This window comes from Campylobacter sp. BCW_6877, from assembly GCF_001762445.1.
In the GTDB taxonomy this organism is placed as follows: Bacteria; Campylobacterota; Campylobacteria; order Campylobacterales; family Campylobacteraceae; genus Campylobacter_D; species Campylobacter_D jejuni.
On record NZ_MJWW01000012.1, the window covers coordinates 1 to 50,651 of the forward strand.

At 31.1% G+C, this 50,651-nt stretch carries 41 protein-coding genes, 2 rRNA genes and 5 pseudogenes; 32 read left to right on the top strand and 16 right to left on the bottom strand.

Features of this window, described 5'->3' with window-relative positions; all coding sequences use genetic code 11:
• The first annotated feature begins 3 nt into the window (after nucleotides 1-3).
• The 15 genes and pseudogenes from AJ936_RS01085 to AJ936_RS01150 all read left to right on the top strand — a co-directional run bounded on the left by AJ936_RS01085 (nucleotide 4) and on the right by AJ936_RS01150 (nucleotide 18,228).
• A 23S ribosomal RNA gene (locus AJ936_RS01085) occupies nucleotides 4-3,062 on the top strand.
• A 279-nt stretch (nucleotides 3,063-3,341) separates the two neighbouring features.
• Nucleotides 3,342-3,458: ribosomal RNA gene (gene rrf, locus AJ936_RS01090) — 5S ribosomal RNA — on the top strand.
• 245 nt (nucleotides 3,459-3,703) lie between these two features.
• Complete coding sequence (locus AJ936_RS10175; protein ID WP_180365769.1) at nucleotides 3,704-3,946, top strand: hypothetical protein; 243 nt, start codon at nucleotides 3,704-3,706, stop codon at nucleotides 3,944-3,946.
• Nucleotides 3,943-4,437, top strand: coding sequence for a hypothetical protein (locus tag AJ936_RS10180; protein ID WP_180365770.1), 495 nt, complete (start codon nucleotides 3,943-3,945; stop codon nucleotides 4,435-4,437). The genes AJ936_RS10175 and AJ936_RS10180 overlap by 4 nt, the downstream gene beginning before the upstream one ends.
• A 48-nt stretch (nucleotides 4,438-4,485) precedes the next feature.
• Nucleotides 4,486-4,884, top strand: coding sequence for a hypothetical protein (locus tag AJ936_RS10185; protein WP_180365771.1), 399 nt, complete (start codon nucleotides 4,486-4,488; stop codon nucleotides 4,882-4,884).
• Between the two features lie 208 nt (nucleotides 4,885-5,092).
• The gene (locus tag AJ936_RS01100) at nucleotides 5,093-5,884 is read left to right on the top strand and encodes an HrcA family transcriptional regulator (RefSeq protein WP_070209839.1); all 792 of its coding nucleotides are present in this window, start codon (nucleotides 5,093-5,095) and stop codon (nucleotides 5,882-5,884) included.
• Nucleotides 5,881-6,411: a nucleotide exchange factor GrpE gene (grpE, locus tag AJ936_RS01105; RefSeq protein WP_002790452.1), complete on the top strand. Its 531-nt coding sequence runs from the start codon at nucleotides 5,881-5,883 to the stop codon at nucleotides 6,409-6,411. Before AJ936_RS01100 ends, grpE begins: the two co-directional genes overlap by 4 nt.
• 22 nt (nucleotides 6,412-6,433) lie before the next feature.
• On the top strand, nucleotides 6,434-8,305 hold the full coding sequence (dnaK, locus tag AJ936_RS01110) for a molecular chaperone DnaK (protein ID WP_070273956.1): 1,872 nt from the start codon (nucleotides 6,434-6,436) through the stop codon (nucleotides 8,303-8,305).
• Between the two features lie 130 nt (nucleotides 8,306-8,435).
• Nucleotides 8,436-10,318, top strand: a pseudogene (locus AJ936_RS01115) (N-6 DNA methylase).
• Nucleotides 10,319-10,341: 23 nt separating this feature from the next.
• Nucleotides 10,342-11,054, top strand: a pseudogene (locus tag AJ936_RS10420) (restriction endonuclease subunit S); the annotation flags it as partial.
• Nucleotides 11,055-11,172: 118 nt separating this feature from the next.
• Nucleotides 11,173-11,634 carry a restriction endonuclease subunit S gene (locus AJ936_RS10425; RefSeq protein ID WP_214283850.1) on the top strand — a complete coding sequence of 154 codons (462 nt, stop codon included), beginning with the start codon at nucleotides 11,173-11,175 and terminating at the stop codon, nucleotides 11,632-11,634.
• Between the two features lie 29 nt (nucleotides 11,635-11,663).
• Nucleotides 11,664-13,849 (top strand): annotated as a pseudogene (locus tag AJ936_RS10450) (AAA family ATPase).
• Nucleotides 13,846-16,760, top strand: a pseudogene (locus tag AJ936_RS01140) (type I restriction endonuclease subunit R). Before AJ936_RS10450 ends, AJ936_RS01140 begins: the two co-directional pseudogenes overlap by 4 nt.
• A gap of 26 nt (nucleotides 16,761-16,786) precedes the next feature.
• Nucleotides 16,787-17,817, top strand: a pseudogene (locus tag AJ936_RS01145) (MBL fold metallo-hydrolase).
• Between the two features lie 69 nt (nucleotides 17,818-17,886).
• Nucleotides 17,887-18,228, top strand: coding sequence for a cupin domain-containing protein (locus tag AJ936_RS01150; protein WP_070273959.1), 342 nt, complete (start codon nucleotides 17,887-17,889; stop codon nucleotides 18,226-18,228).
• A 60-nt stretch (nucleotides 18,229-18,288) separates the two neighbouring features.
• Here AJ936_RS01150 and AJ936_RS01155 read toward each other — a convergent pair whose 3' ends face one another.
• The 15 genes from AJ936_RS01155 to AJ936_RS01225 all read right to left on the bottom strand — a co-directional run bounded on the left by AJ936_RS01155 (nucleotide 18,289) and on the right by AJ936_RS01225 (nucleotide 33,863).
• Nucleotides 18,289-19,458, bottom strand: coding sequence for a pyridoxal phosphate-dependent aminotransferase (locus AJ936_RS01155; protein ID WP_070273960.1), 1,170 nt, complete (start codon nucleotides 19,456-19,458; stop codon nucleotides 18,289-18,291).
• 172 nt (nucleotides 19,459-19,630) lie between these two features.
• Complete coding sequence (gene cysE, locus AJ936_RS01160) at nucleotides 19,631-20,269, bottom strand: serine O-acetyltransferase (protein ID WP_070273961.1); 639 nt, start codon at nucleotides 20,267-20,269, stop codon at nucleotides 19,631-19,633.
• The gene (gene speA, locus AJ936_RS01165) at nucleotides 20,270-22,105 is read right to left on the bottom strand and encodes a biosynthetic arginine decarboxylase (protein WP_032581867.1); all 1,836 of its coding nucleotides are present in this window, start codon (nucleotides 22,103-22,105) and stop codon (nucleotides 20,270-20,272) included. It abuts the gene before it with no gap.
• A complete protein-coding gene (gene hisS / locus AJ936_RS01170; RefSeq protein WP_002856972.1) occupies nucleotides 22,102-23,328 on the bottom strand; it encodes a histidine--tRNA ligase in 1,227 nt (408 codons plus the stop codon). The genes speA and hisS overlap by 4 nt, the downstream gene beginning before the upstream one ends.
• Nucleotides 23,325-23,903, bottom strand: coding sequence for a dTMP kinase (gene tmk, locus AJ936_RS01175; protein WP_002856897.1), 579 nt, complete (start codon nucleotides 23,901-23,903; stop codon nucleotides 23,325-23,327). The genes hisS and tmk overlap by 4 nt, the downstream gene beginning before the upstream one ends.
• Nucleotides 23,894-24,370 carry a pantetheine-phosphate adenylyltransferase gene (coaD, locus tag AJ936_RS01180; protein ID WP_002852633.1) on the bottom strand — a complete coding sequence of 159 codons (477 nt, stop codon included), beginning with the start codon at nucleotides 24,368-24,370 and terminating at the stop codon, nucleotides 23,894-23,896. Before coaD ends, tmk begins: the two co-directional genes overlap by 10 nt.
• A gap of 39 nt (nucleotides 24,371-24,409) precedes the next feature.
• Nucleotides 24,410-24,973, bottom strand: coding sequence for a UbiX family flavin prenyltransferase (locus AJ936_RS01185; protein ID WP_002861414.1), 564 nt, complete (start codon nucleotides 24,971-24,973; stop codon nucleotides 24,410-24,412).
• A complete protein-coding gene (gene flgA / locus AJ936_RS01190; RefSeq protein ID WP_002861415.1) occupies nucleotides 24,970-25,632 on the bottom strand; it encodes a flagellar basal body P-ring formation chaperone FlgA in 663 nt (220 codons plus the stop codon). The genes AJ936_RS01185 and flgA overlap by 4 nt, the downstream gene beginning before the upstream one ends.
• An 83-nt stretch (nucleotides 25,633-25,715) precedes the next feature.
• Complete coding sequence (locus AJ936_RS01195) at nucleotides 25,716-26,489, bottom strand: MetQ/NlpA family ABC transporter substrate-binding protein (RefSeq protein ID WP_032603312.1); 774 nt, start codon at nucleotides 26,487-26,489, stop codon at nucleotides 25,716-25,718.
• Nucleotides 26,490-26,502: 13 nt separating this feature from the next.
• Entirely contained in the window at nucleotides 26,503-27,273 is a 771-nt protein-coding gene (locus AJ936_RS01200; RefSeq protein ID WP_002861417.1) for a MetQ/NlpA family ABC transporter substrate-binding protein, read from the bottom strand.
• A 47-nt stretch (nucleotides 27,274-27,320) separates the two neighbouring features.
• A complete protein-coding gene (locus tag AJ936_RS01205; protein ID WP_002861418.1) occupies nucleotides 27,321-28,094 on the bottom strand; it encodes a MetQ/NlpA family ABC transporter substrate-binding protein in 774 nt (257 codons plus the stop codon).
• Nucleotides 28,095-28,285: 191 nt separating this feature from the next.
• Nucleotides 28,286-29,197 carry a methionine ABC transporter permease gene (locus tag AJ936_RS01210; RefSeq protein WP_070273962.1) on the bottom strand — a complete coding sequence of 304 codons (912 nt, stop codon included), beginning with the start codon at nucleotides 29,195-29,197 and terminating at the stop codon, nucleotides 28,286-28,288.
• Nucleotides 29,194-30,204: a methionine ABC transporter ATP-binding protein gene (locus tag AJ936_RS01215; protein ID WP_002881712.1), complete on the bottom strand. Its 1,011-nt coding sequence runs from the start codon at nucleotides 30,202-30,204 to the stop codon at nucleotides 29,194-29,196. Before AJ936_RS01215 ends, AJ936_RS01210 begins: the two co-directional genes overlap by 4 nt.
• Nucleotides 30,205-30,208: 4 nt before the next feature.
• On the bottom strand, nucleotides 30,209-32,821 hold the full coding sequence (locus tag AJ936_RS01220) for a valine--tRNA ligase (protein ID WP_002881713.1): 2,613 nt from the start codon (nucleotides 32,819-32,821) through the stop codon (nucleotides 30,209-30,211).
• 22 nt (nucleotides 32,822-32,843) lie between these two features.
• A complete protein-coding gene (locus tag AJ936_RS01225) occupies nucleotides 32,844-33,863 on the bottom strand; it encodes a hypothetical protein (RefSeq protein ID WP_002881714.1) in 1,020 nt (339 codons plus the stop codon).
• A gap of 128 nt (nucleotides 33,864-33,991) precedes the next feature.
• Here AJ936_RS01225 and AJ936_RS01230 point away from each other — a divergent pair, with 128 nt between their 5' ends.
• The 14 genes from AJ936_RS01230 to purU all read left to right on the top strand — a co-directional run bounded on the left by AJ936_RS01230 (nucleotide 33,992) and on the right by purU (nucleotide 46,644).
• On the top strand, nucleotides 33,992-36,022 hold the full coding sequence (locus AJ936_RS01230; RefSeq protein ID WP_002881715.1) for an ATP-dependent helicase: 2,031 nt from the start codon (nucleotides 33,992-33,994) through the stop codon (nucleotides 36,020-36,022).
• A 41-nt stretch (nucleotides 36,023-36,063) separates the two neighbouring features.
• On the top strand, nucleotides 36,064-36,804 hold the full coding sequence (gene peb2, locus AJ936_RS01235) for an AcfC family adhesin PEB2 (protein WP_070273963.1): 741 nt from the start codon (nucleotides 36,064-36,066) through the stop codon (nucleotides 36,802-36,804).
• Between the two features lie 97 nt (nucleotides 36,805-36,901).
• Nucleotides 36,902-37,429, top strand: a complete 528-nt coding sequence (gene tpx, locus AJ936_RS01240) for a thiol peroxidase (RefSeq protein WP_070273964.1) — start codon at nucleotides 36,902-36,904, stop codon at nucleotides 37,427-37,429.
• A 223-nt stretch (nucleotides 37,430-37,652) separates the two neighbouring features.
• Nucleotides 37,653-40,427 (top strand): periplasmic nitrate reductase subunit alpha, encoded by a 2,775-nt coding sequence (gene napA, locus AJ936_RS01245; RefSeq protein WP_070273965.1) that lies wholly within the window; start codon nucleotides 37,653-37,655, stop codon nucleotides 40,425-40,427.
• Nucleotides 40,428-40,444: 17 nt separating this feature from the next.
• Entirely contained in the window at nucleotides 40,445-41,185 is a 741-nt protein-coding gene (gene napG, locus AJ936_RS01250; RefSeq protein ID WP_044780313.1) for a ferredoxin-type protein NapG, read from the top strand.
• Nucleotides 41,182-41,964, top strand: coding sequence for a quinol dehydrogenase ferredoxin subunit NapH (gene napH, locus AJ936_RS01255; RefSeq protein WP_079264427.1), 783 nt, complete (start codon nucleotides 41,182-41,184; stop codon nucleotides 41,962-41,964). Before napG ends, napH begins: the two co-directional genes overlap by 4 nt.
• Nucleotides 41,961-42,485 carry a nitrate reductase cytochrome c-type subunit gene (locus AJ936_RS01260; RefSeq protein WP_079860290.1) on the top strand — a complete coding sequence of 175 codons (525 nt, stop codon included), beginning with the start codon at nucleotides 41,961-41,963 and terminating at the stop codon, nucleotides 42,483-42,485. The genes napH and AJ936_RS01260 overlap by 4 nt, the downstream gene beginning before the upstream one ends.
• A gap of 4 nt (nucleotides 42,486-42,489) precedes the next feature.
• Complete coding sequence (locus AJ936_RS01265) at nucleotides 42,490-43,404, top strand: WD40 repeat domain-containing protein (RefSeq protein ID WP_070209829.1); 915 nt, start codon at nucleotides 42,490-42,492, stop codon at nucleotides 43,402-43,404.
• Complete coding sequence (locus AJ936_RS01270) at nucleotides 43,397-43,735, top strand: chaperone NapD (RefSeq protein WP_061210770.1); 339 nt, start codon at nucleotides 43,397-43,399, stop codon at nucleotides 43,733-43,735. Before AJ936_RS01265 ends, AJ936_RS01270 begins: the two co-directional genes overlap by 8 nt.
• 12 nt (nucleotides 43,736-43,747) lie before the next feature.
• Nucleotides 43,748-43,921 carry a Sec-independent protein translocase subunit TatA2 gene (tatA2, locus tag AJ936_RS01275; protein WP_002876097.1) on the top strand — a complete coding sequence of 58 codons (174 nt, stop codon included), beginning with the start codon at nucleotides 43,748-43,750 and terminating at the stop codon, nucleotides 43,919-43,921.
• Between the two features lie 78 nt (nucleotides 43,922-43,999).
• Nucleotides 44,000-44,248 (top strand): tetratricopeptide repeat protein, encoded by a 249-nt coding sequence (locus tag AJ936_RS01280; RefSeq protein ID WP_002859818.1) that lies wholly within the window; start codon nucleotides 44,000-44,002, stop codon nucleotides 44,246-44,248.
• Nucleotides 44,245-44,736, top strand: a complete 492-nt coding sequence (locus AJ936_RS01285; RefSeq protein ID WP_070209828.1) for a CiaD-like domain-containing protein — start codon at nucleotides 44,245-44,247, stop codon at nucleotides 44,734-44,736. Before AJ936_RS01280 ends, AJ936_RS01285 begins: the two co-directional genes overlap by 4 nt.
• The gene (locus AJ936_RS01290; protein ID WP_032599965.1) at nucleotides 44,705-45,823 is read left to right on the top strand and encodes a CCA tRNA nucleotidyltransferase; all 1,119 of its coding nucleotides are present in this window, start codon (nucleotides 44,705-44,707) and stop codon (nucleotides 45,821-45,823) included. Before AJ936_RS01285 ends, AJ936_RS01290 begins: the two co-directional genes overlap by 32 nt.
• Entirely contained in the window at nucleotides 45,820-46,644 is an 825-nt protein-coding gene (gene purU, locus AJ936_RS01295; protein WP_002861431.1) for a formyltetrahydrofolate deformylase, read from the top strand. Before AJ936_RS01290 ends, purU begins: the two co-directional genes overlap by 4 nt.
• Here purU and AJ936_RS01300 read toward each other — a convergent pair.
• Entirely contained in the window at nucleotides 46,641-47,915 is a 1,275-nt protein-coding gene (locus AJ936_RS01300; protein ID WP_002860760.1) for an aminotransferase class V-fold PLP-dependent enzyme, read from the bottom strand. The genes purU and AJ936_RS01300 overlap by 4 nt on opposite strands.
• A gap of 35 nt (nucleotides 47,916-47,950) precedes the next feature.
• On the opposite strand from AJ936_RS01300, the gene AJ936_RS01305 reads away from it, so the two are divergent.
• The 3 genes from AJ936_RS01305 to AJ936_RS01315 form a co-directional block, all read left to right on the top strand.
• Complete coding sequence (locus AJ936_RS01305; protein ID WP_079860914.1) at nucleotides 47,951-48,829, top strand: DUF234 domain-containing protein; 879 nt, start codon at nucleotides 47,951-47,953, stop codon at nucleotides 48,827-48,829.
• A 3-nt stretch (nucleotides 48,830-48,832) separates the two neighbouring features.
• A complete protein-coding gene (gene flgS, locus AJ936_RS01310; protein WP_070273966.1) occupies nucleotides 48,833-49,852 on the top strand; it encodes a fla regulon two-component system sensor histidine kinase FlgS in 1,020 nt (339 codons plus the stop codon).
• A gap of 98 nt (nucleotides 49,853-49,950) precedes the next feature.
• On the top strand, nucleotides 49,951-50,651 hold a 701-nt coding region (locus AJ936_RS01315; protein ID WP_407918709.1), incomplete at its 3' end, for a Cj0814 family flagellar-dependent secreted protein.

The following is a 50,651-nucleotide window of genomic DNA, read 5'->3' on the forward strand; positions in this document are numbered from 1 at the left end:
AAAAGGTAAGCTACTAAGAGCGAATGGTGGATGCCTTGACTGGTAAAGGCGATGAAGGACGTACTAGACTGCGATAAGCTACGGGGAGCTGTCAAGAAGCTTTGATCCGTAGATTTCCGAATGGGGCAACCCAATGTATAGAGATATACATTACCTATATAGGAGCGAACGAGGGGAATTGAAACATCTTAGTACCCTCAGGAAAAGAAATCAATAGAGATTGCGTCAGTAGCGGCGAGCGAAAGCGCAAGAGGGCAAACCCAGTGCTTGCACTGGGGGTTGTAGGACTGCAATGTGCAAGAGCTGAGTTTAGCAGAACATTCTGGAAAGTATAGCCATAGAGGGTGATAGTCCCGTATGCGAAAAACAAAGCTTAGCTAGCAGTATCCTGAGTAGGGCGGGACACGAGGAATCCTGTCTGAATCCGGGTCGACCACGATCCAACCCTAAATACTAATACCAGATCGATAGTGCACAAGTACCGTGAGGGAAAGGTGAAAAGAACTGAGGTGATCAGAGTGAAATAGAACCTGAAACCATTTGCTTACAATCATTCAGAGCACTATGTAGCAATACAGTGTGATGGACTGCCTTTTGCATAATGAGCCTGCGAGTTGTGGTGTCTGGCAAGGTTAAGCAAACGCGAAGCCGTAGCGAAAGCGAGTCTGAATAGGGCGCTTAGTCAGATGCTGCAGACCCGAAACGAAGTGATCTATCCATGAGCAAGTTGAAGCTAGTGTAAGAACTAGTGGAGGACTGAACCCATAGGCGTTGAAAAGCCCCGGGATGACTTGTGGATAGGGGTGAAAGGCCAATCAAACTTCGTGATAGCTGGTTCTCTCCGAAATATATTTAGGTATAGCGTTGTGTCGTAATATAAGGGGGTAGAGCACTGAATGGGCTAGGGCATACACCAATGTACCAAACCCTATCAAACTCCGAATACCTTATATGTAATCACAGCAGTCAGGCGGCGAGTGATAAAATCCGTCGTCAAGAGGGAAACAACCCAGACTACCAGCTAAGGTCCCTAAATCTTACTTAAGTGGAAAACGATGTGAAGTTACTTAAACAACCAGGAGGTTGGCTTAGAAGCAGCCATCCTTTAAAGAAAGCGTAATAGCTCACTGGTCTAGTGATTTTGCGCGGAAAATATAACGGGGCTAAAGTAAGTACCGAAGCTGTAGACTTGCACACAACTTAGATTATTTAAGTTTAGAATATAAAAAACTAAGTTATATGTTTTAAGTTATATTTTTACTGATTTTTATAGAGTAAAGATAGAAATAAAACTTAGTAAAATCAGTAAAAATATTCTTGGTTTAAAGTTTAAGTAGTTTAAGTTGTGTGCAAGTGGTAGGAGAGCGTTCTACTTGCGTCGAAGGTATACCGGTAAGGAGTGCTGGAGCGAATAGAAGTGAGCATGCAGGCATGAGTAGCGATAATTAATGTGAGAATCATTAACGCCGTAAACCCAAGGTTTCCTACGCGATGCTCGTCATCGTAGGGTTAGTCGGGTCCTAAGTCGAGTCCGAAAGGGGTAGACGATGGCAAATTGGTTAATATTCCAATACCAACATTAGTGTGCGATGGAAGGACGCTTAGGGCTAAGGGGGCTAGCGGATGGAAGTGCTAGTCTAAGGTTGTAGGAGCTTATACAGGCAAATCCGTATAAGAACACTCCGAGAACTGAAAGGCTTTTTGAAGTCTTCGGATGGATAGAAGAACCCCTGATGCCGTCGAGCCAAGAAAAGTTTCTAAGTTTAGCTAATGTTGCCCGTACCGTAAACCGACACAGGTGGGTGGGATGAGTATTCTAAGGCGCGTGGAAGAACTCTCTTTAAGGAACTCTGCAAAATAGCACCGTATCTTCGGTATAAGGTGTGGTTAGCTTCGTACTAGGATTTACTCCGAAAGCGAAGAAACTTACAACAAAGAGTCCCTCCCGACTGTTTACCAAAAACACAGCACTCTGCTAACTCGTAAGAGGATGTATAGGGTGTGACGCCTGCCCGGTGCTCGAAGGTTAATTGATGGGGTTAGCATTAGCGAAGCTCTTGATCGAAGCCCGAGTAAACGGCGGCCGTAACTATAACGGTCCTAAGGTAGCGAAATTCCTTGTCGGTTAAATACCGACCTGCATGAATGGCGTAACGAGATGGGAGCTGTCTCAAAGAGGGATCCAGTGAAATTGTAGTGGAGGTGAAAATTCCTCCTACCCGCGGCAAGACGGAAAGACCCCGTGGACCTTTACTACAGCTTGACACTGCTACTTGGATAAGAATGTGCAGGATAGGTGGGAGGCTTTGAGTATATGACGCCAGTTGTATATGAGCCGTTGTTGAGATACCACTCTTTCTTATTTGGGTAGCTAACCAGCTTGAGTTATCCTCAAGTGGGACAATGTCTGGTGGGTAGTTTGACTGGGGCGGTCGCCTCCCAAATAATAACGGAGGCTTACAAAGGTTGGCTCAGAACGGTTGGAAATCGTTCGTAGAGTATAAAGGTATAAGCCAGCTTAACTGCAAGACATACAAGTCAAGCAGAGACGAAAGTCGGTCTTAGTGATCCGGTGGTTCTGTGTGGAAGGGCCATCGCTCAAAGGATAAAAGGTACCCCGGGGATAACAGGCTGATCTCCCCCAAGAGCTCACATCGACGGGGAGGTTTGGCACCTCGATGTCGGCTCATCGCATCCTGGGGCTGGAGCAGGTCCCAAGGGTATGGCTGTTCGCCATTTAAAGCGGTACGCGAGCTGGGTTCAGAACGTCGTGAGACAGTTCGGTCCCTATCTGCCGTGGGCGTAAGAAGATTGAAGAGATTTGACCCTAGTACGAGAGGACCGGGTTGAACAAACCACTGGTGTAGCTGTTGTTCTGCCAAGAGCATCGCAGCGTAGCTAAGTTTGGAAAGGATAAACGCTGAAAGCATCTAAGCGTGAAGCCAACTCTAAGATGAATCTTCTCTAAGCTCTCTAGAAGACTACTAGTTTGATAGGCTGGGTGTGTAATGGATGAAAGTCCTTTAGCTGACCAGTACTAATAGAGCGTTTGGCTTATCTTTAATAAAGCATCACTTCCTTGTTAAGGTTTTTAAGAAAGCTTTGAATGTTTTATATGAAATGTTTATATAAACATTATGTTTTTAAGCTAATAAAATCTTTCAAGTAAAGTTTGTATTAGAACTTGCTCTTAACATTGTTTTTTAAGTATTCTATATAAAAACTTATCAAAGATAAAAGATAAGTAAAGAAGAAAGAGAATAAAGAAAAAAAAGTAAAGAAATAAAAGATTAAGCTTTATTTTTTAAATTCAATCTTTCAAAGAATATTTAAATAACAATGTCCGTGATTATACAGATGTGGAAACGCCTTGCTCCATCCCGAACCAAGAAGCTAAGCACATCGTGGGTGATGATACTACGCCTTACTGGCAGGGGGAAAGTAGCTCATTGCGGACTTGTTAAATGTCTTCATTACTTACTTTATATATAAATCCTATGTTTATTTTTATTGTTGTTTTAGATGACACTTAGAATCGTGTTTAAAAAAGAGTTTGTTGCTGGTTAAGGTTTTTAAGAGAATAGGGTGTTTTTAGGGGTTTGGAAAATAATAGAGGATAAAATTTAAAATTTTCTAAGTTAAAATTACGTAAAATATATTAACAATATTTTTGAAAAGATGTCGAAAATTTGAAGGCATCAAAATGGATTTTATAAAATTTCTTAATCATTTTCAACCCATATCTAAATCTTCTCAGCAAGCTAGTGTATACAAATCTTTTAAGTTGAATTTAAAACCAAATATTCTTAATGAAAAAGACGAAAATTCCTCTTCATTTCAAGAGCAAAAAACAGATGTAGCTCAAACTATGCTTCAAAGATTAGAAGATGAAAAAGTTTTCAATCAAAAGGTAAGTGATAAAGTAAAAAAGCTGAAAGAGGTATGACTACTATATATTTTAGAGATCCTATTACAAATAAACTCGTTCGTAGTGCTTTAAGTTCAACAGCCATCAATAAAATGGGGATTGAATTTGACAAAGAAGATATGACTAAAAGACTTGATGGATCATATATATTAAGTGGAAAAGCTGAAAATTTCGTGGCTGGATGGTATGCTGATATAGCATATACTAGAGCTTATGTGGCTAGTGATAGAAATAATGATAGATATTTAGAAGATTATGAACTTGAAGATACGAAAAGTGGTTTTGTAGCACAGGAAACAAATTTAGGACTTTTTGTGCAATCTTATACACAATTAAATGGTAGCGTGGATACTCTATTTGGTTTTGAAAAAGATTTTAGAGAAATGCGTCCAGATGATACTAAAGATATAGATTATGCTGGTAGAACTATAGGTTTAGAGCTTGATAAAATGATAAGAAAAGATGGAGATTTTAATGGAGAGCTTAGTTTTAGCGAAACTGGCATGTAAGCAGTAAAAACCAAAGCTCCAAATTCTGGATGGACTGAAAGCGTAGGTATGTTAACTTTAACTAAATTTAATCAAACTAATACAATAGAAATTAAAGATATCTTAGATAAATTAGGTAAAGGTGTAAAATATGATGATTTAAGTGAAGATGAAAAATCTCTACTTAAAATGCAATTATCTGATAAAATTTTTGATGAAGTTGAAGATAAAGAAACTGGTAATAAAAAACTTGTTCTTAATCTGGATAAATTTAAAATTTTCTATGAAGGTTTTGTGGATTTATTTAAACAAAGAAGTGCAAGAATGCTAGGTTTAAAACCTGAAGATGCAACTAAACTTAATTATGACAATCTTGGTGAAATTGTCAACGAAATGAAGCAAACTTATTTTGATACAAATTCTACAAGTTATGGAAAAATAGCTGATTTAATTAAAATTTGGGCTTAGTTTTTATAATTATCTTGTAAAGTGTATTGTTATTTTTATTTTGATATGTTGTATTCTTATAAAAAATCAACTAATAAAAGTTTAGTCATATAGACTAAATAAAATTAAGTATATTTTTTTATATTTATACTTGACAAAATAACACTCAATGTTGTATAATACTTTTAGCAATCAAAAAATAGAGTGCTAAAAATTTAAGGAAAGAGCTATGAAAAGCCGAGATAAAAAGGATTTGATTTTAGATTCTATCATCCAAACTTATCTTTTAGATAATGTTCCTATTGGTTCAAATGAATTGAATTTAAATCTTTGCATCCCTGCTTCAACTATACGCGTTTATCTTAAAAGGCTTAGCGACGAGGGTTTGATCACTCAGCTTCATATAAGTAGTGGTAGAATTCCTACTATTTTGACAATGCAAAATTACTGGCAAAGTTTTTGGAAAAAAGAACAAGATCAAGATATCAATATCAAAAGTGAGAATTTTTTAAAAGAGTTGAGCAAAGAATTTGAAATTTATTGTCTTGTTTATGGTGGTAGAAGCTTAGTACTTAAAGAAGTGCTTAATCTAAATGCTAAATTTATAGTGCTTGATTTTAAAGAAGAAGAGCTAGTTTTAAAATATGAAAAAGAAGCATGGAATTTTTTACAAAGTCTTATAGGATTAGATCTTTTTAGTATAGAAAGAATAGCTTTGAGAGTTCATTTTATAGATCTTGTAGAAAAAATAGCTAGCTTAAGACAAAATTTGATTTGCTATAGAAGTAATGAAGAAAGAGCTTATCAAATTTATCAAAATGATGAATTTGTTAAGCTCTTAGATTGTGGAGTTCATCGTTATTTTAAAGAAAGTCTTGAATTTGAACCTTTATTTAAAGAAGGTTTTATGGGGCTTAAGGTGGATGCGCAGTTTTTGGGCGAAGATGTAAATATTATCTTAGCAGGTAGTGTTTATACGGATTATAAAAAAATATTACAATACATAAAGGAGGCGGCGTGAGCGAGCAAAAGCAAGAATTTGAAAACGAAAACGCAGAAAATTCTGAACATTTGCAAGATGAGAATTTGCAAAATATCGAAGATGTTGAGCAAAACAAATTGCAAAAAGACTATGATGAATTAAAAGACAAATATATGCGTGCAAACGCTGAATTTGAAAATATTAAAAAAAGAATGGAAAAAGAAAAGCTAAGTGCTATGGCTTATGCAAATGAAAGCTTTGCAAAGGATTTGCTTGATGTTTTAGATGCTTTAGAAGCAGCTATCAATGTCGAATGCCATGATGAAATTAGCTTAAAAATCAAAGAAGGAGTGCAAAACACTTTAGATTTGTTTCTTAAAAAACTTGAAAAGCATGGAGTGGCTCTTATTAAAGAAGAAAAAGAGTTCGATCCAAATTTACATGAGGCAATGTTTCATGTAGATAGTGAAAATCATCAAAGTGGTGAAGTGGTTACCGTGCTTCAAAAAGGCTATAAAATAGCCGATCGCGTAATCCGCCCAACTAAAGTTAGTGTAGCAAAATAAATTTTAATAAAAAGGATAAAAAATGAGTAAAGTTATAGGTATAGATTTAGGAACAACCAATTCTTGTGTTGCTGTGTATGAACGCGGCGAGAGTAAAGTAATACCAAATAAAGAAGGTAAAAATACAACTCCTTCTGTGGTAGCTTTTACAGATAAAGGCGAGGTTTTAGTAGGAGATAGTGCAAAACGCCAAGCGGTGACTAACCCTGAAAAAACTATTTATTCTATTAAAAGAATTATGGGTTTGATGATCAATGAAGACGCGGCTAAAGAAGCTAAAAACAGACTTCCTTATCATATCACTGAAAGAAATGGCGCTTGTGCGATTGAGATCGCAGGTAAAATTTATACTCCGCAAGAAATTTCAGCAAAAGTTTTAATGAAACTAAAAGAAGATGCTGAGGCTTTCTTAGGCGAGAGTGTTGTAGATGCGGTTATTACTGTACCTGCATATTTTAACGATGCGCAAAGAAAAGCGACAAAAGAAGCAGGAACGATAGCAGGACTTAATGTATTAAGAATTATCAATGAACCTACTTCAGCAGCTCTAGCTTATGGACTTGATAAAAAAGATAGTGAAAAAATCGTGGTTTATGATTTAGGTGGGGGAACTTTTGATGTTACCGTGCTTGAAACCGGCGATAATGTAGTAGAAGTTTTAGCAACAGGTGGTAATGCTTTCTTAGGGGGTGATGATTTTGATAATAAACTTATAGATTTTCTAGCTAATGAATTTAAAGATGAAACAGGCATAGATCTTAAAAATGATGTTATGGCTTTACAACGCTTGAAAGAAGCAGCAGAAAACGCTAAAAAAGAATTAAGTTCAGCTAATGAAACTGAAATTAATTTACCATTTATCACAGCAGATGCAAGTGGGCCAAAACATTTGGTTAAAAAACTTACTAGAGCTAAATTTGAAGGTATGATTGATTCTTTAGTAGCTGAAACCATCACTAAAATCAATGAAGTAGTAAGCGACGCAGGTCTTAAAAAAGATGAGATCAAAGAAATTGTTATGGTAGGGGGCTCTACTCGTGTTCCTTTAGTGCAAGAAGAAGTGAAAAAAGCCTTTAATAAAGATCTTAACAAGTCTGTAAATCCTGATGAAGTTGTGGCTATTGGTGCGGCGATTCAAGGTGCGGTTATAAAAGGCGATGTTAAAGATGTGCTTTTACTTGATGTTACTCCGCTCTCTTTGGGTATAGAAACTCTAGGCGGGGTAATGACTAAGATTATCGAAAAAGGTACAACTATCCCAACTAAAAAAGAGCAAGTTTTCTCAACCGCTGAGGATAATCAAAGTGCTGTAACTATCAATGTTTTACAAGGGGAAAGAGAATTTAGTCGTGATAATAAATCTTTAGGAAATTTCAATCTTGAAGGAATTCCACCAGCACCACGCGGTATGCCACAAATCGAAGTTACTTTTGATATTGATGCAAATGGTATTTTAACTGTTAGCGCAAAAGATAAAGCAACAGGTAAGGCTCAAGAGATCAAAATCACAGGTTCAAGCGGACTTAGCGAAGAAGAAATTAACAACATGGTAAAAGATGCTGAACTTCACAAAGAAGAAGATAAAAAACGCAAAGAAGCTGTAGATGCTAGAAATGCAGCTGATAGCTTGGCACATCAAGTAGAAAAATCTTTAAGTGAGTTGGGTGAAAAAGTTGCCACTGCTGATAAAGAAAACATCCAAAAAGCTCTTGATGATTTGCGCGAGACTTTGAAAAATCAAAATGCAAGCAAAGAAGAGATTGAAAGCAAAATGAAAGCTTTAAGCGAAGTTTCTCATAAATTAGCTGAAAACATGTATAAAAAAGATGAGTCAAATGCAGCGAACGATAAAAAGAAAAAAGATGACGATGTAATCGACGCTGAAGTTGAGTAATCCTAAAATCTTCATTCAAGCCTTGTTAAAAGGCTTGAACTCAATTCTATTTTATCTTATTTAATTTTTAAAAATTTTTTAGTAGTGATTTTATATAATATATTATTAATAAAAACATAAGGAACGCATCATGGAACAAAGTCAATTCCAACCCATTATCAACTTCATATGGAGTGTGGCAGATGATTTGCTTCGTGATGTTTATATGAAGGGTAAATACCGCGATGTTATCTTACCCATGACAATCATAAGAAGAATTGATGCGGTTTTAGAGCCTACAAAAGATAAAGTTCTAAAACCTACAATACCTATAAAGATGAATTTGAAAATTTAGAATCTTTGCTAGGTGGAAAACAAGGGAATAATCTAGGCTTTTTTAATTATTCTCGATTTAATCTACAAACCCTTCTAAACGATCCAAAAAACATAAGAATAAATTTTGAAAATTATTTGGATTGTTTTAGTGAAAATATCAAAGATATCATCTCAAAATTCAAATTCAAAAACCAACTTGACACCTTAGAAGAATCAAACATACTTTTTGGAGTGATAGAAAGATTTTGCTCGCCTAAGGTAAATTTCGGTATAGAAGATATTTTAGATGAAAAAGGTAATGTTATCCATAAAGGCTTGAGTAATCTTGGCATGGGGTATGTTTTTGAAGAGCTTATCCGTAAATTTAACGAAGAAAATAATGAAGAAGCCGGAGAGCACTTTACCCCAAGAGAGATTATAGAGCTTATGACTCATCTTGTATTTTTGCCTGTAAAAGAGCAGATCAAACAAGGAACATGGCTTATTTATGATAATGCTTGTGGAAGTGGTGGTATGCTAACAGAATCAAAAGAATTCATCACAGATCCTGAAGGACTTATACAGTCAAAGGCAAATATTTATCTTTACGGACAAGAAATCAACCCTGAAACTTATGCTATATGTAAAGCAGATATGCTGATAAAAGGCGAAGATCCAGATCATATAAAATTTGGTTCTACCTTAAGCAATGATCAACAAAACTTACAATTTGATTTCATGCTTAGCAATCCACCTTATGGTAAGTCTTGGGAAAATGATCAAAAAATTCTAGGCGTAGAAAAGAAAGGCTCAAATTCAACTTGCAATGACTCAAGATTTAGCGTAGGTATCACGAGCAAAAGCGATGGGCAAATGATGTTTTTGCTCAATATGCTTAGCAAGATGAAAACAGATACCCCTTTGGGTTCTCGTATCGCAAGCGTGCATAATGGAAGCTCACTTTTTAACTCAGATAGCGGTATGGTAGCTATAAGAAAGCATATCATAGAAAACGACTATCTTGAAGCTATAGTCGCCCTACCTACTAATATGTTTTATAACACCGGCATTCCCACTTTTATATGGATCATCACCAACAAAAAGTCAGAACACAAAAAAGGCAAAGTCCAGCTTATAAACACTACAAATGAAGAATATTTTTCAAAAATGAAAAAGTCTTTAGGCTCTAAACAAAATGAAATGACTAAAGAACATATAGAAAAAATCACTAAATTATTTTTAGAAAATGCAAGTAATAAAGATTGCAAGATTTTGAATAATGAAGACTTTGGCTATACTAAAATCATCATAGAAAAACCAAAAAGCATAGAAGCTTTAAAAGATGATGAAAAATTTGCAAAACTAAAAGACAAAGATAAAATCTTAGAAAAATTACAAGAATTAGAACAAAATCCACAAGACTTTAAAAACAGAGAAGAATTTATCAAATTTTTAGGCGTAAAGCTCAAAAAAAGCGAAGAAAATCTCATTATCGATAGTGATAAAACTAACAATACTGAAAAAATTCCACTCAAAACAGATATACAAGGCTATTATGATACAGAAGTAAAGCCTTATGTAGCAAACTCTTGGATAGCGTGGGATAGTGCAAGTGTGGGCTATGAAATACTTTTTAACAAATATTTTTATACCTACACACCACCAAGAAAGCTAGAAGAAATAAATAACGAATTAGAAAAGCTAGAAAAAGAAGTGTAAGATCTTTTAAGAGAGATTGTACAATGAAAAATTTCAAAGAGAGTGGCATAGAATGGCTTGGGGAAATTCCGGAGCATTGGCAGATAGTTCCTATTAGATATTGTTTTAATGAATTTAATGTAAGATGTAATGATAATAACTATCCATTGTTATCTGTAACTATAGCAAATGGTGTGGTTTATCAAAATGATATAACAAACAAAAAAGATACTTCTAATGATGATAAATCAAGTTGCAAAATAGTTCCTATAGGTGCAATAGCTTACAATAAAATGAGAATGTGGCAAGGTGCTGTTGGTATAAATATGCTTGAAAAAGGTATAGTAAGTCCCGCTTATGTTGTAGCTATTTCAAATAAACAAATAAATATTAGTTTTAGTTATTATTTATTAAAATCAAAAAATATGATTAGTGAATATGAAAAATATTCTTACGGACTTTGTTCGGATATGAATAATTTAAGATATGAAGATTTTCAAAATATTAAAATTCCACTTCCGCCCTTAAAAGAGCAAGAGCAAATTGCAAATTTTTTAGATGAAAAATGTGAAAAAATAGCAAATTTTATAGAGAAAAAAAGAAAAACTCATCACACTTTTAAAAGAACAAAAACAAACCCTGATAAATGAAACTATCACAAAAGGACTTGATAAAAATATAAATTTCAAAGATAGTGGTATAGAACATTTAGGGGAGATTCCACAACATTGGAAGATTGTGAAATTAAAATATTTAGGAAGCTTTCAAAATGGAATAAGTATCAATTCTGAAGCATTTGGAGCAGGATATCCTTTTGTTAGTTATGGAGATATTTATAATATAATATTTGTATCCCTTATAATATTAAAGGGCTTGTGAATTCTACAGAAATTGATAGAAAAATATATTCTGTAAAACAAGGTGATATCTTTTTTACTAGAACTTCTGAAACTATTGATGAAATAGGTATAAGTTCGGTATGTTTAAAAACTATTGAAAATGCAGTATTTGCAGGTTTCTTGATACGCTTTAGAGCTGATAAAAAAGTTTTAGATAATAATTTTGCAAAGTTTTATTTTAGAAGAAGCTTTAATCAATCCTTTTTTGCAAAAGAAAATGGTTTAGTAACTAGAGCTTCTCTTAGTCAAGAGTTGTTAGGTAGATTATCCGTTGTTATCCCACCCCTAAAAGAACAAGAGCAAATCGCAAAATTTCTAGATTCTGAAATTTCTAAAATAGATGCTATAATAGAAAAAACCAAAAAACAAATAAAACTCATAAAAGAATACAAAACCACACTCATAAACCAAGCTGTTTGTGGTAGGATTAACTTATAAAGGGATAAAAGATGATTACTAAAATTTCTATGAAAAATGTAGCGAGTTATAAAGATGAAACAACACTAGAAACAAATAAGCGTATTAATTTGATTTATGGTTTAAATGGAGCAGGAAAAACGCAAATTTCTAAATTTTTAGCAAATCAAAAAGATGAAAAATTTAAGGATTGTAAAATAGAAGGTTTAATCAATCAAGAAAATTTAGTTTATAATCAAGATTTTATTGATGAAAATTTTTATGATACGGATAGGCAAAAAGGTATTTTTACACTCTCTGAAGAAAATATAATTGTAAAACAAGAAATTGAAAATTTACAAAAAGAATTAATAAGATTAAAATCTAGTCAAGATGAAAATCAAAGAAAATTAGAAGAAAAACAAAAAGATATAATAAAAATAGAAAATGATTTTAAAGGTGATATTTGGAAAATCAAGCAAAATTACAGTGATAATTTTAAAGATTTTTTTGAAGGAAAAAAGGGAAGCAAAGAAAGTTTTTTTAAATTTATAAATCCAAAAATAGAAGAAGTTTTATCTCTTGATACAATAAATCAAAATACAAATTTAGAAGAATTAAAGAAACAATATAACATTCTTACTGATGCGACACAAGTTAAATTAGAAAATATCAATGAAATTCCAAATATAGAATTTAAAAATATAGAAAATAACTTAATGTTTAATGAAATAATTGTAGGGAATCAAGATAGCGTTATCGCAAATTTAATTAAAAAGTTAGGGAATGAAGATTGGGTAAAAGATGGTTTTGATAAGTATGTTTTGCAAGATTCTCAAACTTGTCCTTTTTGCCAAAGTAACACAATCACTACAGAATTTAAAAGCTATTTAGAGAATTATTTTGATAAAACATATGAAAGTAAAATAAAAGAAGTAAAAAAATTAAATGATGAATATCAAAATTTATTGTCAAATATACCAAGTATAGAGACTTTTTACAGAGGAGATATTTTAGATGATAAAAATTCAGAATTTGAAAAATTATATTCTCAAGTAAAATTAAAACTTGAAGAAAATATTAGAAAAATTCAAGAAAAGATTAAAGAACCTAGTAAAAAAATAGAATTAGAAAAAACTAATGAAGTGTTTCAAAATTTTAATGATTATATCAAAGAAATACAACAAAAAATCATAGAATTTAATAGCAAGTTGGATAATTGTAAAAATGAGAAAGAGAAATTAGAAAAACAATTTTGGGAATTTGTGATTTTTGAAAAAAAGGAGATTATAGAAAAATACAACAAAGATAAAAAGGAACAGGAAATAAATAAAGGAGTTTTAGATAAAGAAAATCAAGCTATCAAAGATGACATACAACATATAGAAAATACCATAAAAGAAAAACAAAAAGAGGTAATTAATATCCAAAAGCAGTTGATAAGATAAATAACCATTTGAAAGATTTAGGAATTTTAAGTTTCTATATCAAAACTCATGACAATGAAAAGCAAGAATACATTATCGCAAGAGAAGGAGAGAATAAACCTAGTTTTAAAACTCTAAGTGAAGGTGAAAAAACTTTAATTTCATTTTTGTATTTTTTGCAACTCTGTCAAGGCAAAAAAGAAAAAGATGAAGCAATTTTAGATAAAATTATCGTGATTGATGATCCTATTTCTAGCCTTTCTTTTAATTATGTTTATAATATAGCTCAACTTATTAAAGAAATATTTTTACGCAATAAAGATGGTAGTTATAAACAAATTTTTATTTTAACACACCATTTGTATTTTTTTAAGGAATTAATAGGGTTTAGAGAAGATTATAAAAAAGATATTTATACTTTTAGAATTAGAAGAAATGAGAATTATATATCTCATATCGATATAATGAAAGAAGATGAAATTTTAAATGACTATCAAGCTTATTGGCAAATTTTAAAAGATTATAAAGAAGGTAAAATTCATGCTATATTAATTCCTAATACTATGAGAAATATTTTAGAATATTTTCTAGGTTTTATTCAAAAAGATACAATTGATATAATAAAAAAAATAGAGAATGAAGATAAAGAAAAGAAATTTGAAGCTTTTTGTCGGTATATCAATAGAGAATCCCATTCTTTTATGGGTAATATGTCAGATGTAAAAGAAATCAATATCGATATATTTTTTGAAGCATTTAAAAAAGTATTTGAATATTTGGGACATCTTGAACATTATAACATAATGATGACTAAAGGAAACCAACAATGACTAACTACCAAGAAAAAGATTTAGAAGATTTCATAGAGTCTTATTTGTTAGAAAACCATGCCTATATCAAAAGAACAAATGAAAATTACGATAAAAATTTATGTATCGATACAGAAATTTTTGAAAATTTCTTGCAAGCTACACAAAGTGTAGCATTAGAAGAGCTTAAAAAGCGTTGTGGGCAAAACTATAAAAAAGAACTTTTTGATCGTATTTTCTCACAGATCAAAACTAAAGGCATAGTTAAAGCTTTGCAAGGCTATGTGGAGATCAAAGGTATCAAAATTTACCTAGCCTTTGCCAAGCCAAATACCAATGCAAACGAAGAAAGCGTGAAAAAATACGAGCAAAACACCCTTTCTATCATACGCCAGCTTTACTATAGCACGCAAAATAAAAACTCCCTTGATATGGTGATCTTTTTAAATGGCTTGCCTCTTATCACCATAGAGCTTAAAAACCATTTCACCGGACAAAATGTCTTTCACACTATAGAGCAATACAAAAAAGATAGAAACCCAAAAGAAGCTATATTTAACTATACGATAGTGCATTTTGCGCTAGATTATGATCTTTGCTATATGAGTACGAAATTAGATCAAGATGCGACTACATTTTTACCTTTTAACCTTGGTTTAAATAATGGTAGTGGCAAAATAGGCCTAGCAAATGGAGCAGGTAATCCGCTAAGTGATGGTATAAAAACAGCTTATTTGTGGGAGAAAATCTTTAAAAAAGATACTTTGCTAAATTTATTTTTTAATTTTGTGCAAGTTGTAAAAAAGAAAAATGAAGAAATCATCATATTTCCTAGATGCCATCAATTCGATGTAGTAGAAAAGCTACTCGCCCATGCAAAAGAAAACGGCACAGGGCAACGCTACTTGATCCAGCATAGTGCAGGAAGTGGCAAGAGTAATTCTATATCTTGGCTTGCACATAATCTCGTAAGCTTGCATAGACTTGAAAAAAATATCTTTGATTCTATCATCGTAGTAACCGATAGAAAAGTGCTTGATAGTCAAATAAGAGAAAATGTAAAATCCTTTTCGCAGACAAAAAATTTAGTAGAAGCTATCACTCATGGAAGCAAACAGCTTAAAAATGCTTTAGAAAAAGGTAAGAAAATCATCATCACAACCATACAAAAATTTCCTTTTATTTTAGATGAAATCAAAACTTTAAAAATCAAAACTTTTGCTATCATTATCGATGAAGCTCATTCAAGTCAAAGCGGAAGCAATGCTCAAAAATGGCAGAAGCCATAAGGGATAAAAGCGGCGATGAAAGTCAAAATTTAGATGATGAAATTTTAGAAATCATAAAAAATAAAAAACTCCAAAGTAATGCTTCTTATTTTGCATTTACTGCTACGCCTAAGCCAAAAACCTTAGAAATGTTTGGTATGCCTTGTGATGTTAATGGAGGGCAAAGGTTTATCCCTTTTCATCTTTACTCGATGAAACAAGCCATAGAAGAAGGTTTTATACTTGATGTATTAAAAGGCTATACAACCTATAAAAGTTACTATAAAATCATATCTTGTACAAATGATAATCTAAAATACGACAAAAAAAGAGCAAGCGCAAAACTAAAAGCCTATGTCCAAAACAATATCAAAACAATCGAACAAAAATCACAAATCATGTGTGAGCATTTTTTTCAAAATAGCTTTAAAAAGATAAATGGTAAAGCAAAAGCTATGATTGTAACAAGCTCAAGAGAAAATGCTGTAAAGTATTATCTTGTTTTTAGGGAATATTTAAGAAAAAATTATCCACATTTTAAAGCCATTGTAGCTTTTTCAGGTGAAGTAAATTTAGAAGGTGAAATTTATAGCGAAAGTGCTTTAAATGGTTTTGCGGAAAATGTTTTAAAAGATGAGTTTAAAAAAGATGAGTATCGTTTTTTAATCGTTGCGGAAAAATACCAAACCGGATTTGATGAGCCATTATTACATACTATGTATGTGGATAAAGCATTAAGTGGGGTAAGTGCAGTACAAACTCTATCAAGACTAAACTGAACTTGCAAAAACAAAGAAAACACTTTTGTGCTAGATTTTGTAAATACTCATGAAGATATAGCAAAATCTTTTAGTATATTTTATGAACAAACTTATTTAAGCGAAGCCACAGATGATAATAGAATTTTTGATTTAAAGGCAAATCTAAATGAGTATGAAATTTATACCCAAGAAGAAATAGATGATTTTGCAAATGCTATTTTAAGAAAAGAAAAAGAAAATATCATTCATGCAAAATTGGACATAATGCTAGATAGATTTAATCAAAAAAGTGATGATGAAAAATTAGATTTTTATAATAAAGCAAAAACTTATCTTAAAGAGTATTCTTTTCTTGCACAAATATTGCCTTATGAAGACATAGAGCTTGAAAAACTCTATATATTACTTAAAAAACTTGCTAGTAAGATCATCTTGCTTAAATCAGAGGATTTAGCTAAAGGAATTTTAGATAATGTGGATTTTGATAATTATCGCTTACAACTTGATAAAACACAAGACATCGTTTTACAAGGAAATGGAGAGCTAAAGCCTTCTTTTGCAGATGGTTCGAGCAAAAGTGTTGAAGCTGAATTAGAAGAACTTTCAAACATCATCAAAGATTTTAATAACAAATACGCAAATATAGACTTTAATGAAAGCGATAAAATTGCTAAAATCTTATATGATATAAAAGATGATATAGCAAAAAATGAAAGAATACGTGAAACTTTTAGCAAATCCGATATACAAAATTCTCGTATCGAGTTTGATGCGCTTTTAAAAGATAAAATTCAAGATATCTTGGAGTTAAATTTAGAACTTTTTAAACAATTTAATCAAAATATAGAATTTAAAGACAAGATAGCAAATACCATGTTTAATATGGTTTGTAATGATTTTTAAAGTATAAAATTGTCAAAAAAGGATAAATGTTTGTGAGTGTAGATTTTTTTAAAACCTTTGATATTTCAAATAATGAAAGATTAAAAGCTAAAAAAGTGCAGGGTAAAAAATATGAAATTTTTCTTAATGAAAATGAGCAAAGTCTTATAACTCCTAAAGTGTCTTTTAAAGAAATTTTGAGATATTATTATCTTTATCCAAAAAATGCCATTCCTTCTTTTAAATTACCTTTTTTCAAGCCTGATTTGAGTGGTTTTAGCACTCCGCATATTACTTGGCTTGGACATTCTTCGCTTTTTATAAGTTTTAAAGAATATAAAATTTTGATTGATCCTATTTTTAACACTCATGCTTCGCCTATTTCTTTTATCAACAAGGCTTTTAAAAATGCTCCTGTTTATAATGTAAATGATTTTAATGAAATTTTTGCTGTGATTATCACGCATTCACATTTTGATCATTTAGATGCTAAGAGTATAAAAGCTTTAAAAGATAAGGCTAAAATTTTTATCACACCTTTAAAAGTGGGAAATTATCTAAAAAGCTATGGGGTGAGTGAGAAAAAAATCATAGAGCTTGATTGGTGGAGTGGCATAGAATTTGGTGATTTAAAAATCATTGCAACACCTGTACAGCACAGTTCAAGTAGAGGAGATGGTAAAAACAAAACCCTTTGGGCTTCTTTTGTGATGGAATTTTTAAGTGTAGATAAGAGAGTGTTTTTTAGCGCAGATGGAGGGTATTTTACACATTTTAAAAAATAGGTGAATATTTTGGAAGTTTTGACCTAGCTTGTCTTGAAAGCGGACAGTTTAATATCGCTTGGCCATATTCACACTCTTTTCCTGATCAAATTTTAAAAGAAGCAAAAGATCTTAATGCAAAAGCTGTCATGCCTATACATTGGGGGAGATTTTTAGCGGGAACTCATGCGTGGAATGAGGTAGTAAAATTTCTTTATGAAAATTTAGATTTACCCCTTATCACACCAAAAATGGGTGAGGCTTATGAAATAGGGACTAAATTTAAACAGGATTTTTGGTGGAAAGAAGAATAAATTAACACAAGTTTATAATCTATATTTTGGTTTTTGTTATAGTTTTATAAAACTAAAAAAGGAGATTTTGTGAAAATCATTCAATGGAATAAGGCGGAATTTAGCCCAAAAGAAGTGAAAATCAATGTTTTAATTGACAATGAAAAAGGTAAAGAAATTCAAATTTTATTAGCTAAAGACAGTGTGATGAAAGAGCATAAAGCTCCTTTTGCTATACATGTTCAAGTTTTAAGCGGTAAAATTTGGTTTGAAGTGGAAAAGGAAAAATTTGAATTAAATGCTTTAGATATGATAAGCCTAGAGGCAAATGTAGCACATTCTTTAGGTGGATTAGAAAATTCTATAATAAGATTGAGTTTAAATAAATCAGATAGTGTTCAAAGGGTAAATGCTGTGCTTAAAAAGCCTTGATTTTATTTTGATTTTATAAGGTTTTAATTTGCCTAAATAATTCTAGGCTTTAACCTAGAATTATTTATAGTTTTTAATAAAATTTGTTATTCTTTCTAAACCTTTTTTGATAAGCTCATCGCTTGTGGCATAAGAAAGTCTGAAGTATCCATCCATTCCAAAACCTATACCTGGAACAACGGCAACTTTTTCTTGTTCAAGCAATTTTTGGCAAAATTTCATAGAATCTTTTTCTATTTTTTGTATATTTACAAAAAGATAAAAAGCACCTTCTGGTTTATAAATACTGATATTTGTGATTTGTTTAAGCATATCTAAGGCTAAATTACGGCGTTTTTCAAAGGCTTGACGCATTTTTTCTATATCTTCATCACATTCTCCATTTAAAGCAGGAATGGCTGCATGTTGAGCAATGGAACAAATATTTGAAGTGCTTTGTCCTTGAAGTCTTTTAACGGCTGAAATTAGGGCTTTATTTTTACTTGCCATATAGCCAAAACGCCATCCTGGCATAGCTCCACATTTGCTAAGTCCGTTAATGGTCACGGTGCGTTTTAAAGCATCTTCGCTTACACTTGCAAAAGCTACAAAATCAAAACCATCATAGCGAAGTTTTTCATACATTTCATCACTTAAAACAGTAATTTGCGTTCCTTCTAGAATTTTAGCAATTTGAGTTAATTCTTCTTTAGAATAAATCGATCCCACAGGATTTGAAGGAGAATTTAGCATTAAAACCTTGGTTTTAGCTGTGATAGCTTTTTTTAATTGTTCAGCGGTAATTTTAAAGCCATTTTCTTCCAAGCCTTTTATAAATATAGGTTTTCCACCTGAAAATTTTACCATTTCAGGATAGCTTACCCAGTAAGGACTAGGGATAATGACTTCATCATCTTTTTCTACTAAGCATTCTATACATTCAAAAAGAGAGTGTTTTGCGCCTACATTGGTGATGATTTCATTTGTTTCATAATCAAGATTATTATCTTTTTTAAATTTGGTTTGAATAGCTTTTAATACTTCAGGAATTCCCGCAACAGCAGTGTATTTTCCACATCCTTTTTCAATAGCATTTATGGCGGCATTTTTGATGATTTGCGGTGTGTCAAAATCAGGTTCGCCTGCTGAAAAACTAATAATATCTTCGCCTTTAGCTTTAAGTTCATTAGCAAGTGCAGTGATGGCTAAAGTGATAGATTCTTCTAAAACTTGAGATCTTTTTGTAAGCATTTTTCAATCCTTAATAGTTTTTGTTTAATTTTAGCAGAAAATTGCATTTTTGTAATAAATTTAATTTAAAAATGAGTTATAAATTTCAGCAAATGTGAAAATTTGTATTAATTTTGTAGGAAAAATTAATACGCATAATAATATGTATAATTTTATGTATTATAAAAAATTATTATTTTTGTGATTCAGGTCGTTTTAATATAAGATTTTCAAGTTCTAAAATTTTCTTTTCTAACTTTTCTAGTTTGTCATCGCAATTTGCATCTATAGCTCTAATATTTTTATTTTTACGCTCTTCGATAATATAAGCAGGAATTCCAACGGCAGTTAAATTTGCACCTACATCTTTAACCACTACAGCATTTGAGCCTATTTTGGTATTTTCTCCTATGGTGATATTGCCAAGTATTTTTGCACCTGAGCCTATGATCACTCCTTTTTTGATGGTTGGATGACGTTTAGCACCTTTTTCAAGGCTTGTTCCACCTAAAGTAACGCCTTGATAAATTAAAACATCATCTTCTATGATTGCTGTTTGGCCTATAACCACTCCATTGGCATGATCTATAAAAACACGTCTTCCAAGTTTTGCTCCAGGATGTAAATCTACTCCAGTTAGAAATTGTGAAATTCCGCTAATCATCCTAGCAATGCGTTTAAAATTTCTTATGTAAAAAAAATGTGCAAAGCGGTAATTTACTACAGCCCATACTCCAGGGTAATTAAAAAAAAGTTCTATACAAGAATTAAAAGCTGGATCTTGTGCCTTTGGCTGAGAAAAATCTTCTTTTATAATACCCCAAAAATTCATCTAAACTCCTATGCTTTTTAAATAACCATTATCATTTAAGAAAAGATAAAGTTCCCCTAAAATATGCTTTTTTTGCTTGTCATTTACAAGCTTAGAATTACTTATGCGTTCATTAAGTATATCCATGATAGCGTGTATATCATAGTCTAAATCTTCTAAGGCATCAAGTATGGATTGTGCTTCTATAATCCCCTCAACTTCATAGCCTTTTTCATTGATACTTATAATAGCTTCAGTGGGATGAGTAAAAAGATTGTGTTTCATTCCAAGTACTTCTTGATAGGCACCTACAAGAAAAAACCCTAGAAAATAATTTTCTTTTTCTACATCTACATCGTGTAAAAATAAAGGTTGATCTTTAGAGTATGAAATTTCTCCATCGCTATCGCAGGTTATATCCCAAATGCTCGCACTTCGAGTCGGTTCTTCATCTAAGCGATCAAGTGGCATGATGGGGAAATTTTGTTCTAAGCCCCAAAAATCAGGTATGCTTTGAAAGAGCGAAAAATTTACCAAATACCTTTCTTGCACTTCATCTTGTATGGCAAGTAAATCCGCAGGATTTTGCTTATCGCCTAAAAGCAAGATAGCTTTTTTTGTAATCAAATGAGTTAAAATTTCAGCATTGGAACGATCTTGCAAATCCACATAGCCCAAATCAAAAAGAGTTAAAATACTCTCTAAATGATCTATGCTATCGTGCAAGTATTCTAAAGCATTGGAAGGTTTTATGCTTTTATAAAGATCGTAAAGCTCATCGATAAGTTTTGGATTTTGTTTTTTAAGTATGAGTTTGTTTTCTGCGTATTCTTGAGAAAAAAGTTCTAATACAGGAGCGATTAAAACAGCGTGATTGGCTGCTACAAAACGTCCACTTTCTATGAAAATATCAGGCTCTAAATCTTTTTTTTGTTCGGCTATGTTTTTTAGGATAAAAACTACATCGTTAGCGTATTCTCTTAGGGTGTAATTTCTACTTTTTTCATTTTTAAATTGTGAGTATTCCACAGCTAAACCGCCACCAAGATTGATAGCTTTTAGATTTTTAGCTCCCATTTTTCTAAGTTCTGTGTAAATATTTCCTGCTTCATTTAAGGCTTTTTTCAAGGGATGAATCTCGGTAATTTGTGAGCCTAGATGAAAGTGAATCATGGTAAATTGTTCTAAAAGTTTGTTTTCTTTGAGTAAATTTACCGCTTCTATAAGTTCAGTGGATGTAAGTCCAAATTTAGAATTAATCCCACCACTTTTTGCCCAAATTCCAACTCCAGCAGAATGCAAACGCACGCGTAAGCCTATATTTGGTTTAGGTTTAAAGCGTTCTTTGGCTATGTCTATGATAGCTTCAAGTTCATTAAGTCCTTCTATGGTTAAAGTGATATTATGTCCCATTTCAGCTGCGATAAAGCCTATATTGATAAGTTCTCTATCTTTAAAGCCATTTACTGTAATAGGTGCACCTTCATTATTATAAGCCATAGCGAGTAAAAGCTCTGCTTTAGAGCCTGCTTCAAGTCCGTAGTTATAGTCTTTTCCAAGCTTTACAAGATTTTTTACAAAACCAGGGTATTGATTTACCTTTAAAGGATAAACAGCGTTAAATCCTCCTTTATAGCCAAATTCCTTTCTTGCTTTATTGAAATTTCCGTAAATATTTTCAATTTGTTTTTGGATAAGATGAGGAAATCTTAAAAGTAAAGGCCCCTTGTATCCATCATCTCTTAATTCTTTAACTATATCAATAATAGCGGGCTTTTTTTCGTGATTGATACAAACTTTACCATTTTTGATAATAAAATTTTCATTTCCCCAAATATCAATACCATAATCCATCATAAAACCTTCTTTAAGTCTGAAATTTTAATCATTTTTTCTTCTTTTTTTGCTAAATTTTTATAAAACAAACTTTCATTTTGTGCTTCATTTTCTCCCATACAAAGAAAAATTTCAGCATTATTTTTATCCGCGTTTTCGAGATGTTTAGCTAGTTTTCTTGCTTCATAGCTTAAAAGCACTTTATGTTCTTTTCTTAAATTTGTAGCGATATGCAAAAGTTTTTGGATATAAATTTCATCCATAGCACAAAGATAAATTCCTTCTCTTTGGACTTTTTCTTCTTTTTGTTCTAAAATGGCTATAATTCTTTCTATACCCATGGCAAAACCTACACCAAAACCACTTTTTCCATCAAGATATTCAATAAGTCTATCATATCTTCCGCCCCCAGCAATAGCAGCTTTTGCACCAATTTCATCGCTAATGAATTCAAAAGCCGTTTTAGAGTAGTAATCAAGCCCTCTAACAAGCTTAGAATCCACTTCAAAATCCACTCCATTTTCTTTTAAAACGCTTTGTAAAATTTCAAAGTCTTTTTGACAAGATGAGCATAAATTTTGATTTAAAAGCGGAGCATCGTTAAGTAAGCTTTGGCAATGTTCATTTTTACAGTCTAAAACACGAATAGGATTTAAGTTTTTTCTACGCAAACAATCCTCGCAAAAACCTTCTTTGCTATCTAAAAAATGTATTAAATTTTCACGATATTTTGGCATACATTTTAAACAGCCTAAAGAGTTAATCAGTAATTTAAATTTAATATCCAAGCGTGAAAAAATTTCTACTAACATTAAAATAATACTTGCATCTTCATAAACGCTTGCGTTTCCAAAACTTTCAACGCCAAATTGATGAAATTCTCTTAAGCGTCCCTTTTGGGGTCTTTCATAGCGGAACATAGAACCATGATAAAACCATCTTTTCACACTAGTGTTTTTATCGAGTTTTTTTTCTATATAGGCACGCACCACCCCAGCAGTTCCTTCAGGACGCATGCAAACATGATTTTCGCCTTTATCGATAAATTCATACATTTCTTTGCCTACTATATCAGAACTTTCTCCTACGCTTCTTTTAAAAAGGGTGCAAAGTTCTAAATGCGGTGTATTGATAAAAGTAAAGCCATAGTTTTTAGCTACTTCTTCGCAGGTTTTAATCACTTTTTCATAACAATATGCATCTTTATCTAATAAATCTTTCATTCCTTTTAAAGCGTTAATCATTGTAAAAATTCCTTTATTTGTTGGTGTAATTTTTCTTTACTTTCTTTTGCGTCAAGTGTTAAAATTTCTATAGAAATTTTTTCTTTTAAAAAATGAAGCACTTTTTCGAGTTTATCTTGCACACTTAAAAAATACTCAATGCCACGTTTTTCTATGCTATCTAGTTCTTTTTGACTGAGGCGTTCTTGGATAAGGTTTGCATCTCCTTTTAAAAAGATAATTTTTTGTGGAAAAAAATTTTCTAAAGCAAAACTATTTAAAGCAAAAAGCAAATCGTTTTCAAAATCTTTGGCATAAGCCATGCCTGAAATAAAACTTCTATCGCTAATAATGAGTTTGTTTTGATTGATTTTTAAGATTTCTTCAAAATGTTGAGCACGATCAGCTAAAAAAAGCAAGAGTTCAGCTCTTTTGTTAATAGGATGAGTTTTATTAAGTAAAATTTCTCTTAAATGTTTTCCAAGTTCTGTTCCGCCAGGTTCGAGTGTGAAAATGGCGTCTTTGTAAATTTCTTTTAAAAGTGAAATTTGCGTACTTTTTCCTACGCAGTCAATACCTTCAAAAACTACATACAAGATTGATCCTTTAAAAAAGGTAGAATTTCTTTTGGAACAAGAGAACTTACATCGCCTCCATGTGCTACTATAGAGCGAACAATAGAACTTGAAATAAAAGCATGTTTTAGACTTGGCATAAGATAAATGGTTTCCATATCTTCCCAAAGTGCGTGATTTGCATAGCCAATTTGCAATTCGTATTCAAAATCACTCACTGCTCTAAGTCCACGGATTATAGTATTAACTTTTAATTCTTTGGCTAAATCTACAAGCAAATTATCAAAAGCAATGATTTTAACATTTTTTAAATTTTGTGTTGCAAGCAGGGCTAGTTCTTTGCGTTTTTCTAAATCATAGCAAGGTTTTTTATGTTCACTTTTTGCTATGGCAACGATGACTTCATCAAAAATTTTTAAAGCCCGTTTTATAACATCTAAATGCCCGTTGGTAATAGGATCAAAAGTCCCAGGATATAAACAAGTCATTTTTGCTCCAATTTTTTTTAAAAATATAACAAATTTAAACTAAAAATTTTGCCATTTTTCATATAAATTGTGTTTTATTTCTAAAAGATCTAACCATTTGCCTACGATAAAATTTTCCATTTGCTCTAGATTGTTTGCTTTAGAATAGCTTGCGATAATAGGAGGTGCGATGATAACTCCTATTTGGCTAAGTTTTAACATATGTTCTAAATTTAAAGTAGAAAAAGGCATTTCACGTACTCCTAAGATGAGTTTTTTTCTTTCTTTTAGGGCTACTGCTGCAGCACGCATTAAAAGAGTGTCTGCAAAACCAGCGTGAATTTTTGCTAAACTTGAAATCGAACAAGGAGCAATGATAGTTTTTTCTATTCCAAAAGATCCACTTGCTACACTTAGACTTAAATTTTTATCATCTAAAAAATGAGTATATTTAAAATTTTCTTGACAAATTTCTTCTAAATTTGCTTCATTTTCAGCTTTGAAACTAAGTTTTGCACCTTGAGTTAAAATACAATAAAGTTCGCATTGATTTTCTAAATTTTTTAATAATTTTAAGCCTAAATTGACACTGCTTGAACCAGAAATTCCTAATAAAACCTTCATTGTATAATCATCCTATTTTTACCCACTACGATGCCTTGCATAACTTTACCTTCTTTGTTTTTTGCACGAATCCTTTCGCCCATATTTGCACTTTGCAAAGCCACAAGTTCGATTAAAACATCAACATTTGCTTCGCTTAAAACCCCTATTATAGGATCATTTCGGCGTATTAAAGCTGTGGTTTTAAACATATTTGCTCTTAAAATAGCGTTTTTGTTAATATTGCTTTTAGCTACAAGATTATCTACATCATCTAAGGTTAAGGCATTTAAAGGAACTTTATCAAAATCAATCAATACGCTTTTATAGTCAAAAGCTCCAAGTTTATCTCCTCTTTTTATAGCGCGTTCGCTTTTCAAAACTTCTAAATTTGCTTGAATGAAATATCTAAAAAATACATTTTTTTGTATATTTTGCGGAGTTTTAAATTCAGCCCTTAAAAAGCCTTGTGCTTGATTAAAACGTCCATTAGCGATTCTTAGAAATTCATATTGATCAAAATCTTTAGGCAATGATGTTATTTTTAAATCAATTTGAGAAATTATAATTTTAGGAAAATTATTTCTAAATTCTTTAGTTAGTGCTGTTTTGATTTCTTCTAAACTAGCTGCTTGGATATAATTTATCACAATAAAAAAAGTTAAAAAAATAATTTTCATTTTTATCCTAAGAATTATAATGCAATAAATAGTATTTTAGCTTTTATAAGTTTAACAAAGCCTTTAGAAGGCTTTGTATAGAGTTAAAAAGTAGGGATAACAGAGCCTTTGTATTTTTCTATGATAAAATTTTTAATTTTATTGCTTGTTAAAATTTCTTTAATAACAAGACTTTTTTGACTTGTTTCTTCACCTTTTCTTGTAGCTAAAACAATAGCATATAAACTATCTTTATCTTCTATAAAAATACCATCTTTTAAAGGGTTTAAACCTGCTCCAAGAGCATAGTTTGTGGTAATAACAGCCAAATCAGTATCATTTAGGGCTCTTGGAAGTTGCGCGGCTTTAAGCTCTATAAATTTAAGATTTTTTGGATTTTTACTTATGTCAATAGGGGTTTTAAGGGTATTTTGACTTTTAAATTCTATTAAATTTGCTTTAGCTAGTAAATCAAGAGCTCTGCTTTCATTGGTAGCATCATTAGGTATAGCGATTTTAGCACCATTAGGAATGTCTTTTATATCTTTTATGGAGTTAGAATATATAGCCATAGGAACTAAAACAATAGCACCTAAAGAACTTAAATTTGTTCCTTTGTGGGTATTAAAATCATCTAAAAAAGGTTTATGCTGATATAAATTTGCATCTAAATCTTTCTCATTTAAAGCGATATTAGGTATATTATAGTCATTAAATTCCTTAACTATTAACTTCCAACCTTTTTCTTGAAATAAGGGTTTAGAGAAATTTAAAATTTCAGCATAAGGCGTTGGTGTTGCACCTATGATTATGGTTTTATCTGCCCCAAAACTAAGGCTAATTGTAAATAAAACACTTAAAAATATTTTTTTTAATATTCATGCTATACTCCTAAAAAGCTGGGATTAATATATCTTTATAATGTTCATTAATGATGGCTTTAAATTTATCGCTTCTTAAAATTTCATCAATTACTTTGGTTTTTTCGCTATTTTTATCTTCTGAGCGTACCACAACATAATTTACATAAGGGCTATTTTTATCTTCCCTAAAAATAGTATCTTTACTTGGATTCAGGTCGGCTCCAAGTGCGAAATTAGAATTAATTATAGCAATATCAACATCATCTAAAGCTCTTGGAAGTTGTGCGGCTTTAAGTTCTATAAATTTAAGTTTTTTTGGATTTTTGTTTATGTCCAATGGGGTTTTTAGAGTATTTTTGTTAAGCTCTATTAATTTTGCTTTCTCTAAAAGCTCTAAAGCTCTGCTTTCATTGGTCGCATCATTAGGTATAGCAACTCTAGCACCTTCTTTAAGATTTTCTAAATTTTTGATTTTTTTACTATAAACTCCTACTGGAGCTATAAGTACAGGCGTTGTTGCAATTAAATTTGAACCTTTTTTTAGGTTGTATTCTTCTAAAAAAGGTTTGTGTTGATATAAATTTGCATCAAGTTCTTTTTCCTCTAATGCACGATTGGGCAAAATATAGTCTGAAAATTCTACTATTTTAAGCTCATACCCTTTGTTTTTAAAATCATCTTTCATTAGTTCTAGTAAGCTACCAAAAGGATTTGGAGTGGCTCCTATAGTAATGTTTTGTGCAAATAGGCTAGATAAATTTAGAATGCAAGCGAGTATAATAATTTTAAATAAATTCATAAAAACTCCTTTGTATTTAAAAAAAAGTCCCTAGGTAAGGGACAAAATTAAAAAGCAGGTAAAACAGATCCGTTGTATTTTTCTATGATAAATTGTTTGATTTTATCACTTTGTAGAGCTTGGATTAAGGCTTTGATTTTTGGATCGTTTTCATGTCCCACTCTTACAACAAGAATGTTTGCATACGGGCTTTCTTTATCTTCGATAAATACGCTATCTTTTGCAGGATTTAGATTTGCAGAGAGAGCGTAGTTGGAATTAATTACAGCAAAATCAACATCATCCAAAGCTCTTGGAAGTTGTGCGGGCTTTAATTCTACAAATTTAATTTTTTTAGGATTGTCTATAATATCAAGAGGTGTTTTTAAAGCCTTATCTTTAAATTTTACCAAACCTTTTTTTGCAATAATATCTAAAGCTCTACTTTCATTGGTTGGATCATTTGGAATGGCGATTTTAACCCCTTCTTTAATATCATCTAGACTTTTATATTTCTTGGAGTAAACAGCCATAGGTTCTATGTGTATGGCAGCTACTTTGATAAGTTTGGTGCCTTTGTTTTTATTAAATTCTTCCAAATAAGGAGTATGTTGGAAAAAATTTGCATCGGCTTCTCCATTATCAACAGCTAGATTAGGTAAAACATAATCTGTAAATTCTTTGATTTCAAGTTTATAGCCTTGTTTTTCTAGATCAGGTTTTGTTTGTTCTAGGATTTCAGCATGAGGGACAGGGGTTGCTGCAACTGTGATGGTTTCTAATGCATTTGCATTAAGACTTAATGTTAAAATACTTGCTATAAATAAAGATTTGATTTTCATTTTTTTCCTTTTTAGTCATTTTGTGCTTGCTTTAATCTTAATAAATTCACTCTGACTATCAGGAAGAAGCATATAAAAACTTGTTGATAGTCAGATTAACGCATCTGATACATCATTTTAATTCCTTTAATTTTTTGTTTAAATTTTACTTAAAAAAACTTATATTTATCTTAAAAGGAGATATGATCTCCTTATTTTTTGAAACCTTTATAAAGCAAACTTCCTAAAAATAAGATAAAAACAATTACTTGCCAAAAGAAATTTTCATCATTGTTTATATTGATAACTATGCTAACTCCAAGTAAAATCAATAGAGTGGCAATGATATATGTAGTTTTACTATTTTTAGCCCAAGTATAAAATAAATTACCTAGAATTTGAACTAACTGAACTAATATAAGTAAAATAACTACAGTTTGAATCATAACTTCTTTGTTAAATCTTTCATAACCATAGCGAATAGCGACATCTCCCAAACCTCCACCACCGACAGTTCCAGCAAGAGCAGAAAAACCAATGGTAAAGATCAAAGTTAGGGTAATTCCACTAATTATAGCAGGAAGAGCTTCACTAAAGATAACCTTGAATATAATTTGAATATTGCTAGCACCATAACTTTTTGCTGCTTCTATGATTCCTTTGTCTATTTCTTTAAAAGCGCTTTCAAGCATCTTTGCCAAATAAGGAGCTATTCCGATAGCTAAAGGAACTATGGCAGCATTTGTGCCTATGCTTGTGCCTACTATGATTTTAGAAAGCGGTAAAAGAACAACTATAAGAATTAAAAATGGAAAGGCACGCAGTATATTTGTAATAAAATCTAAAATACTATAAGCGATTTTATTTTCTTTAATTCCATTTTTATCCCAAATAGCAAGTAAAATTCCAGGAATAATAGCCAATAAAAATCCAAATAGTACAGCTATTAAACTCATATAAATTGTTTCATTAAGCGCAGGTTTTAAAATGTTTTCATAATTTTCACTGAAACTTGTAATAGAACTTAAACTCACTTCTTTAATATCCTGCCAAGAAAATTCATTAAAAAATTGAGAAATTCTACTAAAAAAAGCACTGAAGATAGAGATGTTTTCTTCATTCATGATGCCACCTCCCATAATACTCCACTTTTTTCTATGTAGTCAAGAACCTTGTCTTTATCGTTTTCATTTATATTTATAACTAAATTTCCCAAGGCTTTTCCATTAAGTTTTTCTATTTTACCCCAAACTATGTTAAAGTCTATATTTAGAGTTCTTGCCATATGAGTGATGACGCTATTTTGGGCAACTTCTTTTGGAAAGTAAAGTTTGATATTAAGTCCGTGCTCAGGCAAGAAGTCGCTTTCTCCTAAAAATTCTTTCATTTTAGCATTAGGCCTTAAAAAAAGCTCATCAATTGCTCCACTTCCTATGATTTGTCCATGTTCAAGTAATAAAGCTTTTTGAGCTATGTCTTTTACTACATCCATTTCGTGAGTTACTAAAACAACAGTAATCCCAAATTCAGCATTGATTTTAGATATAAGCTCTAAAATATTTTTTGTAGTGTTTGGATCAAGAGCCGAAGTAGCTTCGTCACTAAGTAAAATTTTTGGGTTTAAAGCTAAGGCTCTAGCAATAGCAACGCGTTGTTTTTGCCCTCCACTCAGTTCTCTTGGATAGGATTTATTTTTATGATCAAGCCCTACGATTTCAAGTAGGGAATTGACTTTTTGGGCAATTTCTTTTTCGCTCATGTATTCTTTATTAAAAAGCTTGGCATGAAATTTACACTGAGTATAGTGTGTTCTTAAAGGCATAGCAACATTTTCAAATACATTTTTGCGCTCCATTAGGGCAAAATTTTGAAAAATCATCCCTATATCTTTTCTAAGCATTCTTAACTCTTTTAATTTTTTTTGACTTAAATCTTTAATTTCTTGATCAAAGACTTTTAAACTTCCTTCTTGATAATTCTCAAGTCCATTAATACATCTTAAAAGAGTGGATTTTCCAGCTCCACTATGACCTACTATGGCGTAAATTTCACCCTTTTTAATCTCCAAAGAAACATCGTTTATCACGAGTTCCTTGCCATAATATTTTTTTAAATTTTTTATTTTTATCAAATTTTTAACCTCTTAGATTTTGAAGTTCAACTGATATTTTTTCAAGTTGAATTTTTAAATTTTCTAGAGCTTCTTTATTTTGCTCAACCACCTCTTTAGGTGCGTTAGCGATGAATTTTTCATTTGAAAGCATGGAGTTAAGCTTGAAACTTTCTTTTTCAAGCTTATTTTTTTGATTTTCAAGTCTTGTTAAAATACCACTTAAATCAACATTTTCAAGCGTAATAAAAATTTCTAAATTCTCGCTAACATCACATATTGCCTTTGGTAATTTTTCTTCACTAAATTCTATTTGCTCGCACTTTGCGAGCATCATGATAAAATTCATATAAGCTTTGATTTCATCTTTGATTTTTTTATCGTTAAATTTGATATAAGCTTTTTCTATTTTAGAATTTCCAAGATCGATTAAACTTTTAGCACGGCGGATACCAACTATGCTTTCTATGAGCAAAGAAAAGATTTTTTCTATATTTTTATCTTGTTCTTTAAATTTTGGATATTTGCTTATCATAATAGAAGGGCTTGTTTTAAGTTCTGTATCGCTTAGTTTGTGGTATAAATACTCGCTGATAAAAGGCATGAAAGGATTTAAAAGTTTTAAAGCTTCTTTGAAAATACTACCAAGTTCTTTAACGCTTGATTTTTCGGCTTTGCTAAGCTCTATACCCCAATCGCAAAAATCATCCCAAAAGAATTTATATAGAGTATTAGCTGCATCATTAAAGCGATAATTGTCTAAATTTTCTCTTACATCCTTAACACAAGTTTGAAATTTGGCATAAATATATTTTGCTAATTCTGAATGAAGTGTGATATTTTCCAAATCTTCAAATTTACTTTCATTTAAAAGCAGATAATTTGTAGCATTATAAATTTTATTTGTAAAATTTCTAACTTGTAAAAGTTTATCATTGCTAAGTTTAATATCGCGTCCTTGTATAGCAAGAAGTGCTAAAGTAAAGCGTAAAATATCAGCACTATATTCTTTAATGCTTTCATTTGGATCGATGACATTTCCAAGACTTTTACTCATCTTTCTACCTTGCTCATCCTTTACAAGAGCGTGTAAATAAATATCTTTAAAAGGAAGTTGATGTAAAGCATTAGTGCTTTGAAACATCATTCTAGCCACCCAGAAAAATAAAATATCAAAACCTGTAATGAGTAAAGAATTAGGATAAAAATCTTTTAAATCCTTTTCAGACCAAATTTTATCTTTACCCCAATTTTCATTCCCCCAGCCTAAAGTGCTCATAGCCCAAAGTCCTGAAGAAAACCAAGTATCAAGCACATCTTCATCTTGTTTGAAATTTTGACTTTGACATTTTGGACAAGTTTTAGGCGTATGTTGGCTTGCCCATTCATGAGAGCATTCGCAATAATACACAGGAATTTGATGCCCCCACCAAAGTTGTCTTGAAATACACCAATCTCTTAAATCTTTCATCCAGGCATTAAAGCTATTTATCCAGTGATTTGGGTAAAATTTACTTTCTCCAAGCGCAACTTTTTCTATACTTTCTTGGGCGATTTCTTTTTTTACAAACCATTGTTTGGAGATATAAGGTTCAACTATATTGTTGCAACGATAGCAATATCCTATTTGATTGTTATGCTCTTCTATTTTTTCTATAAAACCAAGACTTTCAAGTTTGGCTACGATTTTTTCTCTTGCTTCTAAGCGTTCTAAACCTTGAAACTCTAAACAATGCTCGTTTAAAATTCCTTTTTCATCAAAAACACTTATAAAATCTAAATTATGTCTAAGTCCCACTTCATAATCATTCATGTCATGAGCGGGAGTAACTTTTACAACTCCTGTTCCAAATTCTTTTTCTACATGTTCATCGGCTATGATTTTAATGGCTTTTTTGCTTATAGGCAAAATCACTTCTTTACCCACAAATTTAGTATAGCGTTCATCATCAGGATGTACCATAACTGCAGTATCGCCAAAAAAAGTTTCAGGACGCGTTGTGGCTACTACTAAAAATTCATCGCTATCTTTTAAAAAGTATTTAATATGATAAAGTTTTCCTTTGTTTTCTTTGTATTCAACTTCTATATCACTTAAAGCGCCATCGTGAGTACACCAATTGATCATATAGTTTCCGCGTACAATAAGTCTTTTATCATAAAGTTCTACAAAGGCTTTTTTTACGGCATTAACCAAACCTTCATCCATAGTAAAACGCAAGCGACTCCATGCAGGAGTGATGCCTAGTGTTCTCATTTGGTCTAAAATTTTTCCACCGCTTTGCTCTTTCCACTCCCATACTTTTTCTATAAATTTTTCTCTACCTAGTTCTTCTTTTTTAATGCCTTGAGCAAGGAGTTGTTTTTCTACAACATTTTGAGTGGCAATACCTGCGTGATCAAGTCCTGGTTGATAAAGAACCTTATAACCGTCCATTCTTTTATAACGCGTCATAATGTCTTGTAGAGTGAAGGTTAAAGCATGTCCTATGTGTAAAACTCCAGTGACATTAGGAGGAGGCATCATAATGCAGAAATTTTTATCTTTTTCTTGTATGGTTTTATTGCCATCGATTTCAAAATATCCGCGTTCTTCGCAAATTTGATAATACTCTTTTTCTAAATTTTTATCATACATTATTTGCCTTTATTGTTTTAGCTTATTTAATAGAGCTAATTTCTATAATTTCACAAAACGGGAAGAAATATTGTGCTGTATTAAGTCCAGTTTTCAAACTTTTGATATGTTTAGAAAAATCACTTCCTTTGCCGTCTTTTTTAATTTGAAGTTTAAGTCTTTCTAAAATTTCTTCACGTGCTACATGTTCATTTAATTCTTTTGGATTGTTTAAATATGGGCTTAATCTATCTAAACTAATATATTTATAAGCTTTTTTCATATCTGAAAAGATAATTTCTTTGTTATAGATAGTTAATTTCATTTCCCCTTTTGGTAGCATTTTAACAAAAATACTTAGATAATAATCTTTTGCATTATCTTGTATAACGCTTAGCATATCTTTTAACAGATTGATTCTGTATTGGCTTAAAAATTTTCCATCTAAAATGTAAACTTTCATATTTTCTGTGCTAAGCTCAGGTTCTAAACGACTGTTTTTTCCTATGTTTAGATATTCTCTAGCGGTATTTAGATATTTATTTTTGTTTGATTTGTTTGATTGAAGTTCTTTTTTTACAGCTCTTTCTCTTTCTAAGATCTTTTGTTGTTTGCTGATTTCTTTTTTAAGAGCTTCTATTTTGGCTTGTTTATTTTCTTGTTTTAATTTTTCTTTATCCGTATCTAAAATTTGCTTATTTTCATTTGTATTAATATTATTACTTGTATTGGTGTCATTATTTAAGCTTTGATTGTTTTCGCTTATTGATGTATTAAATGTATCGTTATTTAAGCTTTGATTTTCATCTAATAGGTTTGTTTCTTGCTTTTGGATGGTATTGTTATTAATATTTATATCTGATGAACTATTGTTGGTTTGGATCGAAGGTGAATAGGAATTATCGTAGTTATTGGTATACGATTTTTGTTCGGTGTAAGTGTTGGTATTTAAGGTGTAATTCTTTGGTTTTGAATATTCAAAAAGATAATAATATGTTCCACCTAATATCACAATAACAGCAATTAATATGCTAACAATAATAGAAAAAATTTTCAAATTCATTTGCTATCCCTTAAAAACAGAAAGTTAAATAATTTTAGCATTGTACTATAATCTAATATAAAGTAATTTTAAATTTTTATATTTTTAAGTAATTTTTTTTTATAATTTTAACTTTTATAAGGAAAATAATGCCACTTTCAAAATTAAATAATGAACAATATCTTGCCGCTACTGCTGATTTTGGACACAATCTTGTTATTGCAAGTGCAGGGACGGGAAAAACTTCTACTATTGTTGCAAGAATTTCTTATCTTTTAAGCAAGGGAGTGGCACCTCAAAAAATTATGCTTTTGACTTTCACAAATAAAGCCAGTAAAGAAATGATAGGGCGTTTAGGGAAATTTTTTGATAAAAATATTACCAGTAAAATACTTGCAGGAACTTTTCATAGTACGGCTTATACCTTACTTAGAAATGCGGATAAAAATATAGCCTTAAAGCAAGCAAGCGAGTTAAAAACTCTACTTAAAAGTGTCTATGAAAAAAGAACTTTTAGGCATTTAAGTGATATAAAACCTTATCAATCAAGTTATTTATATGATCTTTATTCTTTGTTTCAAAACAAAGCGCACAATCAAGATTTTTATACTTGGTTTTGCCAAAACTACGAAGATCAAAGTATTTATGCTGAAATTTATGAAGATATTTTAAAAGAATATGATAATGAAAAAAAGCGTTTTAATTATGTAGATTTTAATGACTTGCTTATCAATCTAAAAGATCTTTTAAAAGAAGAAAAATATGAATTTGATGAAATTTTAGTAGATGAATATCAAGACACAAATACTTTGCAAAGTTCCTTAATAGAGGCTTTTCATAGTAAAAGTTTGTTTTGCGTAGGGGATTATGATCAAAGTATTTATGCTTTTAATGGAGCGGATATTAATATCATAGGTGGGTTTAAAGATCGTTTTAAAGATGCAAAAATTTTTTCTTTAAATAAAAACTACCGTTCATCAAGAAGTATTTTAGCTTTGGCTAATAAAGTGATTTTAAATAATGAAAGATTATATCCAAAAGAACTTATTGTTACAAGAAATGATGAGTTTAAAGCCCCATCTTTGCTTACTTTTGAAGAATTATTTGATCAGTATCAAAATATAGCCAAAATGATACTTACAAGTGGAGTAAGTTTGGAAGAAATTGCCGTGATTTTTCGCAACAACTCAAGTGCTGATGGGGTTGAAGTAGCTTTAAGGGAGCAGGGCATTGCAAGTATGAGAAAGGGAAGTGGAAGTTTTTTTGAAAGTTTAGAAGTTAAAGCTTTTAGCTCCATGCTTGCTCTTGTGGTAAATCCTAAAGATATCATGGCTTTTATTCATTTGGTTCAATATACCAAAGGTGTGGGTGGAGTTTTAGCAAAAGAAATTTTTGACGCACTTTTAAAATTAGGGCATGGAAATTTAATAAAAGGTTTTTTAGATCCTGATAAAAATGTAAATTTGCAAAATCATCAAAAAAGAAATTATCAACTTGGACTTTTTGCGGATTTAGAAGAATTAGCCAGCGAAACTCGTTTTAAATTTGAGAGCGAATTTGATGCACATCCTATTTTAAGACTTTCAAAAATCAATGATTTGTGCGCTAGAAATTTGGAAAAAATCTATCTTTTTTTAAAAAAAGCTATGGAAATAAAACATTCTTTGACTTTAGTCAATTTAATTTGTGAAAATTCTTTTTATAGAGAAATTTGCGAAGAACTTGCAACCAAAAGAGCGACAAATAAAGCAGGGCAGGTGGATTTATTAAGAAAGAGTGAAAATTTAGAAAAAATAGAAACAAAATTCAATGTTTTAAAAGAGCTTACAAAAAATTATAGCGATATTTACAAGTATTATAATTTTCTAACTTTAGGTGCAAGCGAAATGAGTAGTGGCAAAGGAGTTAATTTGCTTAGCGTGCATGCAAGTAAGGGCTTGGAATTTGATCTTGTTTTTGTGATTGATCTTGCGCAAGGTCGCTTTCCTAATCAAAAGCTTATGGGAATGGGTGGAAGCTTAGAAGAAGAAAGAAGACTTTTTTATGTTGCGGTAACTAGGGCAAAAAATATACTTTATTTAAGTTATGCTAAATATGATAAAAACAAAAAAACTTCTTTCGCTCCTTCTCGTTTTCTTATAGAAGCAGGGCTTTGCAAGGGAGAGTTAACTATAGATTGATAGAATTTTCTTTCATTATATTATAAAGAAAGGTTTATTTTATGAAAAAAATATTAATTTTAAGTTTAGCAGCAGCAAGTTTTTTAAATGCTGAAATTTTAGTTTATGGTCCAGGTGGTCCTGCTCCTGTACTAAAAGAGCTTGCTTTAAAATTTGAAGAAAAAACAAAAGAAAAGGTGATTGTAGCTGCAGGTCCAACTCCAGCTTGGATAGATAAAGCAAAAGAAAATGCAGATTTGATTTTTTCAGGCAATACTTCAATGATGGATGATTTTGCTAAAAAAATTCCAAGTTTAAGTTTAGAAAATTTAAGCGTTTTAAATATGCGTCCATCAGGTATTATCGTGCGTCCAAATAATCCAAAAAATATTAAAAATTTTGAAGACATTTTAAAAGATGGCGTAAATGTTATGGTGGTTGATGGTGCAGGACAAGTTGGACTTTATGAAGATATGGCTTTAAAAAGTGCAAAAAGAGAAAATTTGGTAAAATTACGTAAAAATATAAAAATTTATGCTAAAAATTCCAAAGCCGCCGTAGATGAGTGGAATAACAATCCAAATATCGATGCTTTAATTATTTGGTCTCATTGGGCAAAGGCTTTAGGCGATGATAAAGCTTTATTTATCAAAGATAAAAATGCAGTGATTTATCGTGCAGCTGAAATAGCTCCTACAAAAAAAGGTTTAGAAAATAAAAAAGCTTTAGAATTTGTCGATTTTATTAAGAGTAAAGAAGCTCAAAAAGTGTGGAAAAAATATACTTGGAAAGAAGTAAAATAATTTTCAGTGAAATTAAAAATAATTAATGTTTATAGGATATAATCACTCCTAAAACATTAATTGCAATAATGTTTAAAATATCAAAAAAGGAAATTAAATGAGTACAGTAAATTTTAAAGGAAATCCTGTAAAACTTAAAGGAAATTCAATAGAAGTTGGAGCAGATGCTCCTAAGGTAAATCTTAAAGCTAAAGATTTAAGCGTGATTGAAATCGGTGCAGCGGGTAAAACTCAAATCATTTTAAGTGTTCCAAGCTTAGATACACCAGTTTGTGCTACAGAAGCTAGAGAATTTAATAAAAAAGTAGCCAGTTACAATGGTGCTGAAGTGATTGTAGTAAGTATGGACTTACCTTTTGCTATGGGAAGATTTTGCAGTACAGAAGGTATTGAAAATTTAAGTGTTGCAAGTGATTTTGTGGCAAAAGAATTTGGTGAAAAATATGGTGTTTTGATAAATGAAGGTGCTTTAGAAGGGCTTTTAGCTCGTGCCGTATTTGTGATTAAAGAGGGTAAAGTGGCATATAAAGAACTTGTAAATGAAATCACAGAAATGCCAGATATTGCAAAACTTGATGCATTTTTTGGTGGTTCTAGCTGCTGCGGTGGTTGTGGTTGCCATTAATTTTGATTAAGCCCATTCTTAGGGCTTAATTTTTACATCTTCATTTTTTTATTATTTTAAGTTGATTATTTTTAATATTTATTTTGTGTAAGAATAATATAAAAAGGACAATAAAACTCCTATAAAATAGAGCTTTAAAATTATTATTTTTATTAAAATTTCAAGAGATTTTTATACTCCATTTTTTATAATAAGATGATTTTTTTATTTTGGAGGAATAAGGATGAATAGAAGGGATTTTATTAAAAATACCGCTATTGCAAGTGCTGCTAGTGTTGCAGGACTTAGTGTTCCAAGCTCTATGCTTGGCGCGCAAGAAGAAGATTGGAAATGGGATAAGGCTGTTTGTAGATTTTGTGGAACTGGCTGTGGAATTATGATAGCCAGAAAAGATGGCAAAATCGTAGCAACAAAAGGCGATCCTGCAGCACCCGTAAATCGCGGACTTAATTGCATCAAAGGTTATTTTAATGCTAAAATCATGTATGGTGAAGATCGCCTTGTTATGCCTTTGCTTCGCATGAATGAAAAAGGCGAATTTGATAAAAAAGGCAAATTTCAACAGGTTTCTTGGCAAAGAGCTTTTGATGAAATGGAAAAACAATTTAAAAAAGCCTACAATGAACTCGGCGTTACAGGTATAGGGATTTTTGGTAGTGGGCAATACACTATCCAAGAAGGTTATGCTGCTTTAAAACTTGCAAAAGCGGGTTTTAGAACAAACAATATCGATCCAAATGCAAGACATTGTATGGCCTCTGCAGTGGTTGGTTTTATGCAAACTTTTGGTGTAGATGAGCCATCAGGCTGTTATGATGATATAGAACTTACAGATACTATCATCACTTGGGGAGCTAATATGGCTGAAATGCACCCAATCCTTTGGTCAAGAGTAAGTGATAGAAAACTAAGTAATCTTGATAAGGTCAAAGTTGTTAATCTAAGCACTTTTTCTAACCGTACTTCAAATATTGCTGATATTGAAATTATTTTTAAACCAAATACAGATTTGGCTATTTGGAACTACATAGCAAGAGAGATTGTTTATAATCATCCAGAGGCTATGGATACGAAATTTATCAAAGAACACTGTGTATTTGCAACTGGTTATGCTGATATTGGTTATGGTATGAGAAATAATCCAAATCATCCAAAATTTAAAGAAAGTGAAAAAGATACAGTTGAAAAAGAAAATGTAATCACTTTAGACGATGAAGAGGCTACTTCTTTATCTTATCTTGGCGTTAAAGCGGGTGATAAATTTGAAATGAAACATCAAGGTGTGGCTGATAAAAACTGGGAAATTTCTTTTGAAGAATTTAAAAAAGGTTTAGCCCCTTATACTTTGGAATACACTGCAAAGGTAGCCAAAGGTGATGATAATGAGTCTTTGGAAGATTTTAAGAAAAAACTTCAAGAATTAGCTAATCTTTACATAGAGAAAAATCGCAAAGTCGTAAGTTTTTGGACTATGGGCTTTAATCAACATACAAGAGGTTCTTGGGTAAATGAACAAGCTTATATGGTGCATTTTTTACTAGGAAAGCAAGCTAAACCAGGTAGTGGAGCCTTTTCTTTAACAGGGCAGCCAAGTGCTTGCGGAACGGCTAGGGAAGTAGGGACTTTCTCGCATCGTTTACCTGCGGATATGGTTGTGGCAAATCCAAAACACAGAGAAATTTCTGAAAAAATTTGGAAAGTTCCTGCAAAGACCATCAACCCAAAACCAGGTTCTCCTTATCTTAATATCATGAGAGATTTAGAAGATGGAAAAATTAAATTTGCATGGGTGCAAGTGAATAATCCATGGCAAAACACTGCAAATGCAAATCACTGGATCGCAGCAGCAAGAGAAATGGATAATTTTATTGTTGTAAGTGATTGTTATCCTGGAATTTCAGCAAAAGTAGCTGATCTTATTTTACCAAGTGCTATGATTTATGAAAAATGGGGTGCTTATGGTAATGCTGAAAGAAGAACTCAACATTGGAAACAACAAGTTTTACCTGTAGGTGCTGCCATGAGTGATACTTGGCAAATTTTAGAATTCGCAAAACGCTTTAAGCTTAAAGAGGTTTGGAAAGAACAAAAAGTAGATGATAAACTTACCTTGCCAAGCGTTTTAGAAGAGGCAAAAGCTATGGGTTATAGCGAAGATGATACACTTTTTGATGTGCTATTTGCCAATAAAGAAGCAAAAAGCTTTAATCCAAACGATGCTATCGCAAAAGGCTTTGATAATACTGATGTTAAAGGCGATGAGAGAAAAATTCAAGGCAGTGACGGAAAAGAATTTGCAGGCTATGGCTTTTTCGTTCAAAAATACCTTTGGGAAGAATATCGTAAATTTGGCTTAGGACACGGCCATGATTTAGCGGATTTTGATACCTATCATAAAGTAAGGGGTTTAAGATGGCCTGTGGTTAATGGCAAGGAAACACAGTGGAGATTTAATACTAAATTTGATTATTATGCTAAAAAAGCGGCTCCAAATTCAGATTTTGCTTTTTATGGTGATTTTAACAAAATGCTTACAAATGGAGATTTAATAGCTCCTAAAGATGAAAAAGAGCACAGTATTAAAAATAAGGCTAAAATTTTCTTTAGGCCATTTATGAAAGCACCTGAAAGACCAAGCAAAGAGTATCCATTCTGGCTTGCAACAGGAAGGGTTTTAGAGCATTGGCATAGTGGAACTATGACTATGCGTGTGCCTGAGCTTTACCGTGCTGTCCCTGAAGCGCTTTGCTATATGAGTGAGAAAGATGGAGAGAAATTAGGCTTAAATCAAGGTGATTTGGTTTGGGTGGAATCTCGTCGTGGTAAAGTAAAAGCAAGAGTAGATATGCGTGGAAGAAACAAACCGCCTGTAGGACTTGTGTATGTGCCGTGGTTTGATGAGAATGTATATATCAATAAAGTTACTTTGGATGCGACTTGTCCGCTTTCAAAACAAACTGACTTTAAAAAATGTGCTGTAAAAATTTATAAGGCTTAATTTAGGGTTTTGATTAAATGAAAGGTAGAAGAGAATTTTTCGTTAGCGCCTTTAAGGCTGCATGTTTATGTACAGGAGGTGGATTTTTGGTTAATTTGACTTTAAAAGCCGATGATAATTATGCCTTGCGTCCTCCTGGGGCTGAAGATGAAGCTAGATTTTTAAGCAAATGTATTCGTTGTGGGCTTTGTGTAAAAGCCTGTCCTTATAATACTTTAAAGCTCGCTAGCTTGTTAGATAGTCCAAAAAATGGCACGCCTTTTTTTAGAGCAAGAGAAATTCCTTGTTATCTTTGTAAGGATATTCCTTGCATTAGAGAATGTCCAACTGATGCTTTAGATAAAAAGCATTTAGAGCAGGGTATAGAATCCTTGAAAATGGGTATTGCTATTGTTGATAGTGCTTCTTGTGTGGCACACTGGGGAATTCAATGTGATGCTTGTTATAGAGCTTGTCCTTTGATAGATAAGGCTTTAAAACTTGAGCTTAAACGCAATGAACGCACCGCCAAACATGCTTTTTTACTACCTAGTGTGGATCATGAAGTGTGTGTAGGTTGTGGGCTTTGTGAACTTGCTTGTATTACTGAAAAACCGGCCATTCGTGTTTTACCAAGGGAGTATGTATTGGGAAAAGCAGGATCTCATTATGTAAAAGGCTGGGATGAAAAAGATGAAGGTCGTATAAAAAATACAGATACTTCAAAACATTTTAATGCTAAAAAAGCAACCAATTATTTAAATGATGGAGAACTGTGATGAAGTATTTAATTGCTAGACGCATCGTTCAGCTTGGAATTTTAGCGCTTTTTAGTTTTAAAGCTACAGATTTTATCTTGCAGGGAAATTTAAGTTCTTCTAGACTTTTTAATACCATACCTTTAAGCGATCCTTTTGCGGTTTTGCAAATCATTTTAGCAAGCTGGAGTATAGATTTAATGGCTTTAATAGGAGCTTTGATTATATTTTTTATCTATGGTTTGCTTTTAGGAAGGGTTTTTTGCTCTTGGGTTTGTCCTGTTAATTTAATCACAGATTTTGCTGCTTTTGTGCGAAATAAATTAACCCTTAATAATAAATTTTTAATTTTGCCTAAAAATTTACGCTATTTTGTGTTGGTCTTGGTTTTAGTCCTTTCTTTTGTATTTTCATTACCTGTGTTTGAAAGTTTTTCTTATATAGGAATAATACATAGAGGGATTATTTTTACTACAAGTTCTTGGATTTTTGTAGCCTTTATACTTTTTTGTATCGATACTTTTTTAAGTCCTAGGGCAATTTGTTCACATTTTTGTCCACTAGGAGCTTTTTATGCTTTTATTTCTCGTTTTGCTTTGCTTAAAATAAAGCATGATAGTGATAAATGCACTAAATGTTATGAATGTATCCGTATTTGTCCTGAAAAACAGGTTTTGTGGATGGTTGGAAAAGAAAGTACTAGCGTGAAATCAGGAGAGTGTATAAGGTGTGCAAGGTGTATAGAAGTTTGTAATGATGATGCTTTGAATTTTAATATTTTTGATTTAAGGAATAAATGATGAAGAAGAAATTGGTTTTATTAGGAAGTGCTGCAGTGGTATTTTTTGCCGCTTGTGCAATGAATAGTGGGGTAAGTTCGGAACAAATTGGACTTAGAAAAGCAAGTTTAGAAAATGAAAATAAAGTAAATTTAGTGGAAGCAAATTTCACAACTTTACAACCTGGGGAATCTACTCGTTTTGAGCGTTCTTATGAAAATGCACCACCATTAATTCCGCATGCTATTGAAGATTTGTTACCTATAACTAAAGATAACAATATGTGCTTAAGCTGCCATGATAAGGCTATAGCAGCAGATGCTGGTGCAACTCCACTTCCTGCTAGTCATTATTATGATTTTAGACACAATAAAACCACAGAAGATATGATTAGCGATAGTCGTTTTAATTGCACTCAGTGTCATGTTCCACAAAGCGATGCAAAACCTTTGGTGGGAAATAGCTTTAAACCTGAATTTAAAAATGAACAATTAAAAAGTCGTTCAAATTTAATTGATGTGATTAATGAGGGTGTAAAGTAAATAAATGAAAAAAATTCTTTTTATTTTGAGTCTTTTTTGTGTTTTGTCTTATGCTTATGAGCTGAAATTAAATGCTAATATAACAGCTTTAAAGCTTGATAAGCAAAACTTATATATAGGCACTGATAAAGGTGAAATTTTACAATATAACATTAAAGATAAAAGTTTAAAAGAACTTTTATCTTTGCCAAAGATTAAAAATTATTATGGTGATGATTTTGCTAAAATTTACAACATTGATATTTTTAAACATACACTTTTAATACTTAGCGAGGGTGATTTTGGTGCTAAAAATTTAAGTTTTTATAAGGAAAATTTACAAATCAAAAAGCTCGAAGAAAATAGCATAATAAAAGCATTTTTTATCAATGAAAACACTTATCTTTTGATTTCTATTGGTTCTGAAATAGAATTGATTGATAAAAGTTTAAAAAATATAAAAAAATTTAATTTTTCTCATTCTAGTCTTAATGATGCAGTTTTAAATGAAGATAAGAGTATGCTGGTTGCAGGTTTTGAGAGTGGTGAAGTGGAGCTTTTTGATTTGAAAAATTGGAAGATGTTAAAAAACTATGATAAAATGCATAAAGATAATATCTATCAAGTAGATTTTAAAAATAATGTTATTTTAAGTTGTGGAACGGATAGGCGTATAGGAGTTGTAAAAAATGAAGAGCAAAATTTTTTACAAAAAGATTTTTTGATATATACTTGCGCTTTAAGTCCTAATGGAGAATTGGCTGTTTATAGTGATAACGAAGCTGGAGTTAGTGAAGTTTTTAGCACAAGTGATTTTAAGCCTGTTAAAACTTTTAATAATGAAAATTTGATGAGTGAGTTTATTATTTTTTTAAACAATAAAGATTTTATTGTTTCAGGCTTTGGTGATAGTATAATGTTTAGGAGTATTGATGAATAATCTTTCTAGTGTTTTGATTTTAGCAAAAGAAGAATATATAAATGATTTAAAAAAGGCTATATCTGAAATTCCTTTTTGTTCTGTAGAACTTTGTAAAAATGAAAAGATTATAGTTGTGATTGAAAGTGAAAATTTAGAAGATGAATTAAACTCTTATAAAATGCTTGAGAAATTGCCAAATATTATCAGTATTAATATGGTTTTTTCTTATCAAGATTTAAATGATGATATCCAAAAAGCAATCAATAGCGGCGCAATAGAAACGATAGAAAAAAATGAAAATGCTGAGAATATTCGCTACTATGGTAGTGTATTTAATCAATTTTCTTAAAGTGTAAAGTATATGGTATTTTTAATCCCATTGCTTATTGTAATTGGTGTTATTTTTGGAATTGATTATGTGTATTTTAAAAATCAAGATTTAAAAGTGCAAGTTAAAAAAGAACAAAAAGAATTAAATTCTAGCTTAGAGAAAGAAAAAAAAGAATATATAGAAAAATTGTTTAAAACAAAATAGACATTAAAAATCATATTATTTTCTTAAAGATAAATTAAAAAGCTTTTTGCTAGAATTAAAGAAAAATTTTAGGAAACAGTGATGAAAAATACAGTCACTGAAGCTTCTATCTATGAGGCTCAAGGGTTAAAAGACGAAGCTTTAGAAATTTATAAAAATATCTTAAAAGAAGATCCAGATAACCAAAACGCTATCGATGCGGTTCGTCGTCTTAGTGGTTTTAGATCCAAGCATAAAGATTTAAACACTCAAATGTTGGATTTTTTTATTAATATGAAAAGCGATGAAGAAATTAATGAATTTAAAAGGTGGTTGATAAAAATATGAATTTGGAAGATTTAGCTAAAAAAACCATTAGTGAAGTTAGCTCTATCATAGAAGAGCAAAGAAGACAAAATGAAATTTTAAAAGAACAAGAATTAAGCAGAAAAACTGAAATAAAAGATGAATTACCACCTATGGAGTTTGTATGCGAAGAACTTGATACTCCGCAAGACTTAGAAGATAAAATTTCTATGGCAAAATTTGAAGAAGAGCAAAAAATACAAAATAATATTGAAATTTCTACTCAGGAAAATAAAGAGTTTAAAAAAGAAGAGCCTTTTTTACAAAGTGAAATTTTAAATCCCAGTGTTATGACAGAGGTTCAAACGCTTAATGAGGATATTTTTTTAAAACATCTTAGAGAGAGAATTTTAGTTCTTTTTGAAGGTTTAAATAGCATAAAAAAAGATGATCTTGAAAATAGGTTAAACTTGACCATAAATTTTTTAGAGTTTTTGCTTGCAAATATCGAAGATAAGCTTAAAAAATAATCCCGATTTACAGTTTATCGCTGAGTTTTTAAAGCCTTATACTAAACGAGCGTATTTGGTTGGAGGTAGCGTTAGGGATTTGTTTTTAGGCTTAAAAATTTGTGACTATGATATAGAGCTTTATGATATAAAACCTAAAGATTTTGAAAAGATTATGCAAAAATTGGGCGCACAAGGCCTTGGAAAAAGTTTTTTTGTGCATAAGTTTAAAAATTATGATTTAGCTCTTGCTAGAACCGAAAATAAAATAAGCTATGGACATAAAGGTTTTGAAGTTCAAATTTGTAATGATGAAAAACTTGGCGCCAAAAGACGCGATTTTACCATAAATTCTATGATGATTAATCTTTTTAACGATGAGTTTTTAGATTTTTATGGAGGATTAAAAGATCTAGGAACAGGCTTTTTAAGGCATATTGACAAACAAAGCTTTCAAGAGGATAGTTTAAGAGTGTTAAGAGCGGTAGTATTTGCTTCAAGGTTTAACTTTAAGATAACTAGTGAAAGCTTGAAATTGATGCAAAGTATGGATATAACTGATCTTAGCAAAGATAGGATCAATGCGGAGCTTTATAAATTCTTTAAAAGCCCTAGGCTTGATGTTGGCTATAGATATTTGCAAGAACTTGACTTAGAAAAACAGATTTTTGGGTTTGAGAGTGTTTTTAAGAGTTTGGAATTTCAAAATTTACTCAGACAAAGTAGAGAATTTGTAAAAAGCGATGCTTTATTCTTGTATTTGTATTTGAATTTTTTTAATTTAGAAAAAGATATATTTTTTAAAAGAACCAAACTTAAAAAAGAATACCTAAAATACGCAAATCAAGCTTTTTATCTTGATGATATAAGTGATTTTGAACTAGCAAAAATTGCTTTTGAAATGCCTTTGAAGGAATGGCTTGGACTTTGGAGTAAAAAGCGTATTGAGCAAGCTAAAAGATTAAGACTTTATGAGAATAAGTTTGAAAGTAAAATTTTAGCAAAAGATTTCATAAATGCTGGATTTTGTGGTAAAATTCTTGGTTTAAAGATTCAAGAAGCAAGAGAGAATGAATTAAAAGAATATATAAAAGGTTTAGCTAAATGATTTCTGTATTAAAAATTTGCACCAAAGATCAAAAAGGTTTAATCTATAGAATTTCTGATGTTATTTTTAAATATCATATCAATATAGTAAAAAACGATGAATTTGTAGGCGAAGGAATGTTTTTTTTTCGTGCTCTTTTAGAAGGTGAGTTTGATAAAGAAGCTTTTATAGGAACGCTTGAGGCTATGCTTGGACAAGAAGCCTTGATAGAGCTTTGCGAGAAGAGAAAAAAAGATATTGTTGTTTTTGCTACTAAAGAAAGTCATTGTTTGGGAGATTTGCTAATAAAGCATTATAGTAACGAACTTGAAGCAAATATCAAAGCTGTGATTTCAAATCACAACTCTTTAAAGGATTTAGTTGAGAAATTTGAAATTCCTTATCATTTTATCAGCGCTGAAAATTTAGATCGTAAAGAGCAAGAAAATCAGATTTTAAAATGTCTTGAACAATATAAATTTGATTATTTGGTTTTGGCAAAATATATGCGAATTTTATCTCCTGATTTTGTTAAGCATTTTGAAGGTAGGATTATAAATATTCACCATTCTTTCTTGCCTGCATTTATAGGAGCAAATCCTTATAAACAAGCCTTTGAAAGAGGGGTTAAAATAATTGGAGCTACGGCACATTTTGTAAATAATAATCTTGATGAAGGTCCTATTATCACTCAAGCTGTTTCGCCTGTAAACCATGAATTTACTTGGCAAGATATGCAGCAAACAGGTAGAAATATAGAAAAAGATGTTCTTTCAAAAGCACTTGATTTGGCTTTTGAAGATAGAATTTTTATATATAATAATAAAACTATAATATTTTAATGTGATAATTTTATTATAGTTTTATTTAAAGCATTAAAAAAATAATCAATATCCTCTTTTTCATGCGTATAATGCAAACTTATTCTTAACCAGCCTGGTTTTGTTTTAAGTTTTTGATTATCTTTTAAGCCTAGCAAATCATGACCATAAGGCCCAGCACAAGCACATCCAGCGCGTGTTTCTATGTGGTATTTTTTACTAAGTTCGTAAGCGATATCAAAAGGAGAAATTCCTTTGATATTGAAAGCAAAAATAGGCAATCGGGTTTTTAAATTCTTTGCATATAAAATTAAATTAGGTATAGTTTTTAGTTTTTCAAAAAAATAATCTTTTAGAATTTCTTCTTTTTTTTCTATATTTTTAATCCCTATAGAATCTTTGATTTTAAAAGCTAAGCTAGCGCGAATGAGTTGTAAAATTCCAGGTGTTCCTCCTTCTTCTAAAGCTTCTTCATTGCAAAGGTAGCATTGTGAAGTGCGAGAAACATAGCCCACAGTTCCACCTGCTGCAAAGCTAGGCTTGTTTCCACAAAGATCTTTTTTGATGGCTAAAAGTCCAGAACCACCAATACCACCGATTAATTTATGAGAACTTATAAACAACGCATCATAGTATTGGCAAGATATGTTTTTATAGGGAATGAAACTAGATGCATCAAAAGCAACTATCCCTTTAAATTTACGAACCATTTCAGAAATGCGTTTGTAATCACTTAATATCCCAGTAACATTTGAAGCCAAAGAAAAGCTAGCGATTATTTTTCTTTTTTTGTTTTTTTGTAAAGTTTTTTCTAGAAAATCAAAATCAATTTCTCCATTTTTATCTAAGGGAATTCTAATGCATTCACACAAGCCTTCTCGAAATGAAAGTTCATTAGAATGATGCTCATAAGGCCCTACGATAACTAAAGGTAAGGTATTTTTATCAATTTGCGTAAAATATCTTTCTTTTACAAGAGGAGGAATGTAAATGCCGATCAATTCTTGAAATTTTTTAATAGCACTGCTTGATCCTGTTCCGCAGGCTATAAGGGCAAAATTTTCATCTAATGATAAACTTTTTTTTATATCTTTTCTTGCTTGTTCGTAAATTTGTTGAGTTTTAAAAGAATTCAAAGAGCTATCAGAATGTGTGTTTGCATAGGTTGGGAGAATTTTTGAAATTTCTTTTTCTACACATTTTAGAGCTAAGGCACTTGCTGTGAAGTCAAAATGCAAAATACCTTTTTTTAAAATCAATTCTTTTTTTAAATCTGAAATTTGCAAATACAATCCTTATAAAAATTTGCTAAAATTATACTATAAAAATGCTTTATAAAAGGAAAAATATAAAATTTAAGAACTTTGTAGATTTGCATAAGAATTTGTCTTTAAGCAAGCTTTTTGATTTTTATAGTGTGTTTGAAGGTTTTGAAAAATTAAACATTTTAAATTTTGAAGATGATGTATTTGCAAATATAGAGCGAATTTTGCTTGATGATTATCTAAAAATTAAAAGTTATTTCGCCTTGGATGAAACAAGTTCTTACGCTCTTACTTTACTAGCTAAAAACAATCGCAAGCGTTTTTCTATCAATAGAAAAATTCAGCATTTTAAAGCTTTATCTACACTTAAATATCTTTTAGAAACAGGTATAATAAAACTTGAGTATAGTAAGGAAGCTAAAAAAATAAAAGATAAAAGACAAAAAATCAAAAAAGAACTAAGATCTTATGTTGTCCAAGATAAGATTATATTTAGCAACCATTTTACTCGTTTCTTTTTTTATTTTTTAAAGCCCAATGAAAAGCTTATTTTGCAAAATCGTTATAAAGAAGTTTTAGAATGCATTAAAGAAAAATTTGAACTTTATCAAAGTTTTTGTTTTGAACAACTTTCTAGAGAATTGCTTGAGAAAAAATTCAATATCAATGGAGTGCAAAGTTACTGGGATAAGAATTTAGAACTTGATCTTTATTATCAAGATGAAAATTTGTGTTTTGTCGGAGAAGTTAAATTTAAAAATAAAAAAATTTGTAAAAATATTTTAAATCTTTTAAAATCAAAAGCAAAGTCTTTAAATTTGGCTCCAAATTATTATATTATAATCTCAAAAAATGGTTTTAGCAAGGAATTTGATAAAATATGCGAACAGAATTTGCTTTTATTTGATTTGAATGATTTTAAGATTTTATTAGAGGAATGATAAATGAATGAAAGTATTTTAAAAAGTTTAGACTCAAATGAAAAAGAAACCCTACAAAAAGGCTTAGAAAGTCTTATAGAACAAACTTATGTAATAGAAAATGAATACAAAACTTTAAATGAAAACTATAATTCCTTACGTGCAATGGTTGATGAGATTATAGAGGTATTGCCTAGTGCGCTTTGGATTTTAGATAAAGAAAAAAATATTATTTTACAAAATCAAGAAGCCTTGAAAAATCCAAAATTACTTAGTATCATTAGTCTTGAAAAAATTCGCGATGAGCTTGAATTTGAAGGTAGGTTTTATGCGGTAAAAATCATAGCACATAATGAAAAAACTATAGTTTCAGCTACAGATATTAGCGATGAAAAACGCAATGAAAGGCTTGCAAGCATGGGTAGTGTAGCGGCTCATTTGGCACATGAGATAAGAAATCCTATTGGATCTATATCTTTACTTGCTTCAACCCTTTTTGCTCGTAGTGAGCTTAAAAATAAGCATATAGTTCTTGAAATCCAAAAGGCTATTGCCAGAGTAGAGCGTATCGTAAATTCAACTTTACTTTTTACTAAGGGTGTGCACATCAATGCTTTAAATTTTAATCTTTTAGAGTTAAAAGAAGAGTGTGAAAGTGCCATTAACTCTTATAATTTTACTTCTCAAATAGACTTTGAAATATCTTTTTTGAATAAGCAGATTTGTGCTGATAAAGCTCTTCTTGGTTTGGTTTTGCAAAATTTGATTTATAATGCTATTGATGCGATAGAAGAAAGCGAATGTGAAAAGCCTATGATTAAAATTTTAGCAAGTTGTGATAATGAAAAAATATGCATCAGAGTGTATGATAATGGTTGTGAAATAAAAGATGAGAAATTGGTTTTTGAAGCTTTTAAAACAACAAAACTTAAAGGCAATGGGCTTGGCTTGTCTCTTTCTAAAGAAATCATAAACGCTCATAAGGGAGAGTTAAGTTTTCAAAGCGATCCTAAGAATTTTTATTTTACCTTACCTTTGGTGTGATAAATATTTTCTTTTCACCCCAAAACGGAACAGATCTTGCTTATATTATTTTAATATATTTAGATTGAAGGCAGAAAAATCTAAATCAAGGAATTAATATGAGTATCTTTAGCATCAATGATAACTCAAACTATAATTCTATACTTTCACAAGCAAAAGCTAATAAAGAAAGTAAAGAAAATTCTAAAATAAGTTTTGCTAATGCTTTTTTAAAACAAAATGCTAGTAAGTTAAATGAAATTCAAAATGCAAATTCACAAACTCTAGCAAGAAGTGAAGTATTAAATTCTACTAATACAACAAATACTAGCAATAATACTAATTTTAGTATAAGTAGTAAAACAAGTTCTCCTAATTATGATATATCTAGTGAATTTAAAAACTCTATTTATACTCTAAAATATAAACAAGCAGATATAAGTAATACTTCTACTAATACAGCTTATGGTTATAGTGTAGATAAAGATGGTTATATGGGAAGTGATTTTAATAAAGCTGCAGGACTTCCTGAAGATTTTAAGATACATAAATCTACTTTAGATGAGATAGAAAGAGTGGCTGAATATAATGTTTCTGATATAAGAGAATATCTAGGTGTAGATAAATATTATTCTAATATAGATATGGCTGAAACCATAAAACAATATTATAATCTTTTTTCTAATGCTTTAGGTCAAAGTTTTCCAAGTGATAAAACAAGTTTTAGTGAAGCAGATATAAATTCTATGCCTAGTGGATATGCTGTAGGTGGAGATAAATGTATGAATTTTAATGATCCAAATAATAGAATGAATATTAC

What these genes read in the sequence shown, in the direction of transcription:
- AJ936_RS01230 (WP_002881715.1), top strand. Translation starts at nt 33,992, where the DNA reads ATGCCACTTTCAAAATTAAATAATGAACAATATCTTGCCGCTACTGCT.
- hisS (WP_002856972.1), bottom strand. Translation starts at nt 23,328, where the DNA reads ATGATTAACGCTTTAAAAGGAATGAAAGATTTATTAGATAAAGATGCA.
- AJ936_RS10185 (WP_180365771.1), top strand. Translation starts at nt 4,486, where the DNA reads ATGTTAACTTTAACTAAATTTAATCAAACTAATACAATAGAAATTAAA.
- napA (WP_070273965.1), top strand. Translation starts at nt 37,653, where the DNA reads ATGAATAGAAGGGATTTTATTAAAAATACCGCTATTGCAAGTGCTGCT.
- peb2 (WP_070273963.1), top strand. Translation starts at nt 36,064, where the DNA reads ATGAAAAAAATATTAATTTTAAGTTTAGCAGCAGCAAGTTTTTTAAAT.
- AJ936_RS01285 (WP_070209828.1), top strand. Translation starts at nt 44,245, where the DNA reads ATGAATTTGGAAGATTTAGCTAAAAAAACCATTAGTGAAGTTAGCTCT.
- AJ936_RS01220 (WP_002881713.1), bottom strand. Translation starts at nt 32,821, where the DNA reads ATGTATGATAAAAATTTAGAAAAAGAGTATTATCAAATTTGCGAAGAA.
- AJ936_RS01185 (WP_002861414.1), bottom strand. Translation starts at nt 24,973, where the DNA reads ATGAAGGTTTTATTAGGAATTTCTGGTTCAAGCAGTGTCAATTTAGGC.
- purU (WP_002861431.1), top strand. Translation starts at nt 45,820, where the DNA reads ATGATTTCTGTATTAAAAATTTGCACCAAAGATCAAAAAGGTTTAATC.
- AJ936_RS01265 (WP_070209829.1), top strand. Translation starts at nt 42,490, where the DNA reads ATGAAAAAAATTCTTTTTATTTTGAGTCTTTTTTGTGTTTTGTCTTAT.
- tpx (WP_070273964.1), top strand. Translation starts at nt 36,902, where the DNA reads ATGAGTACAGTAAATTTTAAAGGAAATCCTGTAAAACTTAAAGGAAAT.
- AJ936_RS01210 (WP_070273962.1), bottom strand. Translation starts at nt 29,197, where the DNA reads ATGAATGAAGAAAACATCTCTATCTTCAGTGCTTTTTTTAGTAGAATT.
- flgA (WP_002861415.1), bottom strand. Translation starts at nt 25,632, where the DNA reads ATGAAAATTATTTTTTTAACTTTTTTTATTGTGATAAATTATATCCAA.
- AJ936_RS01270 (WP_061210770.1), top strand. Translation starts at nt 43,397, where the DNA reads ATGAATAATCTTTCTAGTGTTTTGATTTTAGCAAAAGAAGAATATATA.
- AJ936_RS01260 (WP_079860290.1), top strand. Translation starts at nt 41,961, where the DNA reads ATGATGAAGAAGAAATTGGTTTTATTAGGAAGTGCTGCAGTGGTATTT.
- AJ936_RS10175 (WP_180365769.1), top strand. Translation starts at nt 3,704, where the DNA reads ATGGATTTTATAAAATTTCTTAATCATTTTCAACCCATATCTAAATCT.
- coaD (WP_002852633.1), bottom strand. Translation starts at nt 24,370, where the DNA reads ATGACTTGTTTATATCCTGGGACTTTTGATCCTATTACCAACGGGCAT.
- tatA2 (WP_002876097.1), top strand. Translation starts at nt 43,748, where the DNA reads ATGGTATTTTTAATCCCATTGCTTATTGTAATTGGTGTTATTTTTGGA.
- AJ936_RS01155 (WP_070273960.1), bottom strand. Translation starts at nt 19,458, where the DNA reads ATGCTTACAAAAAGATCTCAAGTTTTAGAAGAATCTATCACTTTAGCC.
- napG (WP_044780313.1), top strand. Translation starts at nt 40,445, where the DNA reads ATGAAAGGTAGAAGAGAATTTTTCGTTAGCGCCTTTAAGGCTGCATGT.
- speA (WP_032581867.1), bottom strand. Translation starts at nt 22,105, where the DNA reads ATGATGGATTATGGTATTGATATTTGGGGAAATGAAAATTTTATTATC.
- AJ936_RS01200 (WP_002861417.1), bottom strand. Translation starts at nt 27,273, where the DNA reads ATGAATTTATTTAAAATTATTATACTCGCTTGCATTCTAAATTTATCT.
- cysE (WP_070273961.1), bottom strand. Translation starts at nt 20,269, where the DNA reads ATGAATTTTTGGGGTATTATAAAAGAAGATTTTTCTCAGCCAAAGGCA.
- AJ936_RS10180 (WP_180365770.1), top strand. Translation starts at nt 3,943, where the DNA reads ATGACTACTATATATTTTAGAGATCCTATTACAAATAAACTCGTTCGT.
- AJ936_RS01305 (WP_079860914.1), top strand. Translation starts at nt 47,951, where the DNA reads ATGCTTTATAAAAGGAAAAATATAAAATTTAAGAACTTTGTAGATTTG.
- dnaK (WP_070273956.1), top strand. Translation starts at nt 6,434, where the DNA reads ATGAGTAAAGTTATAGGTATAGATTTAGGAACAACCAATTCTTGTGTT.
- AJ936_RS01100 (WP_070209839.1), top strand. Translation starts at nt 5,093, where the DNA reads ATGAAAAGCCGAGATAAAAAGGATTTGATTTTAGATTCTATCATCCAA.
- flgS (WP_070273966.1), top strand. Translation starts at nt 48,833, where the DNA reads ATGAATGAAAGTATTTTAAAAAGTTTAGACTCAAATGAAAAAGAAACC.
- AJ936_RS01225 (WP_002881714.1), bottom strand. Translation starts at nt 33,863, where the DNA reads ATGAATTTGAAAATTTTTTCTATTATTGTTAGCATATTAATTGCTGTT.
- AJ936_RS01205 (WP_002861418.1), bottom strand. Translation starts at nt 28,094, where the DNA reads ATGAAAATCAAATCTTTATTTATAGCAAGTATTTTAACATTAAGTCTT.